The organism is Microbacterium sp. oral taxon 186 str. F0373, from assembly GCF_000411455.1.
Taxonomy (GTDB): Bacteria; Actinomycetota; Actinomycetes; order Actinomycetales; family Microbacteriaceae; genus Microbacterium.
The window spans coordinates 1862259-1919929 of the sequence record NZ_KE150457.1 but is presented as its reverse complement, the minus strand read 5'-3'; the positions used below and the strand labels follow the sequence as shown (position 1 = coordinate 1919929).

Annotated in this window: 48 protein-coding genes, 1 tRNA gene and 2 pseudogenes (2 of these 51 cut by a window edge); 34 read left to right on the top strand and 17 right to left on the bottom strand. The window is 68.4% G+C overall.

The window, feature by feature from the left end; genetic code table 11:
- On the bottom strand, positions 1-2886 hold the 5' portion of the coding sequence (locus HMPREF1529_RS08965; protein ID WP_442852575.1) for an AAA family ATPase. The gene continues 831 nt to the left of window position 1, outside the view; the window shows 2886 of its 3717 coding nt (coding positions 1-2886); it begins with the start codon at positions 2884-2886; its stop codon lies beyond the left edge, outside the window.
- 187 nt (positions 2887-3073) lie between these two features.
- On the opposite strand from HMPREF1529_RS08965, the gene HMPREF1529_RS08960 reads away from it, so the two are divergent.
- The 10 genes from HMPREF1529_RS08960 to HMPREF1529_RS08920 all read left to right on the top strand — a co-directional run bounded on the left by HMPREF1529_RS08960 (position 3074) and on the right by HMPREF1529_RS08920 (position 13217).
- Positions 3074-3622, top strand: a complete 549-nt coding sequence (locus tag HMPREF1529_RS08960; protein WP_005050910.1) for a methylated-DNA--[protein]-cysteine S-methyltransferase — start codon at positions 3074-3076, stop codon at positions 3620-3622.
- A gap of 159 nt (positions 3623-3781) precedes the next feature.
- On the top strand, positions 3782-4045 hold the full coding sequence (locus HMPREF1529_RS16450; protein ID WP_016464575.1) for a hypothetical protein: 264 nt from the start codon (positions 3782-3784) through the stop codon (positions 4043-4045).
- Positions 3987-4631, top strand: coding sequence for a LuxR C-terminal-related transcriptional regulator (locus tag HMPREF1529_RS08955; protein ID WP_016464574.1), 645 nt, complete (start codon positions 3987-3989; stop codon positions 4629-4631). Before HMPREF1529_RS16450 ends, HMPREF1529_RS08955 begins: the two co-directional genes overlap by 59 nt.
- A 29-nt stretch (positions 4632-4660) precedes the next feature.
- Positions 4661-5011: a histone-like nucleoid-structuring protein Lsr2 gene (locus HMPREF1529_RS08950; RefSeq protein ID WP_005050915.1), complete on the top strand. Its 351-nt coding sequence runs from the start codon at positions 4661-4663 to the stop codon at positions 5009-5011.
- A gap of 72 nt (positions 5012-5083) precedes the next feature.
- The gene (locus tag HMPREF1529_RS08945; RefSeq protein ID WP_005050918.1) at positions 5084-5734 is read left to right on the top strand and encodes a response regulator; all 651 of its coding nucleotides are present in this window, start codon (positions 5084-5086) and stop codon (positions 5732-5734) included.
- Positions 5735-5744: 10 nt separating this feature from the next.
- Positions 5745-7487, top strand: a complete 1743-nt coding sequence (locus tag HMPREF1529_RS08940) for a hypothetical protein (protein WP_016464573.1) — start codon at positions 5745-5747, stop codon at positions 7485-7487.
- A gap of 57 nt (positions 7488-7544) precedes the next feature.
- A complete protein-coding gene (locus HMPREF1529_RS08935) occupies positions 7545-8219 on the top strand; it encodes a GAP family protein (protein WP_016464572.1) in 675 nt (224 codons plus the stop codon).
- A 48-nt stretch (positions 8220-8267) separates the two neighbouring features.
- Positions 8268-9857 carry a carboxylesterase/lipase family protein gene (locus HMPREF1529_RS08930; RefSeq protein WP_016464571.1) on the top strand — a complete coding sequence of 530 codons (1590 nt, stop codon included), beginning with the start codon at positions 8268-8270 and terminating at the stop codon, positions 9855-9857.
- 39 nt (positions 9858-9896) lie between these two features.
- Positions 9897-11654, top strand: a complete 1758-nt coding sequence (locus HMPREF1529_RS08925) for an amidohydrolase (RefSeq protein ID WP_016464570.1) — start codon at positions 9897-9899, stop codon at positions 11652-11654.
- A gap of 39 nt (positions 11655-11693) precedes the next feature.
- A complete protein-coding gene (locus HMPREF1529_RS08920; protein WP_016464569.1) occupies positions 11694-13217 on the top strand; it encodes an MFS transporter in 1524 nt (507 codons plus the stop codon).
- A gap of 13 nt (positions 13218-13230) precedes the next feature.
- On the opposite strand, the gene HMPREF1529_RS08915 is transcribed toward HMPREF1529_RS08920, so the two are convergent.
- The 3 genes from HMPREF1529_RS08915 to HMPREF1529_RS08905 all read right to left on the bottom strand — a co-directional run bounded on the left by HMPREF1529_RS08915 (position 13231) and on the right by HMPREF1529_RS08905 (position 15484).
- On the bottom strand, positions 13231-13974 hold the full coding sequence (locus tag HMPREF1529_RS08915) for a YidC/Oxa1 family membrane protein insertase (RefSeq protein WP_016464568.1): 744 nt from the start codon (positions 13972-13974) through the stop codon (positions 13231-13233).
- A gap of 82 nt (positions 13975-14056) precedes the next feature.
- Positions 14057-14350, bottom strand: coding sequence for a hypothetical protein (locus HMPREF1529_RS08910; RefSeq protein WP_016464567.1), 294 nt, complete (start codon positions 14348-14350; stop codon positions 14057-14059).
- A gap of 51 nt (positions 14351-14401) precedes the next feature.
- Positions 14402-15484 carry an alpha/beta hydrolase gene (locus HMPREF1529_RS08905; protein WP_016464566.1) on the bottom strand — a complete coding sequence of 361 codons (1083 nt, stop codon included), beginning with the start codon at positions 15482-15484 and terminating at the stop codon, positions 14402-14404.
- Between the two features lie 151 nt (positions 15485-15635).
- On the opposite strand from HMPREF1529_RS08905, the gene HMPREF1529_RS08900 reads away from it, so the two are divergent.
- The 5 genes from HMPREF1529_RS08900 to HMPREF1529_RS08880 all read left to right on the top strand — a co-directional run bounded on the left by HMPREF1529_RS08900 (position 15636) and on the right by HMPREF1529_RS08880 (position 21845).
- Positions 15636-16679, top strand: coding sequence for an AraC family transcriptional regulator (locus tag HMPREF1529_RS08900; protein WP_036283110.1), 1044 nt, complete (start codon positions 15636-15638; stop codon positions 16677-16679).
- Positions 16680-16828: 149 nt separating this feature from the next.
- Positions 16829-18220, top strand: coding sequence for a flavin-containing monooxygenase (locus HMPREF1529_RS08895; RefSeq protein WP_016464564.1), 1392 nt, complete (start codon positions 16829-16831; stop codon positions 18218-18220).
- Positions 18217-19092 carry an SDR family NAD(P)-dependent oxidoreductase gene (locus HMPREF1529_RS08890; RefSeq protein ID WP_016464563.1) on the top strand — a complete coding sequence of 292 codons (876 nt, stop codon included), beginning with the start codon at positions 18217-18219 and terminating at the stop codon, positions 19090-19092. Before HMPREF1529_RS08895 ends, HMPREF1529_RS08890 begins: the two co-directional genes overlap by 4 nt.
- Complete coding sequence (locus tag HMPREF1529_RS08885; RefSeq protein ID WP_005050945.1) at positions 19089-20501, top strand: aldehyde dehydrogenase family protein; 1413 nt, start codon at positions 19089-19091, stop codon at positions 20499-20501. The genes HMPREF1529_RS08890 and HMPREF1529_RS08885 overlap by 4 nt, the downstream gene beginning before the upstream one ends.
- An 87-nt stretch (positions 20502-20588) precedes the next feature.
- Positions 20589-21845, top strand: a complete 1257-nt coding sequence (locus HMPREF1529_RS08880; RefSeq protein ID WP_016464562.1) for an APC family permease — start codon at positions 20589-20591, stop codon at positions 21843-21845.
- Positions 21846-21953: 108 nt separating this feature from the next.
- On the opposite strand, the gene HMPREF1529_RS08875 is transcribed toward HMPREF1529_RS08880, so the two are convergent.
- On the bottom strand, positions 21954-22757 hold the full coding sequence (locus HMPREF1529_RS08875; RefSeq protein ID WP_016464561.1) for a hypothetical protein: 804 nt from the start codon (positions 22755-22757) through the stop codon (positions 21954-21956).
- 482 nt (positions 22758-23239) lie between these two features.
- On the opposite strand from HMPREF1529_RS08875, the gene HMPREF1529_RS08870 reads away from it, so the two are divergent.
- The 3 genes from HMPREF1529_RS08870 (at position 23240) to HMPREF1529_RS16095 (ending at position 23978) form a co-directional block, all read left to right on the top strand.
- Entirely contained in the window at positions 23240-23443 is a 204-nt protein-coding gene (locus tag HMPREF1529_RS08870) for a cold-shock protein (protein WP_036283106.1), read from the top strand.
- Positions 23444-23556: 113 nt separating this feature from the next.
- Positions 23557-23754 (top strand): hypothetical protein, encoded by a 198-nt coding sequence (locus HMPREF1529_RS16100; RefSeq protein ID WP_016464559.1) that lies wholly within the window; start codon positions 23557-23559, stop codon positions 23752-23754.
- Positions 23754-23978 carry a GNAT family N-acetyltransferase gene (locus HMPREF1529_RS16095; protein WP_016464558.1) on the top strand — a complete coding sequence of 75 codons (225 nt, stop codon included), beginning with the start codon at positions 23754-23756 and terminating at the stop codon, positions 23976-23978. Before HMPREF1529_RS16100 ends, HMPREF1529_RS16095 begins: the two co-directional genes overlap by 1 nt.
- Before the next feature lie 13 nt (positions 23979-23991).
- Here HMPREF1529_RS16095 and HMPREF1529_RS08860 read toward each other — a convergent pair whose 3' ends face one another.
- Positions 23992-24444, bottom strand: coding sequence for an SRPBCC family protein (locus HMPREF1529_RS08860; protein ID WP_016464557.1), 453 nt, complete (start codon positions 24442-24444; stop codon positions 23992-23994).
- 26 nt (positions 24445-24470) lie between these two features.
- Complete coding sequence (locus HMPREF1529_RS08855; RefSeq protein ID WP_016464556.1) at positions 24471-24863, bottom strand: VOC family protein; 393 nt, start codon at positions 24861-24863, stop codon at positions 24471-24473.
- A 102-nt stretch (positions 24864-24965) separates the two neighbouring features.
- On the opposite strand from HMPREF1529_RS08855, the gene HMPREF1529_RS08850 reads away from it, so the two are divergent.
- The 3 genes from HMPREF1529_RS08850 to HMPREF1529_RS08840 all read left to right on the top strand — a co-directional run bounded on the left by HMPREF1529_RS08850 (position 24966) and on the right by HMPREF1529_RS08840 (position 27208).
- A complete protein-coding gene (locus tag HMPREF1529_RS08850; RefSeq protein ID WP_016464555.1) occupies positions 24966-25703 on the top strand; it encodes a GNAT family N-acetyltransferase in 738 nt (245 codons plus the stop codon).
- 124 nt (positions 25704-25827) lie between these two features.
- Positions 25828-26601 (top strand): hypothetical protein, encoded by a 774-nt coding sequence (locus HMPREF1529_RS08845; RefSeq protein ID WP_084675231.1) that lies wholly within the window; start codon positions 25828-25830, stop codon positions 26599-26601.
- A 43-nt stretch (positions 26602-26644) separates the two neighbouring features.
- Positions 26645-27208 carry an AAA family ATPase gene (locus HMPREF1529_RS08840; RefSeq protein ID WP_016464553.1) on the top strand — a complete coding sequence of 188 codons (564 nt, stop codon included), beginning with the start codon at positions 26645-26647 and terminating at the stop codon, positions 27206-27208.
- On the opposite strand, the gene HMPREF1529_RS08835 is transcribed toward HMPREF1529_RS08840, so the two are convergent.
- On the bottom strand, positions 27177-28157 hold the full coding sequence (locus tag HMPREF1529_RS08835; protein ID WP_016464552.1) for a Dyp-type peroxidase: 981 nt from the start codon (positions 28155-28157) through the stop codon (positions 27177-27179). The genes HMPREF1529_RS08840 and HMPREF1529_RS08835 overlap by 32 nt on opposite strands.
- 206 nt (positions 28158-28363) lie before the next feature.
- Here HMPREF1529_RS08835 and HMPREF1529_RS08825 point away from each other — a divergent pair.
- The 10 genes and pseudogenes from HMPREF1529_RS08825 (at position 28364) to HMPREF1529_RS08775 (ending at position 44815) form a co-directional block, all read left to right on the top strand.
- Positions 28364-29553 (top strand): IS3 family transposase gene (locus HMPREF1529_RS08825; RefSeq protein ID WP_157533874.1). Its coding sequence is split into 2 segments (ribosomal slippage): positions 28364-28642 and positions 28645-29553, totalling 1188 coding nucleotides; the frame shifts between segments, so codons are not numbered across the junction.
- Between the two features lie 441 nt (positions 29554-29994).
- Positions 29995-31395 (top strand): DUF4041 domain-containing protein, encoded by a 1401-nt coding sequence (locus HMPREF1529_RS08820; RefSeq protein ID WP_016464549.1) that lies wholly within the window; start codon positions 29995-29997, stop codon positions 31393-31395.
- A gap of 99 nt (positions 31396-31494) precedes the next feature.
- On the top strand, positions 31495-32097 hold the full coding sequence (locus HMPREF1529_RS15860) for a hypothetical protein (protein ID WP_016464548.1): 603 nt from the start codon (positions 31495-31497) through the stop codon (positions 32095-32097).
- 368 nt (positions 32098-32465) lie between these two features.
- Positions 32466-32723: pseudogene (locus HMPREF1529_RS08810) on the top strand (helix-turn-helix domain-containing protein); the annotation flags it as partial.
- A 124-nt stretch (positions 32724-32847) separates the two neighbouring features.
- The gene (locus HMPREF1529_RS08805) at positions 32848-34095 is read left to right on the top strand and encodes an IS256 family transposase (protein WP_016463647.1); all 1248 of its coding nucleotides are present in this window, start codon (positions 32848-32850) and stop codon (positions 34093-34095) included.
- 57 nt (positions 34096-34152) lie between these two features.
- A pseudogene (locus HMPREF1529_RS15640) lies at positions 34153-34826 on the top strand (IS481 family transposase); the annotation flags it as partial.
- Between the two features lie 890 nt (positions 34827-35716).
- A complete protein-coding gene (locus HMPREF1529_RS08790; RefSeq protein WP_036282845.1) occupies positions 35717-38839 on the top strand; it encodes a BPTD_3080 family restriction endonuclease in 3123 nt (1040 codons plus the stop codon).
- Entirely contained in the window at positions 38839-41418 is a 2580-nt protein-coding gene (locus HMPREF1529_RS08785) for a site-specific DNA-methyltransferase (protein WP_016464543.1), read from the top strand. The genes HMPREF1529_RS08790 and HMPREF1529_RS08785 overlap by 1 nt, the downstream gene beginning before the upstream one ends.
- A 54-nt stretch (positions 41419-41472) precedes the next feature.
- Positions 41473-44259, top strand: a complete 2787-nt coding sequence (locus HMPREF1529_RS08780; protein WP_157533873.1) for an ATP-dependent helicase — start codon at positions 41473-41475, stop codon at positions 44257-44259.
- A 157-nt stretch (positions 44260-44416) separates the two neighbouring features.
- Complete coding sequence (locus tag HMPREF1529_RS08775) at positions 44417-44815, top strand: (deoxy)nucleoside triphosphate pyrophosphohydrolase (RefSeq protein WP_036282843.1); 399 nt, start codon at positions 44417-44419, stop codon at positions 44813-44815.
- Here the strand turns inward: HMPREF1529_RS08775 and HMPREF1529_RS08770 are convergent.
- From HMPREF1529_RS08770 to HMPREF1529_RS08760, 3 genes are all read right to left on the bottom strand, one after another.
- Entirely contained in the window at positions 44812-45462 is a 651-nt protein-coding gene (locus tag HMPREF1529_RS08770; protein ID WP_051120828.1) for a hypothetical protein, read from the bottom strand. The two genes, HMPREF1529_RS08775 and HMPREF1529_RS08770, sit on opposite strands and share 4 nt — an antisense overlap.
- Before the next feature lie 50 nt (positions 45463-45512).
- Complete coding sequence (locus HMPREF1529_RS08765) at positions 45513-46760, bottom strand: IS256 family transposase (protein ID WP_016463647.1); 1248 nt, start codon at positions 46758-46760, stop codon at positions 45513-45515.
- 95 nt (positions 46761-46855) lie between these two features.
- Complete coding sequence (locus tag HMPREF1529_RS08760; RefSeq protein ID WP_016464540.1) at positions 46856-47332, bottom strand: hypothetical protein; 477 nt, start codon at positions 47330-47332, stop codon at positions 46856-46858.
- 224 nt (positions 47333-47556) lie between these two features.
- On the opposite strand from HMPREF1529_RS08760, the gene HMPREF1529_RS08755 reads away from it, so the two are divergent.
- Positions 47557-48645, top strand: a complete 1089-nt coding sequence (locus tag HMPREF1529_RS08755) for a tyrosine-type recombinase/integrase (RefSeq protein ID WP_016464539.1) — start codon at positions 47557-47559, stop codon at positions 48643-48645.
- Between the two features lie 200 nt (positions 48646-48845).
- Here HMPREF1529_RS08755 and HMPREF1529_RS08750 read toward each other — a convergent pair.
- From HMPREF1529_RS08750 to HMPREF1529_RS08735, 4 genes are all read right to left on the bottom strand, one after another.
- Positions 48846-48917: transfer RNA gene (locus tag HMPREF1529_RS08750), tRNA-Arg, on the bottom strand.
- A gap of 13 nt (positions 48918-48930) precedes the next feature.
- Complete coding sequence (locus tag HMPREF1529_RS08745) at positions 48931-51357, bottom strand: acyltransferase family protein (protein ID WP_016464538.1); 2427 nt, start codon at positions 51355-51357, stop codon at positions 48931-48933.
- 175 nt (positions 51358-51532) lie between these two features.
- A complete protein-coding gene (locus HMPREF1529_RS08740; RefSeq protein WP_036282841.1) occupies positions 51533-51751 on the bottom strand; it encodes a PLDc N-terminal domain-containing protein in 219 nt (72 codons plus the stop codon).
- 159 nt (positions 51752-51910) lie between these two features.
- A complete protein-coding gene (locus tag HMPREF1529_RS08735; RefSeq protein WP_016464536.1) occupies positions 51911-52807 on the bottom strand; it encodes a LysR family transcriptional regulator in 897 nt (298 codons plus the stop codon).
- A 71-nt stretch (positions 52808-52878) separates the two neighbouring features.
- On the opposite strand from HMPREF1529_RS08735, the gene HMPREF1529_RS15630 reads away from it, so the two are divergent.
- Positions 52879-53880, top strand: coding sequence for a DMT family transporter (locus HMPREF1529_RS15630; protein WP_016464535.1), 1002 nt, complete (start codon positions 52879-52881; stop codon positions 53878-53880).
- Here HMPREF1529_RS15630 and poxB read toward each other — a convergent pair.
- Together poxB and HMPREF1529_RS08715 are read right to left on the bottom strand one after the other, a co-directional pair.
- The gene (gene poxB, locus HMPREF1529_RS08720; protein ID WP_016464534.1) at positions 53788-55527 is read right to left on the bottom strand and encodes a ubiquinone-dependent pyruvate dehydrogenase; all 1740 of its coding nucleotides are present in this window, start codon (positions 55525-55527) and stop codon (positions 53788-53790) included. The two genes, HMPREF1529_RS15630 and poxB, sit on opposite strands and share 93 nt — an antisense overlap.
- Before the next feature lie 226 nt (positions 55528-55753).
- Positions 55754-56683: a LysR family transcriptional regulator gene (locus HMPREF1529_RS08715; RefSeq protein WP_036282835.1), complete on the bottom strand. Its 930-nt coding sequence runs from the start codon at positions 56681-56683 to the stop codon at positions 55754-55756.
- Positions 56684-56793: 110 nt separating this feature from the next.
- Between HMPREF1529_RS08715 and alsS the strand changes: the two genes are divergently transcribed.
- Positions 56794-57671, top strand: partial view of an acetolactate synthase AlsS gene (gene alsS / locus HMPREF1529_RS08710; protein ID WP_016464532.1) — the 5' end (the start) only. 883 nt of this gene lie beyond the right edge of the window; only the first 878 of its 1761 coding nucleotides appear in the window; it begins with the start codon at positions 56794-56796; its stop codon lies off the right edge, out of view.

The following is a 57671-nucleotide window of genomic DNA, read 5'->3' as shown; positions in this document are numbered from 1 at the left end:
GGCCCCCGTGATGGGGTCGGGGGTACCGGTGCCCCCTTCGACGTAGTCGACGCTGAGGCTGCCGCGCCCGAGGTACGACCCCGCCCACGGGTACGAGACGAGCCGGCCTTCGTAGAAGGCGCCGTTGACGAGCTCGGCGAGGTCCTCGCCGCCGGCGCGGTAGCTGCGGGTCAGCGTCTCGACCGGAACGAGCTCGGTGAGCCGCTCGAACACGCTGACCTCATCGAACGGCACGTCGGGCTCGTCCTCCGCGCTCGCGTGCCCGGCACCGACGCGGAACGCGGTGGGACGCTGCGTCACGGGGTCGCCGAAGACGACCACCTGGCGCGCGCGACGCAGCGCGGGCGCCGCCTCGGCAAGGCACAGCGCCGCGGCATCCGCGACGATAACCACGTCGAACAGGGGCGACTCGGGGATGGAGGGCACTTCGTAGGGCGACGCGAGCCACACCGGCGCCAGCGTGCGCACGAGCTTCGGTGCCGCCGCGACCAGCTCCGTCGCCGACGCCCCGCCGCTGCGCAGCAGCTGCTTCAGGGCGGCGGCCTCCCCGGCCTCGTCGACGACGGCGATCTTCCACGTCGTCGCCAGCTCCGCCGCCAGCAGCGGACCCGCCGAGGCGGCGTGCGCCTCGTCGACCAGGCGGTAGTCGCGTTCGAGCCGGTCGACGACCGACGTGTTCGCGCCGAGCAGAGCCCGGTCCGAACGCAGCATCGCCTCGAGAGCGGACTGCCACCACGCGAACTCGAACTCGGCGGCGACGTGTTCTTCGGGAACGTGGCGGACAGACAGCTCGGTGAGCAGCTCCTCCAGGCCCATCTCGGCGAGTTCGCCGCGCAGGGTGGCGCGTTCGACCAGGTTGTCGAAGACGTCGGAGGTCGCCGCCAGGCCCGCGAGCGTGCGCAGCAGGTAGGGGATCGGCAACGAGGCGAGCGGTTCGGTGCGTCCCAGTGCGCGATCGAGCGCCCCCAGGTCGGCGGCCACCCGCTGCCACGCCGTGGCGACATCGTCCAGGCCCAGGGGGATCTCGGGCATGACGCCCGGATCCACCAGCTGCTGCCACTGGGCGCGCTGCTGCTGCACGCGCACCAGCGACTCGTGCATGTCGGTGATGTGCATGCCCGGGCGCACGTACTCGCGCGACAGGTTCTTCAGGCGCCGGCGCTGGGGCGATGTCATCGCGGGAGCGTCACGACGCGGCGCGTGCGCCTGGATGAGCTCCGCCAGCGGACGCTCGAAGACGGTGGTGCTGAAGCGATCGAGCGATGCCCGGATGCCCTGCAGCAGCTGCACGTAGGCGCCGAGTTCGGCCAGCGTCGAGAACGGGCGCATGCGCGTCTGCGCGATGAGTTCGTACCCGCGCTCGAGCATGGCGGGCACCTCGGTGCGGTGCAGTCGCCCGGCGAGCGCGTGGGTGTCGCGGGCCTCCTGCGTGGAGGCGAAGGCGACGCCGTACCACGGCGAATCGTCGGGGCCGAAGCGGAACTCGCCGAGACGGGCGGCGGTCGCCAGCGCCTGCGCGGCCTCGGCACGGCGGGTGCCGAGCGACTGCAGGGTGGCGATGTCGAATCGGGTCGCCGCCGACGGCTGCGGCGTCATCGACGCGATCGTGGCCAGGGTGCGCAATGCCTCGAGCGGAGAGACCTCGACGCGCGGATGCCGCTGCGTGAGCGAGTCGCGATAGTCGCGCAGCACGGTGCGCAGGCGCACGAGCGCATCGTCGACGTCGGCCACCTTGGGCTGTTCCGCCTTCTCGTTGCGCGTGATCGCGCGGATGAGGTCGCGGTGGAGATGACGCGGCGAGACGGCCAGGCCCGGCAGTCCGATGCCGGCGAGACGGTGGCGGACGCCCTCGAGGGTCGAGCGCCGCGCGCTGACCACGAGCACGCGCTTGCCGGCGCGCACGAGCTCGCCGACCGCGTTGATCACCGTCTGCGTGCCGCCCGTGCCGGGCAGCGTGTGCACGGCGAGCGACTGTCCGGCGGCGATGCGCGCGAGCACGGCCTCCTGCTCGGCATCCGCATCGAGCAGGAGCCGGTCCGCGGCGGGCGGGCGCTCATCGGAGCTGACGGGCGGGGCGGGCGTGCGGACGATCGACAGATCCTCGCGGTCGGACTCGTGGCCGGCGAGGGCGTTCAGGATCGGGTGATCGAGGCTCTCGGCGTCGCGACTCATCGGCGACGACGCGTCGGCGAACGTCGACACGACCAGGCGCGGCTGCACGGTGAAGGTGTCGACGTGCGCGGTGAGCGCCCGCAGGTGGTCGATGACCGGCTGCGGTTTGAAGACGCCACCGTCGTAGGCGAGTTCGGCGAGCGCGCGCCCGTCGATCACGAGACCGAAGTGCGTGCGCGCGGCGACGACGAGCTCGGGGTTGATCGTGAAGGTGCCGTGCAGCTTGAGGTCGAAGTCGGAGTGGTGACGGCGGATGGCGAGCGGGCGTAGCAGCACCGGGGCGGCGTAGGTGACGCCGCCGATGCGCCAGCCGGCGATGCCGACCGCCAGGTGCACCGTGTCGATGCCGCGGGTCGTGCGCATCTCGACGTCCTTGGCGGCGATGCGCTCGGCCGCCAGCCGGGCCGTCCGCAGGGCGACCTCGTCACGGAAGAGGTTCGACAGCAGCGTGGAGCGCCCGGTGATGAACTGGGGCAGGCTGCCCGGATGGGCTTTCGTGATGTCGATGCCCGCATCGCCGGCGTCGGTGTAGTGCAGCAGGGTGGACCGGCCACCGAGCCACGCCGACTCCTCGCGCAGGCGCGCACGCTCACCGGCGGCGACGTGGGTCACGACGACCCCCGGCTCAGACAGGTCGAGGTCCGCCGGGCTCACCGCATGACCGTGGTCGGCGTCGTCCACGCCTCGCACGGCGCCATCGTCTGCTCTCCACACACTCGACACCCTAAAGTCCCGATCACGGCGTTCCCGGTTAGCGCGGCGGGTTTTCGCGGTATTGGGGCTGATGTGACAGGTGGGGCGGCATCGTGAAGCCTCCTCCCCAACCGGCGCGGAGACTCTCCGCATCCACAGACCGTGACCGCGCGACGATGATGTCGACCGTCGCGAGCATCATGGAGTCATGACGTCGACTGCCGCATACTCGGTGCACCCGACACCGATCGGCGAGGCCCTCATCGTCGTCGCCGATGGGGGCCTCGTCGCCCTGGACGTGCTGGATGTGTCGCTGACGGCGGCCGACCGCCGCCTCGAAGCGATCAGCGCCCGCCGCCAGGGCATCGTGGTGCCGGATGCCGCGGCCACCGCCGAAGTGGCCGCGCAGCTGGACGAGTACTTCGCGGGCACGCGACGACGTTTCACGCTCGATCTCGACCTGCACGGGGTCGACGGCTTCGCACGCCGGGCACTGGAGGCGATGGACGAGATCCCGTATGGCGAGACGGCCTCGTACGGCGAGTTGGCGATTCTCGCCGGCTCACCGGGCGCGCACCGCGCGGCGGGATCGGCGTGTGCCCGCACGCCCATCTCGATCGTGATTCCGGCCCACCGTGTCGTCCGTGCCGACGGGTCCATCGGTGAGTACGGCGGTCACCCCGAGCGCAAACGGTTCCTCCTCGATCTCGAAGCCCGCGTCGTACGCGACGGCACCGCTCGATCCGCCGCCGTGTAGGCCGGTCGCGGCACGGGGCTCCCGCGGCGCGACGCGGGAGCCCCGTGTGGAGCACGTGTGGATCCCGCGTGGATCCCTGGCGGAGACCGCGACGACACCCGGTGATATCCTCGAGCGCACGGGTGACACAGCCGTCACCCTCGAGGTCAGGGAGGCGAGATGGCAACGCCGATCCCGCTCACCGACAGCGATCTGCTCGCGCACGCCGTCGAAGATCTGGCCACCCGCACGGGCCTTCCCGTCGCCTTCGGCGGGTTCGAGCGGGCGAACGCGGTCGAGGTCACCTCGGTCGTCGGAAACCGCACTCCGCACCTGTCCGGACTCGTCGTGCACGCCAGCCGCGGCCTCGGGGGGGCGGGCGCTCGTGGAGCGGCGCCCGCGACTCGCGCTCGACTACCGGTCCTCGCGCAACATCACCCATGACTACGATCGCGCGATCCTCGGCGAGGGGATCTCGACGCTGTTCGCTGTTCCCGTCCTCGTTGCGGGGCGCGCACGCGGCGTGCTCTACTGCGGCTCGTGGTCGCCGTCCCCCTTCGGAGAGTCCACCGCACGCATGGCGCTCCAGGTCGCCAGCGATCTGGCGACGGAGCTTCGCGTCAGAGAAGAAGTGCAGCGGCGACTCACCCTCGCCCCGGCATCCACCTCGGGCGTCGACCCCGTGCTGCGCGAGCACCTGCGCGACACGTACGCGCAGTTGCGCCGCATCGCCGCCGACGTGCCCGACGCCGCCATCCGGCGGCGCCTCGCCGAGATCGAGCAGCGTCTCGCGGACCTGACCCGCGAAGACGGTGCGGCCACGGAGGCGCTCGATGTGAAGCTGTCGCCGCGTGAGATCGATGTGCTCGCGTGTGCGGCGCTGGGCCAGACCAATGCCGAGATCGCGGTCGCGCTCGGATTGCGAGAGGGCACCGTCAAGTCGTATCTGCAGTCGGCGATGGCCAAACTCGACACGGGAACGCGCCACGCGGCGGTGATACGGGCGCGACGCGCGGGGTTGCTCCCCTGATCAGCCGTCAGTATCAGTAGGCTCTGCCCATGGCCCGCAAAATCGTTCACCAGCTCGTCGATGACCTGGACGGCACCGTTCTCGAAGTCGGTGACGGTGAGACCGTCCTGTTCTCGCTGGACGGCACCGCGTACGAAATCGACCTCACCACCGACAACGCCGCCGCACTCCGCGATGTGCTCGCGCCGTATGTCGCCGCCGCGCGCAGCGTGTCGTCGCGCTCCGCCGCACCGCGCCGTACCGGCACCCGCGGCCAACGCCGCTCCCAGCAGCGCGACTACGGCCCGATCCGCGAGTGGGCCGCCAAGAACGGTTTCACGGTGTCGGAGCGCGGGCGCGTCCCGGCATCCGTTCTCGAGGCTTACGACGCCGCTCACTGACGGCTGCAAGGAGCACACCGGCACACGTCGGGGCAACGACGGGGCGCGCGGCGCGAGCGCTAGGGTGATGTCGTGGCCTCGGACTGGACCCGTCGCGTGCTCGTGGTCGAAGACCAGGCCGCCCTGCGCATGCTCGTGTGCGAGCTGCTGCAGCGTCACGGGTTCGAGACGGCCGCCGCGGCCGACGCGGCGACGGCCACCCAGCTGTTCACCGAGTTCGACCCCGACGCGCTGCTGACCGATATCGACCTCGGCAGTCGCCCTTCCGGCGCCGAACTGGCAGCGATGCTCTCCGAGCTCGCTCCGCATCTGGCGATCGTCTTCCTCAGTAGCTATCCACGGGCCGCGGCCGGCGCGACGGCGATGGGCATCGCCCATGCGGTCTTCGTCTCCAAGCAGGATCTCGACTCGGCCGACGCGCTCGTGTCGGCGTTGGAGCAGGCCCTGTCGACGCGGCGCGTGCCGGCGGCGACGGCTCTGCCGGCACCCGATGCCCGCGACGGGCTCGGCGCGCTCACCCGCCATCAGCTCGAGATCCTCGCGATGGTCGCTCGCGGCTGGTCGAACGAGCGCATCGCCGAAGAGACCGCGTCGAGCGTGCGGGCCGTGGAACGTTCGATCAGCCGCCTGTTCGACCGCTTGGATGTGACGGGCGACCCGACCGTCAGCCCTCGCGTCGCCGCTGCGGCGATGTACCTGGCCGCGTTCGGCCCCGCCCGGTGAGGAGCCGCGGGTGAGGTGGTTCGCCACGGCGTTCGGCCGTGTCGTGGCCGACGGACGGTTTCTGAGCCCGTGGTCGCTCGCGGCCACCCTCGTCCTGTCGATGACGATCATGGCGCCCGTGGGTGCGGGCGTGGATGTCGCGGCGCTGGCTCCGGCGACGCTGGCCACGACGACATGTTTCGTGCTCGCGCTCGGGGCCCTCGCGCTGATCGAGCGGCAGGTGTCCGCGCCGCGCGTGCGCGCGATCGTGCTCATCGTCGGCATCGTCGCGTGCGCCGCCCTGCGCCCGCTCGTGCAGGACGCGTGGGCCGCGCTATGGGCGCTGCCGATCCCCGCAGCAGCCCAGCTGCCGTTCCGTATCGCGACGAACGTGGTCGTCTGGCCGGTCGTGCTCGCGATGATCGCCGTGCTCGAGAACGCCGTGCACACGCTGCGTCGCACCAACGCACTGCTGCGCGAGGTGGCGGCAGAGCTCGCCGCCGCGCCCGACCGCGCCGTCGTCGTCGACCGGCGTGCCCGCCGCGAAGTGGATGCCGCGGCATCCGCCCTCAGCCGGGCGATCGATCGGTGGGATCCCGCGACGGGGCCGAGCGGCGTGCGCGCGCTCGGGACGGAGGCCTTCCGCACCTGGAGCCACCGCCTGCAACAGGTGGCGGACGATGCGGCGACGACCTCGGCGCCGCGGGTCGCACCCGCCACAGATGGGATCTCGATTCGCCGTCGCGGCCTGGCGCTCCCGCCGCTGCGACTGCCACCACGCGGAACGGTCGCGATCGTCTACATCGCCTGCACACTGCCCTACGCGCTGCGAACGACGGGCCCCGCCGAGCTGATCGCGGGTCTGGTCGCCGTCGTCGCCGTGACGGGTCTTGTCGACCATGTCGCGCGGCGCCGAAGGTTCGTACGCAGCGCCCGTCTCAGCGCCACGGTCTATCTGCTGGGCGCGGCCATCGGCGGCGTCGTGCTCTCCGTGCTGGCAGCGATCTACGGACATCGCGGCCTCATCGCGCTCCTGCCCGCCATCGACTACCTCGCCTTCGCGCTCGCGGCCGGCCTGTGCGCGGGCGCCGTGCAGAGACTGCGCCGAGAACAGCGTCGACTGTCGGGAACGATCACGCATTCTCAGCGCGCGAGCCGCGAGGGGGTCGGTCCCGCTCGGGAAGGCCTGCGACGCACGGCGGAGCTGCTGCACCGCGACGGGCAGGGAGCGTGCATGCAGTTCGCGCTGACGCATCCGCACTCGTCCCCGGCGGACACCTCCGCACTGCGCGACGATCTTCTCGCGCTCGTGCATCGGCTGACGTCGACGTATGCGGCAGCCGACCCCGGCACGGACGCGGCGGCGCTGCGTGCGCTGCTGGCGACGTGGGGACGGGTGATCGTGCTGCAGACCACGCTCGATCCCCGGGCGCTGGCCGCGCTCGATGCGCATCCCCGCCTCGCGCGCGATGTGTACGACGTCATCGCCGAGGGACTTCTGAACGCGGTCAAGCACAGCGACGAGAAGAGTGCGGAGGTGAGCCTCGATGTCGTCGCGACGGGCGCGGGCAGCCGGCTGCGCGCTCGCGTGCGCTCGCGGGGGCGCACGGCGCCGGATGCCGAGCTGCGACCGGCCTCCCACGCGCGCGACCTCGGCGCACGCCTGCGCACAGACGGTCGCGACACGCTGCTCGAGGCGCTGTTCGCCCTGCCGCCGACCACTCCTGTCGTGTCAGCCGAACATCCCGAAAAGCAGGCCGCACCCCCGTCATAACGTCGTCATCGCACCCCCGGACACCCGGCCCGGGAGCAGCGATGAAACGGAATCGACGTGAACGACCTGCACAACCTTCTTCCCCTCGCGGTGGGCATGCTCCTGTCCCCGCTGCCCATCGTGGCCATCGTCGCGATCGTGCTCGCACCCCGCGGCCGCGCCTGCGCCCCCGTCTACACCGCGGTCTACACGCTGGTCGCCTTCGCCGCCACGGGCCTGGGCGCGCTGGGCGCGGCCCGCGCGTCGGCGTCGAGCGGCCCCGCGGCGCAGACGGTCTCGCTGATCCTGGCGATCGTCCTCGGCCTCGGCTTCACGGTGTTCGCCATCGTGAACTGGATGTCGCGTCCGAAGGACGGCAAGCCCGCGACCGCGCCGACGTGGCTCGCAGCCATCGACAGCGTCACCCCCCTCTCGGCAGCCGGTCTGGGCCTCGTCATGGCGGTGACCAACTCGAAGAACATCCCCCTCGAACTCAAGGCGGGCGCCCTCATCGGCGAGGCACACCTCGCCCCCCTCGCCGCCGTCGGCCTGTGCCTGGCCGTCGCAATGATCGGCTCTCTGCTGCTCGTGATTCCGGCTCTGGTCCAGCTGACCGGCACGGCCCGCGTGCTCTCCGCCCTGCAGGCGCTGAAGTCGCAGCTCATCACGCACAACGCCGCCATGATGACGGTACTGTTCGCGATCCTCGCGGCGAACGAGCTCGCACAGGTCATCCACCGTCTGGCCGCCTGAGCACCACGCCTCCCACTTCTCACACCTCCCGACTCGAAAGGAACTCCCATGTCGAACACCACCGAGACCGTCGACGTGTCCGTCCCCTGCATCGTCACGACCCCGGCCGGCACCTTCCGCGGCGCCGTCCGCGACGCGGTGCGCTCGTGGCGCGGCATCCGCTACGCCGAAGCCCCCGTCGGCGAGCGCCGCTGGCGCGACCCGGTTCCGGCGACCCTCGCGAGCGGTGAGGTCGACGCCACCGCGTTCGGTGCGGCCTGCCCCCAGGTGCGCACGCCCGCGATCGCCCTGGGCGATGACGCCGTCCTCGACGAGGACTGCCTGATGCTCAACGTGTGGGCACCCGACGCCGACGCCCCGGCGGGTGCGCGACCGGTCATGGTGTGGCTGCACGGCGGCGCCTACACGTTCGGCGCGTCCAGTCAGCGCACCTACGACGCGACCTCCCTGGTCTCGCGCGGCGACGTGGTCGTCGTGACCCTCAACTACCGTCTGGCCGCGTTCGGCTTCCTGGACCTGTCCGGCCTTCTGCCCGACGGCGGCTTCGACCGCAACCTGGCGCTCAAGGACGTGCTGGTGGCACTGCGGTGGGTGCAGGAGAACATCGCCGCGTTCGGCGGCGATCCCCACCGCGTGACCGTGTTCGGCGAGTCCGCCGGCGGCGGCCTGGTGACGACGCTGCTGGCCACTCCCTCGGCCGCGGGTCTGTTCCACCGGGCGATCGCGCAGTCCTCCCCCGCGTCCAGCATCTACGGCATCGACCGGGCGCGAGATGTCGCCGAGCGCTTCGTGCGAGAGCTCGGCATCGACCAGACGGATGCCGTCTCCACCGCCGCGGCGCTGCGCGCGGCATCCGCCGACGAGCTCGTGACCGCGGGGATGGCCGTGTACGCCCAGGTGCCCGACGAGGCGCCCGGCACGCTCGCGTTCGCGCCGATCATCGACGGCGACCTGCTGCCGGAGGCACCGGCGACCGTGCTGCACGAGGGCCGCGGACTGCCCGTCCCGCTGATGATCGGCACCAACAAGGACGAGGCGTCGCTGTTCAAGTTCATGAAGTCGCCCCTCATGCCGATCACCGAGGAGCGCATCATGACGATGTTCTCCGACATGGCCACCGACAACCCGACCGTCGAGCTGCCGTCGGTCGCCCAGGTGCAGACGGCGTACGAGAACGTGCGCAAGAACGCCGTGGGCCTGGGCGTCGCCCGCGACATCGGCTTCCGCATGCCCACCGTGTGGATCGCCGAGGGTCACGCCGCCACGGCCCCGGTCTGGCTGTACCGCTTCGATCACGCGGCGCCCTTCCTGCGACTGATCGGCCTCGGCGCCACCCACGGCAGCGAGCTGGCGTACCTCTGGGGCGTCTTCGCGAGCGGCCCCAAGGACCTCACGTTCCGACTCGGCGGCAAGCGTGCCGGCGAGGCGATCTCTGCCCGTATGCAGGAGCGATGGGCCGCCTTCGCTCATGGGCGCACGCCTGACGCAGACGGTGTCACCGGAGCCCCGCACTGGCCCGCCTACGATCCTGCCGACTCCCGTGCGACGTTGGTGATCGAGCGCCACGACAGCGTCGTCGACGATCTGGACGCCGCCCTGCGCGCCGCATGGGGCGACCAGGTCCTCGACTTCCACTGACCACGCGCCGCCGCCGCGCACCTTCGAAGGAGCCCGCTCATGTCCGACACCTGCACCGCCGCGACTCCCCTGAGCCGCGACCACCTCGCGCCCGCCATCGCCGCGGCCGGCGTCACCATCGCACCTGCCCACCATGGCGCGCCGAGCCGCTCGGACGAACCCGGGACGACGACAGCGACAGCCGACCTCCTGATCGTCGGCCGCATCGCGACCGGTGATCCCGCCGCTCCGCGCGCGGAGGCGATGGCGGTGCGCGACGGCCGCATCCTCGCCGTGGGTTCGGCGGCGGACCTGGACGGCCTCACCGGCCCCGCGACGAAGATCCTGTCTCCCGACGGGGTGGTCATCCCGGGCCTCATCGAACCGCATGCGCACATCTGGGTGTCGCTGCTGACGCTCGAGTGGACCGACGTCTCGCACGCCGCCTGCCCGCGCTTCGACGACGTCGTCTCGGTTTTGACGGCCGCCGCGCAGGCGACGCCGGCGGGTCAGTACGTGCTCGCGAAGCTGTTCGATCCGAGCCTGTACCCCGGTGAGCCGGCCCTCACCCGTGACATCCTCGACCGGGTCGCGCTCGACCGCCCGATCGTCGTGCTCAACGCGTCGATGCACTTCGCCTACGCCAACAGCGCGGCCTTGGATGCCGCCGGCATCACCGATGCCACACCGCAGCCGAGCGGGGGCACGCTGGAAAAGCGCGACGGGCGGCTCACCGGCGTGGTCGGGGAGTCTCCCGCGGTGACGATGCTGCTCGCGAACCTGCCGCGCCCCACGGCGGCGGACGTGGGTCGCGGCATCCGTCAGGTGCTGAACGAGTTCGCCGCGGCCGGCGTGACCTCGATGCGTGAAGCGATGACCGGCACGCTGGCCGGGGTGAGCGAAGTCGCCCTGCTGCACCAGCTCAACGGCGCCGAACGGCTGCCGGTGCGGGTGTCGACGGCGCAGTTCTCCTCCCTGGCGGGGTGCGCGACACCGGCCGAGGTCGCCCAGGCGTGGAAGGCGGCCGGGGTGACCCCGTTCAGCGGAGATGGAATGGTCCGTGCCGACGCGTGGAAGATCGTGGCGGACGGTTCGAATCAGGGCCGATCCGGCTACTTCCTGCAGCCGTATCTGGGCGAGACCTCGGGAGGCCACGCGAACTGGACGCCGGAGAGCCTGCGCGAGGTGATGCGCGCCGGTCTCGATGACGGCTGGCAGCTGATGATCCATACGAACGGCGACGCCGCCGTCGAGTTCGCCCTCCAGGCGGCGGAAGAGCTGCTGCCGCGCTGCGGTCAGAACGATCTGCGTCACCGCTTCGAGCACGCCTCGGTGACCACCGACGACCAGCTCGTACGGATGGCGGCGGCCGGAGTGTCACCGAGCTTCCTGATGGACCACGTCTACTACTGGGGCGCGGCCTTCCGCGACACGATCCTCGGCCCCGAACGCGCCGCGCGACTCGATCGCCTCGCCTCGGCGTACCGCGCGGGACTGCGACCCAGCCTGCACTCCGACTACAACGTGACGACGGTGCGGCCCCTGCGCAGCGCCCGCACGGCGGTGCTGCGCCGTCTCGAGGCCGACGCCACGGTGCTCGCGCCGGAGGAGCGCGTCAGCCCGGCGCAGGCCCTGTCGGCGATCACCGCCGATGCCGCCTGGCAGATCCACGCCGACGATCGCGGCACGCTCTCTGCCGGCCGGCGGGCGGACTTCGCCGTCGTGGACAGCGATCCGTGGACGAGTGATCCCGAGAGCTGGGATCGCATCGCCGTGCACGCGACCTACATCGACGGCGTTCCCGCCTTCTCCGCCTGAGCTCCCTCTCCGCTCCCCTCCCCACCCGAAAGCACCCTCATGACCACCACATCACCGACGTTCGTCGTGCGCTCGGCGCACACCCTCGCCATCCCGCTGCTCGGCGTGCTCGCCGCGGTTCAGGGCTCCGCCCCGAATATCGCGGCGACCGCACTCGTGGGCGCCAGCCGCGGCCTGGACATGGTCGGCGGCGATCAGGCGCTCGCGGCATCCATGCAGACCCTCGCGATCGCCGCCTCGGTCATCACAACCGGATTGCTCGCCGACCGGATCGGTCGCCGCCGCATGCTCATCGCCGCCCTCGTGACAGGTCTCGTCGGCCAGCTGATCGTGGCCGCCGCACCGATGCCGCTCGTCTACATCCTCGGCCAGGCGGTGACAGGCGTCGGCCTGGGCGCCGTGTACGCCGCCGCGTTCGCGTACATCCAGGTTCTGGCCGCGCCGGGCCGGCTGCCCGCCGCCGTCGCGACCTTCGCCGCGTGCTCGGGAGCCGCCGGCGTGCTGTTCACCTTCTCGGGGGGTTTGCTCGCCGGCGTCGACTGGCGCCTCGCGTTCGTGCTCGTTCCCGTGCTGTCGGCGCTGTGCATCCCCGCCGTCCTCGTGCTCCTGCCGACCGTCGCACCCACCGTCGCCGAGAAGCGCGATGTGGGCGGGCAGGTCGCCCTCATCGCCGGGATGGTCGTTTTCCTGTTCGGCGTGTCGCAGCTCGCCTCGTCGCTGACCAACCCGCTGACCTGGGCAGCCATGGCGCTGGGCGTGGTGCTTCTCGCCGCGTTCGTCTGGTCGCAGACACGCGTTGCGAACCCGTTCTTCCCGGTCGCGCTCTTTCGACGGCCCCTTTTCCTCGCGGCGCTCTGCGCGGGCTTCGTCTTCAATGCCGGCGGCGCGGTCGCCTTCTTGCAGCTGTCGAACCTGTGGCAGTACGTTCTCGCGCTGACGCCCAGCAGCGTCGCGGTGTGGCAGCTGCCGGTGTCGGTCACCTCGATCGTGGGCGCGATCGTGCTGGGGCGCCTGATGACGCGCGGCATGAGTCCGCAGACGTCACTGCTGGTGGGCGGCGTCCTGTCCGCGGCGGGCTTCGGGGCGGCTTTCCTCGCCCGCGAGGCCCCCACCCCGCTGGCGTTCGTCCCCGCCGGCATCCTCATCGCCTTCGGCATCACCGCCGCAGCCCTCCCCTACGGCACGCTCGTGCTCAGTGAGGCCCCCGCCGAGTTCTACGGGGCGGTGACCAGCTCGCGCACGACCTTCGGGCAGCTCTTCTCCTCGCTGGGCACGGCGGTGTCGACCGTCGTGATCACCCAGCTCACGATCTCGGGGATCACCGCCCGCCTGTCGGCGGCGGGGCTGTCGGATGCCGCGGTGCACACCGCTCTGGTCGGCGTCGGCACCTACGCGAAGGACGGCACACGCCCCGACGCGCAGGTGTTCGATGCCGCCGTGGCCGCCTACCGCGCCGGGTTCGGTGCACTGATGATCGGCATGGCGGTCATCGCGTTGGCGGCCAGCGTCGCCGGGTCGGCCCTGATCGCTCGTGCCTCGCGGGCGGTGCCGGCGTCCGCATGACCGCGGTGCGCCGTCACGACTCGCGGTGCGGCGGGTGCGGTGGGTACAGCCGTCGCAGAACGAGTCGCTGGCCGAGGGTCCAGGTGACGGTCGTCAGCAGGTAAACGGCCGCCGCAAGCGGGACGAACAGCGCGACGACGGCGGTGAGGAACGGCGCCGTCTCGACCAGCAGCCGCTGCCCGGGCGGCAGCGTCGTCGCCACCGCCGGTCGCAGCAGTCGTCGCGTGAGCTCGCCGATGAGAGCGATGAGCACGACGATGACGCCGAACACCAGCGCGGCCGCCCCGTCGAAGCCGCTCGTCGCCACCGCGACGGCGGTCTGCCCCAGCGGCACACCGAGGAGGTGCTCGCCGAGCAGCGGGTTCGTGTGTCCCGCGATCGATCCGTGCAGGAACACGGCATACACGAGCCCAACGACCGGCGCCTGAATCAGCGGCGGAAGACACCCGGCGGCGGGCGAGACGCCTTCGACGCGGTAAAGAGCGAGGGTCTCGCGCTGCAGCCGCTCGGGATGTGCGCGCCACCGCTTCTGCAGTGCGCGCAGCCGCGGCGCCAGGCGCGAACGCGCCTGATCGGCTTTCGCCTGTGCGACCCCGGCCGGCGCGAGCGCGATCCGTACGATGAGGGTCACGAGCACGACTGCCGCTGCGGCGGCCCCCGGCCCGGCGACGGGAGTGAGAACGGCGATGAGGGCCATGAGCCCGCGCGCCGAGAGGTCGAGCAGAGCCGCCAGGGGCGGCAGGGTGAAGATGTCCACGAGATGTCCATTCCGACGAGGCGATCAGGGTGAGCTGGTCGGCCGCGAAGGGATGCCGAGGGCGGCGTCCGGACGGGAGTGACTACGCGGCCGGAAGGGCCGCGCTCGGACCTCTGCGGAGGATGTGACCGGGAGCGTCGGGGGCGCTCTGCGCGACGGGCGCGCTCAGCACGTCGCTGCGCGCCGGACGGATGCGATCGTGTGCAGAGCGATCGGGTCGGGTGGCGGCGCCCGCGGCCATCACGACGAGGGCGGCCGCGGCGAGCGCGATGCCCGCGGCGACGACGGCGAGCGAGGTGATCGGTGAGACTCCCGTGGGCAGGATGCCGACGGCCACAGCGATCGTGCGCAGCAGCAGGAGGAATGCGTCGATCATCGGCGGTCCTCCCTCTCAGCCACGGTGAGAATCCAGGCTAGCGGAGGAGCGTCATCGCTTCGACGGTGCGAGCGAGCCGGCGTCGGCGATGCCGGTGCGCCCGCCGAGCCCGCGGACGAGCACGCCGACCGATTCGGCGAGCGCGCGTGAGCTCAGCCGCCCCACGCCGGTCGCATTGACGAACGCGTGGATGTGACCGTCCACGACTTGCAGCGTCGTGGGCACCCCGGCATCCTTCAGTCTTTCGGCGTAGGCGATGCCCTCGTCGCGCAGCACGTCGAAGCCCGAGACGGCCACGTGCGCGGGCGGCAGCTTCGTGAGCGCGGACGCCTCGGCACGCAGCGGTGAGGCGAACGGGTCGAGCGCGTGCGCGGGCGTCGGCAGGTAGTGTCCGCGGTACCAGTCCATCTGCTTCTCGGTGAGGAAGTAGCCCTCGGAGAACAGCCGGTAGGAGCGGTGCTTGCCGGACAGATCGGTGACCGGGAAGAACAGCAGCTGGAAGTCGGGCGCGCCCGCCGCATCTCCCACGGTGGCAAGGCTCACCACTGCGCTCAGGTTTCCGCCGGCGCTGTCGCCCGCGACCGCGATCCGGCGCCCGGGCCGGTGCTCACGCACCCAGCGATAGCCGTCGATGGCGTCCTCGACGCCGGCGGGGAACGGATGCTCGGGCGCGAGGCGGTAGTCGACCGAGATGACTTCGAGGCCGCTGGTGGCCGCGATGAACCGGCAGACCGAGTCGGCCGAGTCGAGGCTGCCGACGACCCAGCCGCCGCCGTGGAAGTACACGACGGTGCCTTCGGCCTCGCGCACGTGCTGATAGCGGCGCGCCCGGACGGCTCCCGCGCGCGTCGGGATCTCGATGTCTTCGACGTTCGCGACGGGCAGCGAGCCGCCGAAGATGCGGGCTTCGGCGTCGATCTGGGCTCGCGCGCGATCCAGCGGCAGGTCGGAGAAGTCGGATCCTGGGAGGGCGTTGAGCAGTCGCAGCGCCATCTGCACCTCGGTGTACAGGCGCTGGCCGTCCACGACGACCGGCCGACCGGCGATGACCCGCTGGATCGGTTCGGGCAGCGCGCCGAGCGTGCGGATGACGGCGCGCAGCAGGCGTTCGGAGGCGGCGGGAGTGTCGGGCATGGCGGCTCCTCGGGGTCGGCGGCGTCGACGATTCGCGGGCGACCGGCAACCGGTCGGGACAGGATGCGCTCGACGATAGCGATCGTCGGGGATTTGTCACGGTCCACCCCCGCCAGCGAGCGGACATCATCGGCCAAATAGAATGGCCACCATGTCCGAGCGCCTCGCCGTAACGCCCTCCTCGGCCGTCATCACCCCGAACCTCATCCGCTACCTGCTGCAGGTGGCCGACGAGCACGGTGTCTCTCTCGAACGCGCTCTGCGGGCGGCGTCGCTGACACGGAGCGCGATCGAATCCCCCGCTCTGCGCGTCTCGTACCGGCAGGGTCACGTGATCATCGAGCAGGCGCTCCTGCTGCTCCCCGTGCCGGCGCTCGGGATCGAGGTGGGGCGGCGTCAGCCGATCACCGCCTCGGGACTGTTGGGCCTCGCCATGATGTCGAGCGCGACTCTGCGCGATGCGGTGCGGGTCGGTCTGCGGTTTCAGAATCTCGCCGGCTCGATGGTGCGCTGGAGCTCGGCGGAAGAGGCCGGTGGCCTGGTGGTGACCGCCGCACTGCAGGAGCCCGCGTCGCCGGTGGGCACGTTCCTCATCGAGGAGGGGTTCGCGAACATCACGCGCATGGCCCGTGATGTCGCCGGTCTGGCGGGGCCGCAGCTGGTCGAGCTGGCCCACGCGGCGGGATCCGACCCCGCGGTGTACCGCGACTACTTCGGCAACGCCGTGCGGTTCGCCGCGGCGCGCAATGCCTGGCACGTACCCCTCGCATCGGCGCATGCCGCGCTTGCGAGCGCCGACGCCTGGACCCACCGCGAGACGGTCGCACTGCTGGAGACGCAGACCGACAGCATCATCGAGCGCCAGGAACTCGTCGCCGTGCTCGCGACGCAGATCGAAGACGCCCTGCCCGACGTGCTCCCGCTCGCGGCGCACGCACGTGCACTCGCGACGAGCGAGCGGACACTCCGGCGACGACTGATCGAGGTGGGGGCGAGCTACTCCGGCGTGCTCGACGATGTGCGCAAGCGTCTCGCCGCCGAGCTGTTCGCCTCCCCCGTGCTGACGACAGCCGAGATCGCGTTCCGCCTCGGATACGGCGACGACCGCTCCCTGCGGCGCAGCACGCTGCGGTGGTTCGGCTCCTCTCCCGCGGCACTGCACGCCGAGGCGCGCCGCCCGCTGATCGTCCGCTGACCGGCTCGCGAACCGACCGGGCGCACCCGGAGGGATAGATCAGGTCAAGGTCGATGGCCGATCGTGTCCGTTTCCTGGATGCCGTGCGTCCGCCCTGCGCCGTGCGACGGGCCGTACCGTGAGGTCCTCACCCGCACAAAGGAGCGCTGATGAACACGTCGCCCACTGCCGTCCGACCTGTCGACACCACGGTCTGCGTCATCGGCGCCGGCCCCGCCGGACTCGCCGTCGCTCGCGCACTCAGCGAGAAGGGCATCGACTACACGCACCTCGAACGCCACACGCAGGCCGGAGGTCTGTGGGACATCGAGAACCCGGGCACCCCGATGTACGAGTCGGCGCACTTCATCTCGAGCCGCACCGTGTCGGGCTTCTCCGGCTTCCCCATGCCCGACGACTACCCCGACTACCCCGGTCACGCGCAGATCCTCGCCTACCTGCGATCGTTCGCCGACGCCTACGGGCTCACTTCCCGCATCCGCTTCGGCTCGACCGTCACCGCGATCGACGCGGCCCCCTCCTCGGCGGCGGGAACCCCGCGCTGGCGCGTCACCCTCGCCGACGGCACCACGACCGAGCACGAGCGCGTCATCGTCTGCACCGGCAGCCAGTGGCATCCGTTCGTTCCGGAGATCCCGGGCTCGTACACCGGTGAGGTGCGCCACAGCCTCGACTACCGTTCACCGTCGGAGTTCGCCGGCAAGCGCGTGCTGATCGTCGGCGGGGGCAACTCGGCCTGCGACATCGCGTGCGACGCGGCGCGCTCGGCGCAGCGCGCCGCGATCAGTATGCGCCGCGGGTACTGGTTCATCCCGAAGCACGTGTTCGGGATGCCCTCCGACATCGTCGGCGGCAAGGGGTCGTTCCTGCCCAAGCCGGTGGAGCGGGCGATTCTGCAGCCGGTGCTCAAGCTGCTGACGGGAGATCCCACCCGGCTCGGTCTGCAGAAACCCGACCACAAGCTGTTCGAGACGCACCCGGTGCTCAACTCGCAGCTGTTCCATTACCTGCAGCACGGCGACATCGTCGCGCGTCCCGGCATCCGCCGTGCCGACGAGCTCTCGGTGGAGTTCACCGACGGCACGCGGGAGGAGTTCGACGTCATCCTCATGGCGACCGGGTACCGGCACCGCGTGCCGGTGGCCCAGCGCTACTTCGGCGACGAACAGCACCCCGATCTGTACCTCAACTGCGTCTCCCGAGACCACGCCGGGCTGTATGGCGTCGGCTTCATCGAGACGAACAGCGGTGCGTACGGACTGTTCGACCAGCAGGCGCACCTGCTGGCGTCGTTCATCGCGGGTAGCCGCACGGGCGAAGCCGCAGCGTCCGAGTTCGAGCGTCTGCGCATCGCCGACACCCCTGATCTGTCCGGCGGTCTGCACTTCGACTCCTCTCCGCGCCATCGCGGCTACGTCGACGCCGACGCGTACGTCAAGTACGTGAAGAAGCTGGCCCGCCGCCTCGGCTGGGCCCTCGAAGGCGAGGCTCCGGATGCCGCGCGCCGCCGGACCGCGCGAGCAGCGGAGGTCGCGGCGTGAGCTACGACTACCGCGACAAGGTCATCGTCGTCACGGGCGGCGCCGGGGGCATCGCCCGCGCCTTCGCCGGCGAGGCCGCGCAACGCGGCGCGGCGCTCGCCCTCGTCGACATCCGCGCCGAAGCCGCCGAACGCGCGGCCGCCGCACTGCCCGGTCGGGGACATCGGGGCTTCGCCGGCGATCTCACCGACGACGACCAGGTGGAGCGTGTGCTCGGCGAGATCGAAGAGGCCTACGGCCGCATCGATGTACTCATCAACAACGTCGGCATGACGAGCGCGGAACGCTTCGACGCCCGCTCGGTGGCGAGCATCCGGCTCGAGACCGAGGTGAACCTCCTGTCGCCGCTGGTGCTCACCCGCCTGGCCCTGCCGTTGCTGCACCGCTCGCGCGACCCCCGCGTGATCACGACCGTCTCGCTCGGGGGCATCTTCCCCCTGGGTGAGACCCCGATCTACACGGCGTCGAAGTTCGGGCTGCGCGGAGCGATGCTCTCGATCGGGCTCGACCTGCGCCAGAAGGGGATCATCGCCGGCTCCGTGCTGCCGTCGGCGACCGACACCCGCATGCTGCGGCAGGAGGCGATCGATGGAGGCAACTCGCTGCAGTTCCAAGATCCGCCCCAGCCGCCCCGGGCGGTCGCCCGCGCGATGATGCGCATGCTCGACCGGCCGCGGCTGGAGATCTACCCGAAGCCGTCGGAGTCGGTGCTGATCCGCCTCGCCATGCTCGTGCCCAACGCCCTGCCGCAGCTGATGCGCGGCTTCCGCCGTCGCGGCGAGCGCGGCATGGCCCGCTACCTCGCCCAGTTGGAGCGCGACGGACACGTCGTCCGCGACGGCGACGACCTCGTTCTGAAGGAGACCGCATGACCGCCGCCACCCTCACCCTCCGCTCGCCCGCCGACGGGACCGTGCTCGGCGAGACGCCGATCACGTCGGCCGCCGAGGTGCACGCCGCGGCCCGTCGCGCCGACGAGATCTTCCGCTCACGGGTGTGGGCGGGGCGAACGCCCCGGGAGCGCGCCGCGGTGCTGTCGCGCCTGGCGGATCTGATGGCGCGCGACGCCGAGACGCTCGCCCGCTTGGACTGCGAGGATGCCGGCAAACCGATCACCGAGTGCCGCGAGAACGACGTGCCGTCGGCGATCGAATCCATCCGCTGGTTCGCCGAAGCCGTCGACAAGCAGTACGGCACGACGACGGCATCCGGACCCGACGTGCTCGCCTTCACCGAACGCGAGCCGTTCGGCGTGGTTGCGGCGATCCTCCCCTGGAACTACCCCCTCGCGATGGCCGCGTGGAAGGTGGGCCCAGCGCTCGCGGCCGGCAACAGCCTCATCCTCAAGCCCGCCGACGCGACGCCGCGGTCGGTGCAGCATCTCGCCGCCCTCGCGGCCGAGGCGGGACTTCCCGACGGGGTCCTGCAGGTGCTGCCCGGAGACGGGCCGACGACGGGCGCGGCGCTGGCCGACGACCCGATCATCGGCGCCCTGTCGTTCACGGGGTCCACGGCGACCGGACGGTCGATTCTCGCCGCCGCCGCCGCGAGCAATCTGAAGCGGGTGAGCCTGGAGATGGGCGGCAAGAGTCCGCAGATTCTGATGGATGACGCCCTCTCCTTCGGCGACGAGCTGATCGAAGCGATGGTCGAGTCGGCGTTCCTCACCTCGGGACAGAACTGCACGGCGGGCTCGCGCATCCTCGTGCACCGCTCGATCCACGACGAGGTGGTGGCGCGGTTCGCCGCCGCGGCTGACGCCCTGCGCGTCGGTCACCCCGCCGACCCCGCGACGCAGCTCGGCCCCGTGCTCACCGCGGCCGCGGCCAGGCGGATGACGGATGCCGTGGCGCAGGCGCTCCGCGAGGGAGCGACGGTCGTGACGGGAGGCGGTGAGATCGATGTCGCGCCCGGTGGCCACTATGTCGCGCCGACGGTTGTGACCGGTGTGGCGCCCGGGTCGGACATCACCCGCCAGGAACTGTTCGGACCGATCGTCACGGTGCAGGCGTTCGATACGCGCGACGAGGCCATCGCTCTGGCCAACGACATCCCTTACGGGCTCGCGGCCTCGGTGTGGACGACGCGGCTGGACGACGCGCTGGCGCTGGCCCGCGGCGTGGAGGCCGGACTGGTCTCGGTCGGAGCGTACAGCGAAGGCGATCTGGCGATGCCCTTCGGCGGGTGGAAGCAGTCGGGCTTCGGAGGGGTGGAGAAATCGCTCCGCGCGTTCGAGCAGTGGACGCGCGAAAAGAGCGTCTGGATTCGCCACCGGCCCTGAGCGCGAGCCTCGGCTCGTTCACCGGCGGGTTCGGCGTGCGCACTACAATCGCGGCGTGATTCCTCTGCGCACGTCGTCCCGGGCCCGATGAGCGCCCCCGCGGCATTGGCCCGTCGCCTGGGCCTGGTCGATGCGATCGCGATCGGTCTGGGCTCGATGATCGGCGCGGGCGTGTTCGCCGCGTTCGCGCCCGCTGCGGCGGCGGCCGGCTCGGGCCTGTTGATCGGCCTGACCCTTGCGGCGGTGGTGGCCTACGCGAATGCGACGTCGTCGGCGCAGCTCGCCGCGCAGTTTCCGACATCCGGGGGGACGTACGTCTACGGCCGGGAGATGATCGGCCCGTGGTCGGGATTCTTCGCCGGCTGGTCGTTCGTCATCGGCAAGACGGCCAGCTGCGCGGCGATGGCCTTGACGTTCGCCTCGTATGCCGCCCCCGCGGGGTGGGAGAAGCCCGTCGCCGTCGCCGCGGTCCTGGTGCTCGCGGCGGTCAACACGGTCGGGGTCACCCGCACGGCGGCTCTCACCAAGGTGATCGTGGTGGTCGTCTTGGCGGTGCTCGCCCTCGTGGTCGTGGCCGCCTCGGCATCCGGCGCCGGCTCCGCCGACAACCTCGTGATCGATCCCGGCCCCCACGGCTGGTACGGCGTGCTGCAGTCGGCCGGGCTGCTGTTCTTCGCCTTCGCGGGGTACGCCCGCATCGCCACGATGGGCGAGGAGGTACGCGATCCTCGCCGGACGATCCCCCGCGCGATCGTCATCGCGCTGAGCCTGGCCCTGCTCGTGTACGTCGCCATCGCCCTCGTGTCGCTCGCCACCCTCGGCCCCGAGCGCCTCGCCGCCTCGTCGGCACCGCTGGCCGAGGTGGCGGCGGCGGGCGGGTGGACCTGGACCGCGCCGGTCGTGCGGGTCGGGGCAGCGGCGGCATCCCTGGGGGCTCTTCTGGCTCTCGTCGCCGGCATCGGGCGCACGAGCCTGGCGATGGCCCGCACGGGAGACCTGCCGCAGTGGCTCTCGGCGGTGCACCCGCGCTACGCCGTGCCGCACCGCGCGGAGCTCGTGCTCGCCGCCGTCGTCAGTCTTCTGATCGTGGCGACCGACCTGCGATCCGCGATCGGCTTCTCGTCGTTCGGCGTGCTGCTGTACTACCTGGTCGCCAACATCGCCGCGTTCCGACAGGATGCCGCGGCCCGCCGTTTTCCGCGGGCGCTGCAGATCGTCGGCATGATCGGCTGCGTCGTGCTGGTGGCGACCCTGCCCTGGCCGTCGATCGTCGGCGGCGTGGTGGTCGCGTGCGTCGGCGTCGGCTACCGCGCGCTGCGGCTGCGGGGCGGAATGCGGGCCTGACCGGCTCGACACCGCCGCGCACCGATGCAGCTCACACCAGCGACGTCGGCCAGGCGACCTCGATGCCGTTCTCGCTCCCTCTTCCGCCGCGCGCGCCGTCCGCGGCGTTCACGGCTGCGGCGTGGCGATGCTCACCGGCATCCCCCAGCCCGAGAAGTGCTGCGTGGTCGTCGTCTGCGTGCCGGCCACCGACACGGTGGCCTGGACACCGGCGGGCACGTGCCCGGACGTCAACCACAGCGTCATCTCCTGCACATCGGCGCCGACGGCGCTGAACGGCGCGTCGGCCTGCACGCGCCACGCGCGTACCTGCGTACCGTCGGGCAAGTCGACGAGATCCTGGTCCTTCTGCACGGTCCACGACGGCGCCGACGAGATGAGGGATGCCGTGGCCGACGGGTCGGCGAACGCGCGGTAAGCCTGCCCGATGGTGCCCGCCAGCATCTTCTTCGGATCTGAGCTGGTCGCGTCTCCCTGCACCCACGCTCCGTCGATCGTGACCCACGACGCGTCGGGGGTGAGCACGAACGACGTCGTGCCGTCGCTGCTGGTGACCGTTCCGGACAGCGCCGGAGCGTCACCGAACACGAAATCCGCCGTCCCCGTCGTGCCGTCGGATGCCGAGAACGTCTCGTGCCCGCTGCCGGCGGCCTTCGAGAACGCCACGACGCACGCGGCGAGGTCGGCGCCGGCGACAGCGGCGTCCGCCGTGAGGTCGACGGCGTCGCAGGTGCTCGGGGCGGCGATGGGTGCGGCGCCGGCCGCCGCGGACGCAGAGGCGGTCGCGGTCGCTGGCGCGACGGCATCGGACGATGAGCCGGCGGGATTCGGCGTGCCCGCGGAGCAGGAGCTCAGCGCAAAGGCGCAGGCGAGAACACCGAGGGTCAACACAAGAGGGACGGGCCGTCGCATGCTTCGACCCTACGACAGACGTCCAGCGTACCCACGGGCAGATGGTGCTAAGCTCAGTCGTCCCGCATTTCGGGCACGGGTCCATCCCACCCCTCTCGACGCCGAGAGCTCACCACTCGGACCACCACCTTCTACCCGCGGCATCTTCTCGCCGCCTGCGCATCCTGTGGCGGTGCGCACAGAAACGATTGATGATTCTCCTCACCTCGCACGAGGTCACCTGGCGCCAGGCCGATCACGACGTGTACGTCGCGACGGCGCTCGGCGAGTACGCCGGGTTCGTCCATGAGACGAATGCCGGGGCGCGCGCCTGCGGCGCCGAGGGGCAAGATCTCGGCATCCACCTCGACGTGGACGCCGCGCGCGCAGCCGTCACCGCAGCGCTCGCAGCCCCCACCTCGACCCACACACGTCCGCATCGCATTCGTCGACGCGGCACACCCGGTCGCTCCGGCGGCCCGAAAAACAGAAGGAAAGACACGATGGCCACTGGCACCGTGAAATGGTTCAACTCCGAGAAGGGCTACGGCTTCATCGCGCCGGACGACGGCTCCGCCGACCTGTTCGCGCACTTCTCCGCAATCGTCAGCGACGGCTTCAAGGAGCTGCGCGAAGACCAGAAGGTCGAATTCGACGCCGAGCGTGGCCCCAAGGGCATGCAGGCTGCGAACATCCGCGCCCTCTGATCCAGAGTCACGAAAGAGCCCGTCCCGACTGCTGTCGAGGCGGGCTCTTTCCTGCATTCCGCCCTGCCATATGTCCCCCAGGTGCGCCGAACGGGCCACGTTAGGCTGACGGCGTGGCCTTCGAACCGACTCCCACCCAGGACGATCGACGAGGCAGGCGGCAGAGCGCGGCCGACGACGGCGGGCGCCTCTACGGAATCTGGAGCGACGGGCAGCTCGCCAGCGGAGTGATGTTCGTGAGCTTCAGCGCCCCGGCCGGCCAGTGCGAGATCGGATGCTGGCTGGAGCCGGCTGCCGAGGTCGGGGACTAGTGACCGCGGCATCCCGCCTGCTCGTCGACTACGCCCTCCGCGAGCGCGGTCTGAACCGGGTCGAGTGGCGCTGCCGGGCCGACAACGAGCGCAGCGCCGCCGTCGCCCGCCGTCTCGGCATGACCCTCGATGGCACCCTGCGGGGAGCGTGGCTCAACGGCGGCGTCTTCCACGACAAGCAGGTGTGGGCACTGGTGCGCGCCGAGCTTGCGGCGCCACAGTGATGGCGGCGGCCGCTTACCGAGCGTCGAGCGCGTCGACGAGGTGCCGGTTGCGCTCCACGATCAGCCTCCGCAGGTAGGGCACGAGGATCAGCCGCTCTGCGAGCGCCCCGAAGACGGGCGAGGCGAGCGTGAGAGTGTCGGTCATCACCGTGCCGCCGTCGCCGTCGTCCTCGAACACGTGCTCGTGTCGGAAGGACCGGAATGGCCCGCGGGTCTGATCGTCGACGAACCTTGCGGGCCGGTCGAGCGCCGTGATGCGCGAGGTCATCGTGAACCAGACGCCGAAGTGGCGCGCCCGCCAGGTGACCGTCTCCCCCAGCCCGATGGCGCCGGACGTCACGCCGCCGATGGCACGCTCGTCGGATGCCGACATCGACGCCAGATGCGCATCGATGTCGAGCGAGAGGTCGAAAAGTTCCTCGCGGGCGACGCTCGCGCGGGTGATGACCGTGAAGGAGCTCGCCATGCCTCGATCCTCGCAGCCGCACGCCGTCAGGAGCCGTCGGCGACGATCTCCGCTTTGGCTCCCGCCGAGTTCTCCAGCCAGCCGGCGTAGTGATCCGGTCCACCCGCATGCGGATACCGGTCGTGGTACAGCGGCGTCCAGCCGTGTTCGGAGGCCGCCGCCATGACGGCGTCGACGTGTTCGCGGGTTCCCCCGTGGAAAGCGAGGTGGTTGACGCCGGGCGCGCGGCGGTCATGATCGTCGCGGGAGAGGTTCGGCGAGGTGGTGAGCGTGAGGTACGCCCCGCCCGCGCTCCAGGATTCCCCCTCCGGCCACTCGCTCTCGCGGGCGAACCCGAGCTGCTGCAGCAACCAGCCCCACTCGAGGCGAGCTTGATCCAGATCGGCGACCCACAGTTCGACGTGATGGAAGCCGGGCATACGGACAGTCTTTCAGGCTTGCGCGTGCGTGGAGGGCGCCTCGGCGTGGTGGCGAGGTCGCGTCGGTTTGCGTGTTCGCGCGTTGCGGCGGACAGTGGTGTGGTGCCCGATGTCTCGATCGATCTTCCCGCTCCCGCCCTCTCCGACGACGCTGCTGTGCGGGACGCTGTACTCGACAACGCGGCGTGGTCGTCGCTGACGGGACCGCACGCGGCGTTCGCCATCGGCGGGGACCTCGCTCGCCGCTACCCGGACGATGTCGCGCCCTTCGTCGCCGTGCGCACGTGGGACGACCCCGCGGTCTGGGACGCTCTGCGCGAGATCGTGGATGCCGGGGAGCAGTTCGGTCTTTCGGGCTTCGACGGCGAGCTGCCGGCCGGGTGGGAGTTCGTCGGCGGCGGCGAGGGCGTGCAGCTGATCGAGACGCCGGTGTTGTCGACGCGCCCGGACGAAGAGGCTGTGGAGCTCGGTGCCGACGATGTGGACGACATGCTCGCGATCGTCGCTCGCAACCAACCCGGTCCGTTCCGCCCGCGCACCCACGAGCTCGGCCGCTACATCGGCATCCGCCGGGGCGGGCGTCTCGTGGCGATGGCGGGCGAGCGCCTGCATCCCGCGGGCTGGACCGAGATCAGCGCCGTCGCGGTCGATGAGGACCACCGCCGTCAGGGGTTGGCCTCGCGGCTCGTGCTGGATGTGGCCTTCCACATCCAGCAGCGCGGCGACCGGGCGCTGATGCATGCCGCGGCATCCAACACCGGCGCGATCGCCGCGTACGAACGCCTCGGCTTCGCACTGCGTCGCCGCACGCGTTTCAGCTCGGTGCGCGCGCCGCAGTAGACGCGCAGCGTTCCCTCCGCTCGACGCATCCCCGGTGATCGCGACGACCAGTGGTGCGACGCGACGACAGACGATGTGATCGGTGGCCTTGGTACCGACGGACCGCCGCTGATAGACATCAAAGATGACACCTTCGCGAACGACGACGCACACGACCACGGTCCTCGGCGCTCTCATCGCCGCAGCGTTCGCACTGTCGGGCTGCGCGACGACGACCGGTGCAGCACCGTCACCGAGCTCTTCCGCCAGCGACGAGGCCACAGCCACATCGACGGCGGGCGCCACCGTGACGGGGACGGGCGCGACGGGGTGGCCGGGGCTGGACTTCCCCGTTCCCGCGGGCGCCCGCTCGGTGTCGATCGACTTCACGTGCGAGGGCATCGGGCACTACGTCGTCGAGTTCGGCGATGCGATGGCGGAGAACACGTCCCCGATCAGCGGAACGTGCGGCGCGCCGGCGGCGCTCGCGTGGCCGGTGGATGCGAAGACCCAACCCTCTATCGCGGTGACGGTGGACGACGGCATCCCGTGGACGGCGACGCCGCTGTTCTCCACCAAGGAGTTCGTTCGGGATGCCGCGGTGACCGCGGACTGCGCCGCGTTCGTCGACGTGTACAGCGCGCTCATGAATGCTGATCAGGGCTACACCCAGTACAAGGCGTTCGATGCTGCGACCTGGACGGCGCGGGTCGCCGCGGCGTCATCCCAGCTCGCTGCCCTCGCAGCCGCCTCCAGGTCGAGCCTGAAGGGGCCGCTCACGTCGATGTCGCACACGGTGTCGACGGCCACCGAGCCCGGCACCGCACAGGCGGGCATTGCGGATGATGTGGCGCAGATCGGCGCCGCGTGCAATGCGAACCAGACGCCGTACTTCCTCAAGGCGGAGTTCGGCGGCTGAGGCGCCGGCCCGGCGGCCTGAACCGGTCGCGTAGTGTCAGCACGTGCGGATCGTCGTTTCGGGAACCCATGGCAGCGGCAAGAGCACGCTCATCGCCGACTTTGCGCGGCGGCATCCGGAGTACGCCGTGTTCGCCGACCCGTTCGAGCTCATCGACGAGTCGGACGATCGGCCGGCCGCGGCGATGTTCGCCTCGCAGCTGCGACTCGCAGCTGGCCGGCTGATCGACATCCATTCGGGTGAGAACCTCATCGCCGAGCGCGGCCCGCTCGACTTCTTGGCGTATCTGCTGGCACTCGATGAGCTCGGGCGCACGGCGCTCGACCGCTCGACGCTCTCAAGCGCGGCTGACCGCACGCGAACAGCACTGGCGACGGTCGATCACCTCGTTGTGCTCCCGCTGACGGCCGCTCATCCGATCCACGTCAACGGCGACGAGGATGCCGCGCTGCGCGAGACCATGAACGACGTGCTGCTGGACCTTCTGGACGACTCTGACGTCATCCCGGCGGGGCTGACGGTGACGGAGATCACGGGATCGCCCGCAGAGCGCCTCGCCACGATCGAGACACTGATCACTGAGCCGCGGCGTTCCGAGCGAGGCTAGGCGGAGTCCCCAGGCCGTCGAGGACGTCGGCCGACGGTACGAAGAACGTGGAGCCGGTGAGCGGAGTGGAGAAGTCGAGCAGCCGATCGTGGAGTCCCGGCGGGTCGCCGATGAACATCCGCTCCAGCATCTTCTCGATCACCCAGAGTCGGCGCGAGTATCCGATGAAGTAGGTGCCGAACTGGGTAGCGGGGCTGCCGAACGGCATGTTGTCGCGGAGGATGTCGTGTTCGACGCCGTCGTCGTCGACGATGGTCGCGAGGGTCTTGTGCGCCTTCTGGCCCGACTCCGCGTCGTCCAGTTCGACGCCGTCGAACTTGCGTCGCCCGATGACGGCTTCCTGCTGTTCGGCGGAAAGCGCGTTCCACCGGTCGAGCGGGTGCACGTACTTCTGCACGACGACGTAGCTTCCGCCACGTCCGGCGGGGTCCTCGTCGCCGACGAGAGTGGACTCGGGCAGGTCGGGGCCCACCGGGTTGGCCGTGCCGTCGATGAAACCGAGAAGGTCGCGGATGTCGAAGTAGCGGAAGCCCTCGGTCTCGTCGACGACGGCAGCGCTCGAGCCCAGCGCGTCGAGCAGCAGCCTCTCGAACTCGAAGCACAGGTCGCGGCGGTTCGCGCGAATGTGGAAGAGCAGGTCACCCGGGGTGCTCGGAGCACGATGCACCGCACCCTCGATGGGCCGGAAGGGGTGGAGCTCCGCCGGCATCGGGCGCCCGGTGAGCGCCGGCCAGACGCGCGCGCCGATGCCGACCGTGCATGCGAGGGCGGCGTCGAGATCGCGGATGCCGACGGTCTTGAGCAGTCCCGAGAGGTCGGCCAGGACGGAGCGCGCGGTGGCGATCGCGTCGGCGTCGTCGCCCACGGTCACGACCAGGAAGACCGCCGACGTCGTCAGCGGAGCATCGACACTCTGAGGCGAAATGGGCACGCGGCGGTTATCACTCACGAGACCGAACCTAGCCCCGGACGGCCGGTGCAGGGTGGTGCGGTCTGGGCCACCCACGTCGTCGCGGCGACGCGAGCCGCCTGGCACAGGAGGAAGCGCAGAGCGAGCAGGGCAAAGCGGTCGCGGCGGAGACATCTATGGGGTCTGCCCCGAGTTTGGTTGACATCTGAACTGTGAGGATTCGTCCTCGCTGGAAGGATGTTCCTGTGGCAAAGCCCTATCCCCGAGAGTTCCGCGATGATGTCGTGGCTGTGGCCCGGAAGGGTCAAGCGCCGTTGGCGCAGATCGCGAAGGACTTCGGTATCTCCGAAGGCTCGCTGAGCAACTGGTTGAAGCAGGCCGACGTGGAGGACGGCAAACGGTCCGGGCTGACCGACGATGAGCGCAAGCAGTTGCGTGAGGCGAACAAGCGGATCCGGTTGCTGGAGCAGGAGAACGAGGTGCTGCGGCGGGCCGCGGCGTATCTGTCGCAGGCGAACCTGCCGGGAAAATAGTCTTCCCGCTCGTCCACGAGATGGCTGCGGCCGGCGCTCCCGTGCGGGTGCCGGTCGCGGTGGCGTTGCGGGTCCTGGGTCTGTCCAGGCAGGGGTACTACCAGTGGCTCAAGGCCCCGGTCTCTCAGCGGGACTGGGACGACGCGCACCTCATTGACGTGCTCTACGACCTGCATGCGGATGACCTCACCCTCGGGTACAGGTTCCTCACCGACGAGCTCGACACCGAGCACGGCATCATCGCGAGCGAGAACCGGGTGCACCGACTCTGCCGGATCGCCGGGATTCACGCATCGCACCATCGCAAGCGCAGCAAGCCCGGCAGTACCGGGCCGGCGCCGCACGACGATCTCCTCGCGGTCGTCGACGTGCACGGCGTGGTCCGGCACGAGTTCGTCGCCAACGGGCCGAACAAGGTGTGGCTCTGGGACATCTCGGAGCACCCGACGAGGGAGGGCAAGCTCTACATCTGCGCGATCAAGGACGTCTGGTCGAACAAGATCGTCGGCTACTCCATCGACACCCGCATGAAGTCCTCCCTGGCACGTGCGGCGATGCGCAACGCGATCGCGTTGCGCTCACCTGACGGCACGATCTGCCACTCCGACCGGGGCGGTCAGTTCCGCGCGAAACGCACCCAGAACCTGCTCCGCAACAACGGCCTCGTCGGCTCCATGGGCAGGTCTTACGGGGCCGGAGACAACGCAAGCATGGAGAGCTTCTTCAGCCTGCTCCAGAAGAACGTGCTCAACACGACTCGGTGGGACACCCGCGCCGATCTTCGCCTCGCGATGGTCACCTGGATCGAGACGAAGTACAACCGCCGACGCCGTCAGCGCGGCCTCGGCAAACTCACCCCCATCGAGTTTGAGATGATCTACACAGACGCAGAAGCGGCCTGATCACCCCAACCCCCGACTGTCAACAAGACTCGGGGCAGACCCATGGCGGGGGTTCGCCGTTCTGACTCACCCGACGCGTGCGGCGTCAGTTCGCCATCGTATGTGCCGTTCATTGACCGATCCTCATGCGAGCATCGTTCCAAAAACGGGACCTGCGCCTGCACTGCGGCCACCTCCGGAAGGCGTCCACCTTCGCCATACCCATGGGCTGAAAGCAAGCCGCGCCGGTTCGCGTTGATAGGTTCAGTGTTGACGCCAGCAGTGGGGTCTCGGCGCCAATCGACGACGATTGCATCCAATGATGGGGAGCAGATGAGCAACACTACTGAGATCGCGGCGGACTGGTTCCCGGATCCCACAGGCCGATAAGAGCGACGCTATTGGAACGGTGCCGAGTGGACGGAGCACGTTTTCAGTGCCGGTTCTCAGAGCACCGACCGCATGCCGACGGCAGCGCCGGCTGCGACCGAACCCGCTGTCAACGATGCGCCCGCATCTCGTCGAAGCGCTCGCGAGTCCACGGCCAATCAGGGCACAGTCCCGGCGACGACGCCACCAGTGCAGCGCGCCTCGGTGAAAGCTGACACAAAGCCTCGCAAGGTCTCGTTCTTCGGGGCGAAGAAACAAGCCGAGTCTATGATGACAGAGAACGAGCGCCTCGAAGCGCTCATATCGCAGTATGGCCTCAACGACGTCAGCCATCTCGACGCGATCAAACGAGGCCTTCACGACCAGATCGCCGCCGCCGAGCAGGAGCTTGCACGGGTCCAGGCTGAAGCACGTGCGTCCGAGGAAGAAAGGTCACAGGTCCGAGACGACATCGTCAATCTTCGCGATATCGCGAACCTGCAAGAGTACGGCCTGTTCGACTTCGAGAACCCAGCTGAATCCTCAGTCGCGCTCGCGACCGAACTCGAATCGGTGCGGTCCGAGATCAAGCGACTTGTGCGGGCCGGCGACGCGACCGTCGCGACATCGAACTTCACCTTCAACAACAGCGCAGCTAAGGGCCGGAAGTTCGTCAACGACATGTCCAAGCTGCTGCTCCGCGCGTACAACGCGGAAGCGGAGAACTGCATCAAGACTGTGCGCGCAGCAAACCTTGACGCCGCGCAGAAGCGCCTTACAACGGTGTCCACCCAAGTGGAGCGGCTGGGGACAATGATTGATCTACGCATCACGTCGGGCTACCACCGGCTGCGGTTGAAGGAGCTGGAACTCGCGAGCCGGCACCTGCAGTCCCTGCAAGTGGAGAAGGAAATGGAACGCGCTCGACGCGATGAGCTGCGAGAGCAGAAGAAGGCAGAGCAAGAACTCGCGCGCGAGAAAGAACGTCTCCAGAAGGAACGCACGCACTACCTGAACGCCCTTGCCGCTCTTGAGGCAAACGGCGACCTCGAGGGCGCCGAGCGACTCCGGGCGAAGCTCGGCGATGTCGAGCACGCAGTTGAGAATGTCGACTACCGCGCAGCTAACATCCGCGCGGGATACGTCTATGTGATCAGCAACATTGGCGCCTTCGGACCGGACGTAGTGAAGATCGGACTCACGCGACGACTCGATCCAATGGACCGAGTGAACGAACTCGGGGATGCATCGGTTCCGTTCCGATTCGACGTGCATGCCCTCTTCTTCGCATACGACGCCGTCGCGATCGAAGCGATGCTCCATAAGGAGTTCGCTGATCAGCGACTCAACAAGGTGAACCTGAGGCGCGAGTACTTCAGAGCAACCCCGGAACAGGTCCTCAGCGCGCTCAGGGAGCACAACGTCGAGGTACTGGAGTTCGCGTTGGAACCCGCCGCGGCTGAGTATCGGAGCTCCATGGCTCCGCGCGCCTAGATCGCCGCCCGATCCCTATGCGGGCACTCCAAGCGACGGAGAGGTGTTGGGCCGGACAGGTGAAGACGGCGACTCGTCCTTGGACGGTAGTCTCTGGCAATGGACTGGTGGGGACGCATATGGGCGGGGTGGTCCGCCTGGTGGGATTCGCAAGCTTGGGGAACCGTTCCAGATTGGTTCGCTGCAGTCGGCGCGGTCGGCGCACTACTCGTCGCGCTTGGGATTCTTCTGACTGACCGCCGAGCCAGAAGGCGAGAGCTGGCTGAGGCGGTCAATGGCGCCTGGCCCGCAAATGGCACCTCGGAGGCGGACTTCTTCGAACTGAACGCGACCATCTACAACGCTGGGAGCAAACCTGCCTATGCAGTGGCGGTTCGCACGTACGTTGCTGGTCTTTACGACCGGTCGCTTGAGCTCCTGACGCATAACGACGTCCGCGAGGACGACTACGAACAAATGCCTCCAGGAGCGACGCTGCGCTTCAGCACCCGCATCAAGGGGAGTATGGCCGACCACATGAACGATGTCCTCCTGACATTTGTCGACGGCAACGGACGCGCGTGGGTTCGAAACCTGAGCAAGGGGACGTTGAAAGACGCGGCAAAGGTCCAGCTGCGTTATGGCACGGCAAACGTCGATATTCACGGCGTCTCATTTGGCGATCGGACCGAAGAGAAGACAGACGCGAGTCTCGGCGCCTAAAGCACGAAGCGATCCACATACGGGCGCCGACCGTTGAAGGAGCGTCTTCGTGCACTGAGGCCGACAGATCGCGACGCTACGCCAACCGATCGCGACGCACGAGCCCCATCCGCATACGGGCGCGCAGCATCGACCGGATCTCTCGGGGGTCAGTAAGGATGGGTGCTTGTACCCTTCTCCCCGCCGCTCCGCCATCAGCCCGTACACCCGCAACAGCTCCCATTCGCCCTCGGGGGCCGGCGATGCGCCCTCATCTAGCTGTACTGCCCAGGGAGGTTAGTTGAGGTGTGACGCGATAGACGGGTGAGGACCTCCCGGTCGAGAGTGGAGCTGTCTAGTTCCCGCACTCGATGACCTAGGAGGTCCTCGTGTCCCACGCTAACGCTGCTCTGACTCCTCGCCAACGGCTTCGGCTCGCCCGACAGGTCGTCGATGACGGCTGGTCCGTCGCTGCGGCCGCCAGCTACTTCCGGGTGTCGTGGCGCACTGCGCAACGGTGGGCGCGCCGCTATGTCGAGATGGGCGAGGTGGGCATGCTGGATCGTTCATCTCGTCCGCACTCGAGCCCGAACAAGACACCGCGGATGCTGGTGCGCAGGGTCGTGCATCTGCGGTGGAAGAAGCGGCTGGAGTAGTGCCCCTTAAGGTGGTGTAGCCCACGGTGGCCGGCTCGTCGTTCACGACGTAGGCGCGGTCACCGTGTGATCCTTCGAGGAAACTCTCACATCCCACTCGAAAGGCATCATCACGATGACCGCACTTCATATTGTCGACCCTGCGAGCGTGCTCGCTGAAGCCTTGACCGACGCGTCGCCGGATCTGATGCGCAGCCTGCTGCAGACCACGATCAACGCGCTCCTCTCCGCTGACGCGGATGCCGTCGTGGGCGCGGAATGGGGAAAGCCCAGTCCCGACCGGACCGCGCAACGCAACGGTTACCGGCACCGCGACCTCGACACCCGTGTCGGGACGATCGACGTAGCGATCCCGAAGCTCCGCCAGGGCACGTACTTCCCGGAATGGCTGCTTGAGCGCCGCAAGCGGGCCGAGACCGCGCTGATCACCGTCGTCGCGGATTGCTATCTCGCCGGCGTCTCGACCCGCCGGATGGACAAGCTCGTGAAGACCCTCGGGATCCATAGCTTGTCGAAGTCTCAGGTCTCACGGATGGCCGCAGACCTCGACGAGCACGTCGACCAGTTCCGGCACCGCCCCCTGGGTGACGCGGGGCCGTTCACGTTCGTCGCCGCCGACGCCCTCACGATGAAGGTCCGTGAGGGCGGGCGGGTGATCAACGCGGTCGTGCTCGTCGCGACCGGCGTCAACGGCGACGGGCACCGGGAAGTCCTCGGCCTCCGGGTCGCGACCAGCGAGACGGGGGCCGCCTGGAACTCGTTCTTCGCTGACCTGGTCGCCCGCGGTCTCGGCGGGGTCCGCCTCGTCACCAGCGACGCCCATGCCGGGCTCGTGGACGCGATCGCGGCGAACCTGCCCGGCGCGGTCTGGCAACGCTGCAGAACCCACTACGCAGCGAACCTGATGAGTGTCTGCCCGAAGAGCATGTGGCCGGCCGTTAAGGCGATGCTGCACTCCGTCTACGACCAACCCGACGCCGACGCCGTCAACGCGCAGTTCGACAGGCTCCTGGACTACGTCGAGGAGAAGCTCCCCGACGCGTTCGAGCACCTCGACAACGCCCGCGCGGACATCCTCGCGTTCACGGGGTTCCCCGACGGGCTCTGGCAGCAGATCTGGTCCAATAACCCCAACGAGCGGTTGAACAGGGAGATCCGCCGCCGCACCGACTCCGTGGGCATCTTCCCCAACCGCGACGCGATCATCCGCCTCGTCGGCGCCGTCCTCGCCGAGCAAACCGACGAATGGGTCGAAGGCCGCCGCTACCTTGGCCTCGAGATCCTCACCAAGAGCCGCCTCGCCCTCGTCCCCGACACCGGAAGCGAGGTGAACACCGACACCGTCCTCGAACTCAGCGCCTAACCGAAAACAACAGCAGAAGGATCACCGACCGCTACACCACGTACTGGGGCTTGACCGCGGCTGGGGCCGGTCGGGATCGGCGCTCAGCTGGGGATGCCCGCCTCGACCGTTCACGCGGTCCTCACCCGGTGCCGGATCAACCGTCTCAGCCATATCGATGTTCGCACCGGGGAACCCGCTCGACGCTACGAGCACGAGTATCCCGGCTCGATGATCCACGTCGACGTGAAGAAACTCGGCAACATCCCCGACGGCGGCGGCTGGCGCTACGTCGGCCGGTTCCAAGGCGACCGTAACCGCGCGATCACCGCGAGACGCACGAGATCCACGACGACGAGACCGCCGCCACCGCCGTCGCCGTTCTGCGTCGCGCGGTCGGCTGGTTCGCCGCGCGTGGTGTCATCGTCGAACGCGTGCTCTCCGACAACGGCTCCGCCTACCGGTCCTTCGCCTGGCGTCACGCCTGCACGGAAATGAACATCCAACCGAAACGGACTCGCCCCTACCGGCCGCAAACGAACGGAAAGATCGAACGCTTCCACCGAACGCTCGCCGACGGCTGGGCCTACGCCCGGCACTACAACTCTGAATCAGCCCGCCGCAACGCGCTCCCGACCTGGCTGCACTCCTACAATCACCACAGGCCCCACACCGCGATCGGCGGCCACCCACCCATCAGCAGATTGACCAACCTCCCTGGGCAGCACAACCTCGTCGTTCAGAGTCATTAGCAACTTCAATACAGCTCTCCGGACTACCAAGTCCGGGCCGAAGAAGTCGAGAAAACCACGAGGTTCGCGTTCAGGATTCCTAGACACGAATGCCAGTCCGACGCGCTGTTCGAGCGCGAGCTCGGTGAGGACGCTCGCGGTCTGCAGGTCGACCATGCCGGCTTCGTCCACGACGATCCGGTCACGCGGGCTCAGCGGGTACCGAGTCGGGCCGGCGTAGACGGCGTCGATGCCGCGCTCGAGATCGCCAGGTCGCAGCCGAGGAAGAGATCGACGTCGGGACTCAGCCGGGCGCGTCCACGCTCCTCCCCGGTGATCGGGTAATGCCCGGTGATCCGGACGCGCAGGGCGCCGGCGATGAGCTGATCGGTTCCAATGCGGCCACTCGCGACGATGAAGCGGGTGACGGTGGCGGAAGCGGGTGACGGTGGCCTCGGATGCCCCAGCCTGCACCTCGAGCGCGTCGACGCCGATCGAATACGGACGGTGTGCGTCGCACGTCCCCTCGAGCGTGTAGGCGATGGCCTGGCGCACGCCGCGCGAGTCGACGCCCCGCTTGCACCACTCCAGCCCCCCGCGCATGCCGCCAGGATAGAATCGTGATTTACCGTCTATCCAGGTATTTTTCTCGGATGCAGGCAACTGTGGCGGATTGACGAAAGAGGTAGCCGGCCATCATTGATGCCTGCGTGCATCGTTCTCCTCGTTGTGTTCTCCTGGCTTCTTCTCAACATGGTTCTCCCGAGTTGAGGTCCTGGTATGTCGTACTCGGGTCCCTTGGTGGCTTGCTTGGCGTTCACGAGAGGCGGGTTGCACCTCGCGGACCAAGGAGCTCTGACAATATGGAATCGCGGCGTTGCTCCATGACGCCGGTACCTGGGGAGGGTTCAGTGTCCGACGTCAGCGATGCGCTGTCCAATCCCGTGCTCAACTCTGCGTACGAAGAACCCGGGCGGCACTTCGAGATGGGCCCGAGTGGCCCTACGGGCAACGTCATCGAGAAGCGGCGCCTTAGCGAGTTCTTCATCCCCATCCCGAAGCCGAAGCGCGGCGCAGGAAGGGCGAAGACTGCACCGCAGCCCACCCTGGACTTCTCGAACCTCACGGACGAGCGAGTCGAGCGCAACCACAAGATTGACCAACTCCGTGACGCACTCCGTGACTGGCGGCGCCAGAACTACCCGGGCGCGACTGCCGTCAGCCGCAAGCTGCTGATGCACTGGTCAGACCCCAGCCGCGAAGACCCGATCCTCTTCGCTCAGCGTGAAGCGGCCGAGACCGCGATCTACCTCGCTGAGGTCGTGGGACGCGACAAGTACGACCGTTCGAACCTGGCCGGCATCGACTGGCGGAACACTCTTGCGGACGCCAACTCCGAGCACAACGCCAACCTCCCACGCGTCGCACTCAAGATGGCGACCGGTGCCGGAAAGACGATCGTGATGGCGATGCTCATCGCCTGGCACACGCTGAACAAGGTGAACTCGCCGCAGGACTCGCGGTTCGTGAAGCGGTTCCTGATCGTCGCCCCCGGCATCACGATCAAGGATCGCCTGCGGGTACTTCAACCTACTGAGCCGCGCGACGTGAACTACTTCGATCTGCGGGGAGTCGTGCCCCAAGATCTACGCGCCCAGCTCAATCAGGCAGACGTCCACATCATCAACTACCACCAGTTCATGGCTCGGACCACAAGCGCCGGGAAGGGCATCAGCGCCAACACGCGCAAGCTGCTGCTGGCAGGCAAGCCAGACCAAGGCGCGTTTACCGAGACGCCGCAGATGGTGGTCACACGCGTGCTCGATAAGCTCGGCCGCGATAAGGGCGAGATCGTCGTATTCAACGACGAGGCACACCACTGCTACCAGCCGAAGGACCTCGACGAGAAGCTCGACGCCGACACGAAGGAAGCGAACGATGACGCTCGCGTCTGGTTCAAGGGCCTCGTCGACATCCGCCGCTACGGCAACAAGGGCAAGGAAGGGATCAAGACGATCTACGACCTGTCCGCAACACCCTTCTATCTGAAGGGCAGCGGCTACGGCGAAGGCTCGATCTTCCCGTGGGTTGTCAGCGACTTCGGCCTGATGGATGCAATCGAGTCCGGCATTGTGAAGGTGCCTCGGCTGCCCGTCGACGACAGTGCGCAGGCTGACCTCGTCACCTACCTTCACCTCTACGACCAGGTGAAGGATGATCCGTCCTGGCCGAAGCGAGTCGCGCTGTCCGCAATGCCCGCCCCCGGCACCTGGAACATGCCAGCCGTGCTGGAGGGCGGCATCCGATCTCTCTACAAGTCCTACGAAGCCGCATATGAGGACTGGGAAGAACGGCTCAAGCCGCTGGAGGAGCCGCCCCCGGTGATGATCGTCGTTACACCGAACACGCTCGTCTCGAAGCTCGTCTACGACTGGATCGCCGGCTACGAAGTAGCGGACGGCGAGCACACCCGGCACGTCAAGGGCAATCTCCCACTGTTCACAAACGTCGAGAACGACCAGCCCGTCGCCATCCCGCGCACGATCGTCATCGATTCGAAGCAGCTCGAATCTGGTGAGGCAATGAAGGATGACTTCAAGAAAGCCGCAGCTGAGGAGATTGACGCGTTCAAGCAGGCATATCGCAAGTCGAACCCCGGGGCGGATGTCGACAAGCTAGATGATTCCGACCTGCTTCGCGAGGTGATGAACACCGTCGGAAAAAAGGGAAAGCTCGGCGAGCAGGTCCGGTGCGTCGTCTCCGTGGCGATGCTCACCGAGGGCTGGGATGCCAACACCGTCACCCATATCCTGGGCGTCCGCGCGTTCGGCTCGCAACTGCTGTGCGAGCAGGTCGTCGGCCGCGGACTGCGTCGCCGGTCCTATGCGGCCGACCCGGATACTGGGCTGTTCCCGCCGGAGTACGCCAACGTGTATGGCATCCCGTTCTCGTTCATCCCGAGTGACAAGCCGGTCGACCCGCCGAAGCCTCCTGAGCCGAGCATCCGCGTGCAGGCGATGGAAGACCGAGCCCACCTACAGATCGACTTCCCGGTGCTCTCCGGGTACCGGGTCGAGCTGCCGGATGCTCCCCTGATCTTTGACCTCGATGCGGCTGATGGCGTGGTGATCAACGGGAACACCGTCCCCAGTTGGGTAGAGGCGGCCGGCATCGTCGGACAGATCGAGCGCATTGATGGGATCAAGGAAGCGCGCGAGCAGGAGGTCGCCTTCGGTATTGCGAAGCGCACGCTTCGTTGGCTGTTCCCTGACGCAGATGATCATCGGCCGTGGCTGTTCCCGCAACTTGTCGAGTTCGCCCGCGATTGGCTGCGACACAAGGTGCACGTCGAGTCTGGCTACACGATCGGATTCCTGACTCTCGCCGAGCCGCAAGAGCTCGCGGCGCAGGCCATCGGGCATGCGATCGCGCGCCTGGACGACACTCAGCGTCGACCACTGATGAGGCCGATCCTCGCATTCGGCGAGCACACCCACAGCACTGCCGCAGTCTGGTTCGACACCCGCAAGATGACCTTCGAGACCACGCTCTCGCATGTCTCGCACGTCACCCTCGATGGCAAGGACGGTAACACGTGGGAGAAGCGCGTCGCGCAGGTCTGCGAGACGCTAGCCCGCGACGGGATGCTGACGAGCTACGTGAAGAACGACCACCTCGGCTTCGAAGTCCCCTACGTCCACCAGGGCCGCAGTCACCGCTATCTGCCCGACTTTCTGCTCCGACTCGCACCCGTGGACGGAGAGGATTTCACCCGCACGCTCATCGTCGAGGTCTCCGGCAGCCAGAAGAGCCCCGGCTCGACCAAGGCGAAAGCTGACACTGCGCGCAATCTGTGGTGCACCGCGGTCAACAACCACGGCGCATTCGGGCGCTGGGGCTACCTAGAACTCGGCAAGGCCGGCGTCGACGATGCGGAGCACGTGCTCCGCCAGGCGATTGCCGACCACATCGCCGATCGCCCAATCGTCGGTGACCCCGACCTCTTGTCCCGCTTCATTTTCGAGGGAGTCTGATGGCCCGCCCCCGCCAGCCCAAAGGCCCGACCCAGGTCACCGCGTATGACCACGACGATAAGAGGTCGAATATCCCGACAGCGGATGCCGCGGCAACCTTCTACGACGAATCTAAAGAAGCGCTGCCGCCACTACGGTACCCGCGGAACGTCGACCTCGACCCACAACTCGTCTGGAGAGGAAAGGATGCTCAGAACGACGGAGACCTCGTCGTCGATGCTCCGCCCATCTACATCCAGGAGAAAATCGCCCCGCAGGCCCTCATTGAGAACCTAAAGAAGCAGTCGAAGTCGAACGAGTTCAACCAGATCCCAAGCCTGTTCGACTTCGACGACTTCGATGAGCTGGATGAGCTCAGCGCGGTTGAGTTCTATCAGCACGAGGAGTCGTGGAAGAACCGGATGATCATTGGTGACAGCCTCCAGGTCATGGGTTCGCTCGCCGAGCGCGAGGCTCTCCGCGGAAAGGTGCAGATGATCTACATCGACCCGCCCTACGGAATCAAGTTCGGTTCGAACTGGCAGACGCGAGCATCAAAGCGGGACGTCAAGGACGGCAAGATCGACGACGCGGCGCGCGAGGCAGAGCAGATCAAGGCGTTCCGCGATACATGGGAGTTGGGCATCCACTCATACCTGGCCTATCTGCGCGATCGTCTCGTGGCCGCGCGGGATCTGCTCACTGCGAGTGGCAGTGTGTTCGTCCAGATCGGTGACGAGAACGTGCATCTTGTACGTAGCCTTCTGGACGAGGTCTTCGGTGCGGAAAACTTCGTTAGCCAGATCTTCTTTGCCACGACAAGTGGATTTGTCGCTACGACAGGTCTCAGTCGCGCGGGCGACATGATCCTGTGGTACGGACGCGACGTTACGAAACTAAAGGTACGAACCCTTTGGTCGAAGGGTGCCAGCCAAAGCGGCTACAACTGGGTGATGCTGGGTGACGGCACAAGGCGCCCGGCAACCAAGGCTGAAAAGCTGGACCCCAGCGTGTTGCCCGAGGGTGCGCGCATCTATCGCAATGACAACTTGCGATCGCAGGGCGCGTCGAAGCAGGATCAACAGTTCTCCTATGGCGGAAAGAGTTACCTCCCCGGCGCCAGCCTTCATTGGAAGGCCAGCAATCCAGTCGGGATGCAGCGCCTCGCCTGGGCGCACCGCATTCACAACGCAGGTTCGTCGCTCGAGTACGTGCGGTACCCGACTGACTCTGGCTGGCAGACCTACAACAACGTGTGGAGCGACACGGTAATCGGGGGCTTCACCGACGAGAAGATCTACGTCGTTCAGACCACGACGAAGGTAGTCGGTCGGTGCATGCTCATGTGTACCGATCCTGGCGATCTGGTACTGGACCCGACGTGTGGTTCAGGCACGACGGCCGCTGTCGCTGAGCAGTGGGGCAGACGATGGATCACGATTGACACGTCCAGAGTGGCAATTGCGCTTGCCCGACAACGGTTGATGGGAGCGCGTTTTAGCTACTACAAGCTGGAAGCCGGAGTTACAAGCCCGGCGGGCGGATTCATATATGAGAGTTTCCCTCGGATCACGTTGGGATCGATCGCGAACAATGAGTCGATCGTCGAGGGGATGACGCTCAAAGAGGCTGATGCTGCTATCAGCTCCGCCGCAGAATCGGTGACGCTGTTCGATTCCCCCCAAATTGATCCTGGCCGCGTGCGTGTCGCAGGACCATTCACAGTTGAGTCTCTCGCGCCGCATCGAAACATCGCGCTAGATGAAGCGGATGATCTGCGCCCTGGAGCAGTGGAGGCAGAAACTCCCTCCTTCGAGCAATCAATACTCGCGGATCTCCGTGTCGCGGGCATACAGAACGGCCGCCGCGCTGAGCGCCTCGTGTTTGCGTCGATCGATGCACACCCTGGCGCCTATGTGCAGGCAATCGGCACCCAGAAAGAGTCAGGCGATCAGCTAGCCATCGCGCTAGGGCCACAGTACGGAACAGTCTCAGCGTCGTTCATCAAGAGTGCGGCGCGAGAAGCAGTTGAAGCCGGCGCACCGCTTGTCGCTGTGCTTGGATTCGCCTTCGATCCGCAACTTGGTGTTGAGACCGATGAACAGGGTTTCGCAGTTGTCGCTGGCGTCCGAGACCTGGGGCGTGTCAAGGTGCTGGTGGTTCGAATGAATGTTGACCTGCTCATGGGCAATGAACTCAAGAAGACGGGCAAGGGAAACCTGTTCACTGTCTTCGGCGAACCTGACCTCGACTTGCGCGAGGCAGGGGCGCAGTGGGAGATCGAAGTGCGCGGGATCGATGTCTACGACCCGACGTCCGGCGAAGTGCGTTCCAACTCCATCAAGGAGATCGCGCTGTGGATGATCGACACCAACTACGACGGGGAGAGCTTCTTCGTGCGCCACGCATATTTCCTCGGCGAGAACGACCCCTACAAGGCGCTCAAGACTGCGCTCAAGGCCGATATCGATCCGGACGCATGGGCGACACTAAACCGCCCGGTCTCGGTGCCGTTCGACACACCCTCCACAGGCAAGATCGCTGTAAAGGTGATCAACGACTACGGCGACGAAGTCATGAAGATCATCGAGGTGGCGTGACCTTGACCGTGGTAGATGGCGAGCATGTCGCTGGTCGACGGTAGCCTCCCGATGATGACTACCTACACACCGGCGCAGCAAGCCGCCATCGATGAGCTCACCGCGCCGCTCCAGCTCATCGCGTGCGCGGGCTCAGGGAAGACACAGGTGATCTCGCAGCGAATTTCGCGGATCCTCGGGCTTCCGGGTGCGCGTCCTGGAAACGTGATCGCATTCACCTTCACTGAGAAGGCCGCTGCTGAGCTGAAGGAGCGTATCCACCGCATCGTTCACGACGAACACGGCGAGCTGACAGGGCTAGCAGAGATGTACGTCGGCACGATGCACGGGTTCGCTCTGAACCTGCTGCAGACCTACGTGCCCGAAGCGTTCAAGTATGGAGTTCTCACGGACATCACGCAGCGTCTGCTGATTGACCGCGAATCGACGAAGTCGGGGCTCACGACATGTCCCACGACCGCCCCCAGCCGACCGACGCTCTGGCGGTACGCCGACTCGAAGCTGTACATGCAGGTGCTTTCAATCCTCCAGGAGGACGAGGTCGACTTCGATCTCGTGCCTGACGGGGTCGCCAACAGCCTGCATTCGTATGCCGACCTTCTGTCGCGTCGGAAGTACTTCGACTACACGGCGATGATTGCCACCGCGGTCGCCTTCCTCGAGTCAGATCCGGATGATCCCGACCTCACCACACCAGAGCTGGAGCTGCTCCGGCACATTCGCGAGGACATCAAGTACGTCGTCGTGGACGAGTACCAGGACGTGAACCCGCTGCAAGAGAAGCTGATCGCCGGCCTCATTCGGTGGGGCGCCAACCTCTGTGTCGTCGGTGACGATGATCAGACGATCTACCAGTGGCGCGGCTCCGAAGTCTCCAACATCCTCACGTTCGCCAACCGGCACGACGACGTCCGCACGATTGAGCTCGCCGACAACTTCCGTTCGTCGAAGGGCGTCGTCCGTCTCGGCCGGACCATCGCCGAATGGCTCCCACCGGACGAGCGACTCCCGAAGGCGATGGAGTACGCCTCGCACCAGGTCTGGGAGCGCGGCGACATGCTCGCACTCGAGTTCGCGGATCCCCATGAAGAAGCCGTATGGATCGTGGATCGCGTCGAAGCGCTGCGGGGGATGCCTTTCACCGATGTACCTGATGCGGCGCCGAGGGGACTGTCGTGGTCGGACTGCGCGGTGCTTTACCGCACCGTCAAAGATGCCGAACCTCTGGTTGACGAGTTCCGGCGCCGCGGCGTCCCGTACATCATCAAGGGGCTCGCGCGGCTGTTCGATGCGCCGGAGATCGAGGCGCTCGTTGGAATGTTCCAGTTCATGGTCGGTGAAATCGATGAAGCCGCGCTGAGGAGCCTGTTCGACCAGGCCGATATTCTTGCTTCACCCGAACTGTTGGCACGCGGCGTCCGGATTCTCGAGGAAGGCTCTGACTTCAGTCGTGGCGACCGGTGGGGCACATACAACGTGCAGCGTCTCTACCTGGACGTGCTCGAAGCGATGGATGTCCGCGAAGCGACGATCCCCGGCACGCCTGCGCGAGCGGAGTTGGTGATGTACCAGCTCGGGAAGTTCTCACAGGTGATCTCGGACTTCGAAGCGATCAACTTCGCGTCCGACCCGCAGCGCAAGTACGAGGGATTCGTCCGGTTCATCACAGATGATCGACAGGCACCGGCGTACTACGAGGAGGCGGACGAGGACGCTGGATTCGCGACCCCTGACGCGGTCACGATCACGACTGTCCATCGGGCGAAAGGCATGCAGTGGCCCGTCGTGTTCGTGCCCTGCCTGCGAAAGAACCGCTTCCCCATTCGCGCGAGCGGTGGCCTGAACGTTTTCCACGTCGTGCCGATCGAGGCAGTCCCAAACGGTCCTCGATATCGAGGCGGGTTGTCGGAGGAGACCCGGCTGTTCTACGTCGCCGTCACTCGCGCGCAGAAGTACCTCTACATGTCCTGGGCACCCATCGCGTCCAACCAGCAAGCACGACGCCAGTCTGACTTCTTCCGAGATGCGTCCGGCTCCGACTGGGTATTGACGGCCGACCCAGGTCTGCCGACGGTGGAACGTCTCACGCCGGTGCCGAAGACGGAGACTCCGGCGATTGCCATCTCGTTCTCCGAGCTGAAGTACCTGTTGGAATGCCCGTACCAGTTCAAGTTGCGGTTCATGTACGGGTTCAACCCGCCCATCCATGAGGCGCTCGGCTACGGCAAGGGTCTGCACGACGCGCTCGCCGAGATGCACAAGCGTGCACTTGCCGGAGACGTGCCCATCAAGGCGGAAGCCGCGGATCTCGTCGACCGCCACCTCCACACGCCGTACGCATACCCGGCGCTGCGCGACCAGTTGCGTCGGGCGGCCGTGAAGGCGTTGAACAACTACTTCGATGACCATGGGGAGGATCTCACCCGCACCGTGCACTCAGAGAAGCAGATCGAGGTGGTGGTCGCTCCGGGCGTCACCGTTGACGGCCGGGTGGACCTCATTAAGAGGCTCGAGACGGACGAAGTGTCGATCGTCGACTTCAAATCCACGGAAGACGCGCAGAAGATCGCGACGACCCGTGATCAGCTCAGTGTCTACGCGCTCGGATACCACGAGTTGACGGGAGAGTCAGCGGATCGGATCCAGGTGCTCAACCTCGACGAGAAGGGTGACCACCTGAATGAGGCCGTCGACGCTGAGCTCCTTGTTGCGATCCGCGCGAAGATCGAGACGGTCGCCGCTAACATCCGCGCAGACCAGTTCGAGTGCGGGCATGATCACTCGAATGACACGGCGTACAACGACCTGGCGTGGCTGACAACCGGAGCTCCCGCGGAGTAGCCAGCAGTTGCGGTCATTCCGGCCGAACAACACGGCTGCGACCAGCGGGAGCGCCAGCGAGAGTTAGGTCGCGTCGGTGAATACTGCCTTCAGATGCGATCCATCGACATCAGCCCGATGTCGTCATCACTGTTGCCCCAGCAGGCATGATGAACGGGTGCCCGTTCGGAGAAACGTCAAGGTTGTCGGCGCCGTCATCGTCCGCGACGGATTAGTGCTTTGCGCGCAGCGCGGGCTTCAATCGCTCCTACCCGGCCTCTGGGAGTTCCCCGGTGGCAAGATCGAGCCCGGCGAATCAGCACGCCAAGCAGTCGAACGTGAGATTCGTGAAGAGCTCGACTGCGAGGTTGAAGTCGGTGACGAGCTCACCACCACCACCCACGCCTACGACTTCGGGGACGTCACACTCACAACCTTCTGGTGTGTGCTTCGGTCCGGCGCCCCTCGCGTTACCGAACACTCCGAGGTCCGGTGGCTAAAACCTACAGAGCTGGACACCATCGAATGGGCGCCCGCAGACATCCCTGCGGTTCGCGCGATCGTCTCTGCAGGCTAAGGCCGCAGCAGCTCGAACGAGTCACCATCGCGTGTGGCGAGCGTGATGCCGAGATCGGCCGACAGCTCCATGAGATCGACCTCCGCGCGCCCAGGCAGCAGGATCATCGGAGTCGTCACGGTGTCGAGCGTGCGCGCGTTGTGGACATAGTCGAGCACCTGCCCGATGGCCATCCGGACATACTCACGCCCCGTCGACTTCTTGGCCTCCACAAGCCAACCCTCGGACTCTACATACATGTCGGGCTCGATGATCGTGCCGGCTACTGGCAGACGGAGACGGCTCGGCGGCGTTCCACGCTCCTCCAACCAGTGACCGAAGTCTGCCTGGAGTTGGAACTCGACGCGTGAGACCACCCGATCGCCGGGTGGTAGCTCGGTGGCATCCACTACCACGCTGATGTCCGAAGCATCGGGCGGGTCCCATCGCACAATCTGGGGCTTGAGCATGCGAAGTCGCCCAGGATGCGGAGACAGGAGAGACGTGCTCGCATCGAGCGGGACCAGATTGAAGACGATGGCGCGTCGCAGCAGTCCGTCCTGACCCGGAATCTCCTGGAAGGTGCATACGGGCTCCCCTGTGGTGAACGCTCCGACGTAGGTAGCGTAAGGGGGTTTCGCGTTGAAGACCCGGATCACGCGGGTCAAGCCCCAGTACGTGGTGTAGCGGTCGGTGATCCTTCTGCTGTTGTTTTCGGTTAGGCGCTGAGTTCGAGGACGGTGTCGGTGTTCACCTCGCTTCCGGTGTCGGGGACGAGGGCGAGGCGGCTCTTGGTGAGGATCTCGAGGCCAAGGTAGCGGCGGCCTTCGACCCATTCGTCGGTTTGCTCGGCGAGGACGGCGCCGACGAGGCGGATGATCGCGTCGCGGTTGGGGAAGATGCCCACGGAGTCGGTGCGGCGGCGGATCTCCCTGTTCAACCGCTCGTTGGGGTTATTGGACCAGATCTGCTGCCAGAGCCCGTCGGGGAACCCCGTGAACGCGAGGATGTCCGCGCGGGCGTTGTCGAGGTGCTCGAACGCGTCGGGGAGCTTCTCCTCGACGTAGTCCAGGAGCCTGTCGAACTGCGCGTTGACGGCGTCGGCGTCGGGTTGGTCGTAGACGGAGTGCAGCATCGCCTTAACGGCCGGCCACATGCTCTTCGGGCAGACACTCATCAGGTTCGCTGCGTAGTGGGTTCTGCAGCGTTGCCAGACCGCGCCGGGCAGGTTCGCCGCGATCGCGTCCACGAGCCCGGCATGGGCGTCGCTGGTGACGAGGCGGACCCCGCCGAGACCGCGGGCGACCAGGTCAGCGAAGAACGAGTTCCAGGCGGCCCCCGTCTCGCTGGTCGCGACCCGGAGGCCGAGGACTTCCCGGTGCCCGTCGCCGTTGACGCCGGTCGCGACGAGCACGACCGCGTTGATCACCCGCCCGCCCTCACGGACCTTCATCGTGAGGGCGTCGGCGGCGACGAACGTGAACGGCCCCGCGTCACCCAGGGGGCGGTGCCGGAACTGGTCGACGTGCTCGTCGAGGTCTGCGGCCATCCGTGAGACCTGAGACTTCGACAAGCTATGGATCCCGAGGGTCTTCACGAGCTTGTCCATCCGGCGGGTCGAGACGCCGGCGAGATAGCAATCCGCGACGACGGTGATCAGCGCGGTCTCGGCCCGCTTGCGGCGCTCAAGCAGCCATTCCGGGAAGTACGTGCCCTGGCGGAGCTTCGGGATCGCTACGTCGATCGTCCCGACACGGGTGTCGAGGTCGCGGTGCCGGTAACCGTTGCGTTGCGCGGTCCGGTCGGGACTGGGCTTTCCCCATTCCGCGCCCACGACGGCATCCGCGTCAGCGGAGAGGAGCGCGTTGATCGTGGTCTGCAGCAGGCTGCGCATCAGATCCGGCGACGCGTCGGTCAAGGCTTCAGCGAGCACGCTCGCAGGGTCGACAATATGAAGTGCGGTCATCGTGATGATGCCTTTCGAGTGGGATGTGAGAGTTTCCTCGAAGGATCACACGGTGACCGCGCCTACGTCGTGAACGACGAGCCGGCCACCGTGGGCTACACCACCTTAAGGGGCACTACTATCACGCGACCCTCGTCGGCAGCGTTGAGGAGCGCCTTATTGCCACGTGTGAACTCTTGATCCCCCGACTGCCCCTCCCCTGTATAGGCAAAGCTGCCGTCGGCCTGTAGGCCTTCGTGGAGGTCGTATCCGTACCGTGAGCCGCGAGCCGGGTTCGTGAAGATGAAGATGTCGTTGGTCTTGCTCGACGTCGAGATGCCGCCCTGCTGCCCCCCGCCATACTGACGATGAATGGCGCGCCTGAGGACCTTGTCACCGATCTCGAGCGCCCACTCACGCGGACCTTCGCCGGCGCTTAGCCGCGACCGCACTTCCTCCGTCTGAAGGTCATCAAGTACCCATCGTGTGCGATCGTCAGGCAGAGTGCCATAGAGCGAGCGAAGAATGTCCCGAATGCGCTTCTGGGGAACCCCGTAATCCAAGGCCAGCGTTGCCGGCGTCGTGGGCTCCATGAGCTGAGCGTATCGATGTACGCCGCCCGCCGCGTAGCGCGTTGTGGGTAGCGCGGGACGTTTGCCATCATTCGGCTGCATCACGACGCACATCGTTCGCTGTCGGTTGACGGCACCGAAGCTATGTCCAAAACTGTCCCGATACTGATCATCACGCGCCAAGATCGGAGGTCGAGATGGGCAGCATCACCCCATAGGAGTCGGCGAAAGGCCGCCGCTACCGCGTGCGTTATCGCAAGCCTGACCACACCGAGGCGGAGAAGCGGTGCTTCACGACGATCCGCGAGGCGCAGCTCTACCTCTCGATGGTCACGGTGTCGAAGTCGAAGGGCGAGTACATCGCCCCCACGTCGTCCCGAGTACCGGTCCGGATGTTCGCCGACAGCTGGCTGCGCTCCAAGCAGCCGCCGATGTCGAAGCCCTCGTACTACATGACGCTCGAGCGGGCGTGGAAGAACCACGTCGCCCCCGTCTGGGGAGATCGGGAGATCCACTCGATCCGGCGCTCCGAGGTTCAGGACTGGGTGTCCGACTTCGCGACGCGCAAGTCGAGCACCGTCGTCATCCGTGCCCTCGGCGTTCTCGCCGGCATCCTCGATGTCGCCATCGACGACCGTCGCCTCGCCCGCAATCCGGCCCGCAACATCCGCACCCTGCTTCGGAAAGGGCCGGGCAAGCGACGCGTCTACCTCTCGCACGGCCGGGTCGCGACGCTGGCGGCATGCTCGGGGCATCCGACCATGGTGCTGACGCTCGGCTACACCGGCCTGCGCGGGGGCGAGGCGACCGCGCTACGCGTGCGCAGTGTGAACCGACTGCGTCGACTCTCGGTCATCGAAGAGGAACGCGGTCTTAGTCGGCTACGAGATCCACGTCGGTACACCAACGACGCACAAGAAGCGCTCGGCCCCTACCCGGAGCGTCTTGCCCCGATGATGGAGCAGGCGTGGGCCGGCAAGGGCGCAGAACGGCTGTACTTCGGCGCCGACATCCACCACATGCGCAGGTCCGGCAGTCAGGACTGGTTCGCGAACGCGGTGCAGCGCGCACAGACAGTCGACCCGTCGATCCCGCGGCTGACACCGCACGATCTCCGCCACACGGCCGCGTCACTCGCGATCAGCTCGGGCGCCAACTTGAAGGCCGTGCAGCGGATGCTCGGGCATGCCTCGGCGGCGATGACGCTCGACACCTACGCCGACCTCTTCGACGACGATCTGGATGCCGTCGCGGCACGCCTCAACGCCCAGATGCCGCTCGTGGCGCTGCCAGCAGGTCCGCAAACGCGATACGTGTTGCCGACCCGACTGTAGAGAGCAGATTGCTCAATTCTCATCGAACTCTACGCCGCACGAAACGCGCCAGTTTATCGTTCGGGGACGCCGGATGGAGCGCTCTGCCGGGCCCTGTTTCCATTCACAGCGCCTACAAATGCGGGCAAAAAGCGGGCAAAACGCGATTCTGCGAGGTCTGACCACGGAAGAAATACCTGGTCAGGAGCAAAAACAAGCGGTGCCCCTGGAGGGATTCGAACCCCCGACCCGCTCCTTAGGACGGAGTGGCTCTTCCACTGAGCTACAGAGGCTGGCGCATCGATTCTAACCGGGCGGCGCCGGCGCACCGGCCGCGTCAGCACCATCCAGCGCCCACCGCAGATACGGCGCGAGGTGCGCGGAGTAGGCGACCGTGAGGTGTGTCTGGTCGTAGCGAATCGGCAGCGTCCCCGCGAACGCCGGGCAGACGTCCTGCCAGCAGGTGAACGCCAGCGCATCCACCAGGCGATCGCCAGTCGCCGCTGCGGCGGCCGCCGTCGCCGCCTGCATGTCGCGCCACACCGGCGTGATGCTCGTCGCGCACGCGTACGGCGACCCGACCCGCGTGTAACAGTTGCCGAGGGGCGCGCCTTCCGGCGGCGCCTCGAGGTAGACGATGCGGCCCGGCATCCCGTACCGCGCCATCTCTGCAGCCTCGGCCGCGATCAGATCTGCCGCGCTCAGGTCGCGCCCGTCCGCCGTACGCCCCAGCGTGTACGCGTTCGAGACCAGCACCTGCTCGGGGTGATCGGCGGCGATCATTGCGGCCACGTCGTTCTTGCGCTGGGTGCACGCCTGCATCACCGCGGGATCGTCGTTCTGCACGAGTACGTCCGTGAAGCGGCATCCGTAGAGCCCGACCGTCGTGACGCGGATCGCTCCCCCGCTCTGCTCGGCGAGCGCCTTCAGCGCCGGCGCATACGCCATCGCGGTCGAGTCGCCCACGAGGTACAGGTGCCGCGGAGCGTCGCCGCTCCCCCATGCGCACGCCGCGGCATCCGGCAGCGGCGTCGGCGCGAAGCAGTCGTGCGCGGGGTTCGCTCCCGACGACTGCGCCATCACCTCATCGAGCGACGGGTGCAGATCGGGCCAGGTCGTCGCCGACACCGCCGCTGCGAGATCGGCTTGCAGCGCCGCCGTCGGATCTTCGATCGCGGGCGCCGCCTGATCGGTGCCCCCGGCCGTCGGCGGCAAGGGGTGCGGCTGCTGCACCTGTACGACGAGCACGACCAGCAGCGCGGCGGCGACGAGACCGGCGGCGGCCAGAGAGACCTGAGTGCGGAAACGCTCCCGCCAGGCGACCATCGGCGTGACGCTCTCCGCCGCGACACTGTCGCTCATCGCGAGCGCCGGCACCTCCGGAACCTCGACCGCCGGTGGAGCGCTCACGGGCTGCTCGACGGGCACGACCTCCGGAACGGATGCCGCCGCCACCTCGACCGGCTCGACACCCGCGCTCTGGGCCGCCACCCGGGGACTGCCCGGGAAGTAGCGCGTGCCCGGCTGCCACCCCGCCGGCCGCCGCGTCGCGATCTCGGGGGTGCGCACCGGCGGCGCCACAGCGGGAGCCTCGGCAGGCTCGACGGGCGCGGCGGCATCCGATACGTCTACGGCCGGCTCCGGGGATTCGGCCGCTACCGTCGCGGGCACCCGCCCACCCAGGAACGGTGCGTAGCGCAGTGGCTGCTCGATGATCGCGTACGACGCGAACCCGACGACGGCGATGATCGCCAGGGTCAGCGGCAGCGACCACGGCGACGCGGGCAGCAGCGCGGCGGCGAACACGACCACCGGGAAGTGCCACAGATACAGCGAGTACGACGCGTTGCCGATCGTGACCGCGATCGGGTTCGACCACGGGAACAGCGCCAGCGGCGGCGCGGCAACCCCGCCGGCCAGCGCCAGCGCGGTCGCGTCGGTCGGCGCGGCAGCCCACGGCCCCGGAAAACCCACGGCAGCCGGGTCGATGAGCACCAGCGACGCCACCACGCCCGCGACACCGATCCACGCGAGCAGCGCCCCGAGGGCTGCGGGAAGCGATCGCAGCAGCGGCACGGCCGCCGCGACCAGAGCGCCGAGTGCGAACTCCCACGCGCGCGTCGCGGTCGAGAAGTACGCCGCCGTCGGCGCCGACGCGCTCTGCAGCAGTGCCCACCCGAAGGATGCCGCGATCACGACGACCGCCCATCCGGCGGCGACCGCGGCAGACGCCCGACCGCGGCGCGCCACGGCGGGCACGAACAGCAGCGACACGATCAACAACCCCGGCCAGACGAGGTAGAACTGCTCCTCCACCGACAGCGACCAGAAGTTCTGCAACGGCGAGACGGCATCACCCGCATCGAAGTAGTCGGTGCCCTGCTGCGTGAACCGCCAGTTCGACACCAGCAGCAGCGCCGAGACGCCGTCCCACAGAATCTGCTCCGCGCGTGCCCGTCCGAACAGGGCATAGGCGGTGCCGACGACGGCGCCGACCGTGACGAGCGCGGCCGGCACGAGGCGGCGAGCACGTCTGCCGTAGAACCGCGCCAGGCGGATGCGACCGTCCTTCCGCTGCTCACGCAGCAGCATCCCGGTGATCACGAAGCCCGAGATCACGAAGAAGACGTCGACCCCGGCGACGCCGCCCTGCGGCCAGCCGGCGGCGTGCGCGCCGATGACGGCCAGCACGGCGAGCGCGCGCAGACCCTGGATGTCGCGACGAAGTGGCACGGGAACGCAGTCGTTCTGAAAAGGGGAGAAGGAGGTCGACTCCAGCCTACGGGAGCGCTCTCACCGCGGGATCACCCGGGAGGTGTCGGTCGGCAGCGACCCGAACGACGAGGCGTTCATCGGGTGGACGATCGAGGCCTGCGGTCTCGCGCTCGCCGGCTGACAGCCGCGCGCCTCACCGGCGATCGGCCGGATTCGCGACGATCGAGCGCCGCCCGACCGCGAGCCAGACGATCGGCCCCATGAGGGGGAACATCAGCGTCACGAGAATCCAGAGCGTCTTTTCCAGGCTCGTCGCCGCCGACGACGCGATGCTGACGACCGCCGCGACGAACAGCGCGAGCCCGGCCAGCACCGCGACCAGGACGAGCACGTTCCAGATGGTGAAGGACATGCCTCCAGCATGCCCCGCTCCGATGCCCGCCGCCAGGGAGGCTGACACCGCCCCCTCCCGCCGGTTCGGGGTCGCATGTGGTCGTTCTCGCCCACGCTGAGCGACCAGAGGTGACCCCGAACCGGACGGGGCAGCAGGGCGAGGGCGATGCCTGGGGGGTCACCGCGCGAGGTCGGCGGCGACATCCACGAGCGCGGCCCGCACGCGGCGCACGGCCGCGCGCGCCAACGCGTCGGGGCGGGCGAGCACGTCCACGTGACGGCTGATGGTGACCCCAGCGAGCGGACGCAGCACCATGCCGTCGGTCGCCAAGGCGCGCGCCGTGAACCGCGGCATGACGGCGATCGCCGCCCCGGCGCGGACGATCTGTGCGGCGACGAAGAACTCGTTCACCCGGTGGCCGATGATCGGGTGCTCGCCGCTGAGGGCGGCGATCGCCTGCAGCACGCCGGTGAGCGGAAAGCCCTCGTGCGTCGAGATCCACGTCTGTCCGCGGAGGGCCACAGGATCGATTCGGTCGGCGGATGCCAGGGGGTGCGCCTGCGGCAGCGCGACGTCCAGCGGTTCGACGAACAGCGGCGTGACCACCATCCGCTCCCGCGGCCAGTCCGGGTCGTGCGCGAGCCGGTGCGCGATGACGAGGTCGTGCGCGGCCACGAGTCCGGGAAACTCCTCGCGCGCGACGTCCTCGTCGGCGAGCGCGACCGGGGCGCCGTCGAGCGCCGCCAGCAGCGGTCCGAACAGCGCGACGCCCGCACTGTGAAACGCCGACACGCGCACCGGCGCGGCATCGTGGGCGAGGAACGCTCCGACGCTCTCCCGCGCGAGCACGAGCGCCTCGTCGACCCGGGCCCCGGCCGCCGCGAGCGCGCGCCCGGCATCCGTCAGCACCAGCCGACGCCCCTGCTTCACCGTCAGCGGCACGGGCACGTCCGCCTGCAGGATCGCCAGCTGCTGTGACACCGCCGACGCGCTGACGTGCAGCGCCGCCGCGACCGCCGACACGCTGCCGCGATCGTCCAGCTCGCGCAGCAGCCGCAGGCGCATCGGATCCATAAGCAATCTCTAACACATCGATGAAGACATTGCCCGATGCTCTTCACGACGACGCCTGTCACGCTGGGCGCATGACCCGCCGCTCCGACCTGCTCGTCGACCTCGCCCTCCTCGCGGTCGCCGCCGTCTGGGGTGCCAGCTTCCTCGTCGCCAAAGACCTCATCAGCCTCACCGGGGTCGCTTCCGCCAATGCGCTGCGGTTCCTCGTCGCCGCCGCCGGCGCCGGCATCCTCTGCGCCCTCACCCGACAGCGCCTCCCCCGCGGACGCGGGCTCGTGATCGCGGTGGCGCTCGGGGGCACGCAGGCCGCCGTCATCGGGCTGGAGACCTGGGGCGTGAGCCTCACCTCCGCCACCAACGCGGGCCTGCTCATCAGCCTCGCCCTCGTCATGACGCCAGCACTGGAGGGCATCGCGTCACGCGTATGGCTGCCGCGCTCGTACTTCGTCGCCGCGGTGGCCGCCGTCGTCGGCGTCGCACTGCTCGTCTCCGGCGACGGCATCCACTCGCCGACCGCCGGCGATGCGCTCGTCATCGCCGCGGCGGTGGTGCGTGCCGTACACGTGACCGCCAGCGGCCACCTCACCCGCGGGCGCCGCGACAGCTCGCTCGGCGTGGTCGTCGTGCAGCTGGTGGTCGGCAGCGTCGTGTTCTCGGCGATCGCGGGGCCCGCCCTGCCGGTCGCGGTCTCCCGACTGGATGCCGCGGCCCTCGCCGACGTGCTGTTTCTCGGGCTGCTGTGCTCGGTGTTCGCCTTCGCGGTGCAGCTCTGGGCGGTGCGGCGCACGTCGGCCGCACGCGCGAGCATCCTCATGGGCACCGAACCGGTCTGGGCACTCGTGGTCGGCGTGGCCATCGGCGGCGAGGCGATCGGGCCTGTCGGCGTCGCGGGAGCGGCACTCATCGTCGGCGCGAGCTACGCCGGGCAGGCGATCGAGCGCCGCCACCGCCTGGCCCGACCTGCGACGGAGCAGGCCGCGTCAGTGGAACAGGCGCCGCCAGACGTTCGTGTCGGCGAGGTCGATGAGCTCGTCACCGCGCCCCGACAGCACGGTGCGCAGCGCCCAGAGTGAGAACCCCTTCGCCTGGGCGAGCGTGATCGACGGCGGCATCGCCAGCTCCTGACGCGCCGTGACCACGTCGACCAGCACCGGCCCGTCGGTCGCGAGCGCCTGCGCGATCGCTCCGCGCAGCTCGCTGCCCTTCTCCACGCGGATGCCGGTGATGCCCATCGCCTCGGCGATCGCGGCGAAGCTCGGATTGTCGAGCCCCGTGCCGAAGTTGACGATGCCCGCCGCCTTCATCTCGAGCTCGACGAAGTTGAGCGACGAGTTGTTGAACACGACGATCTTCACCGGCAGATCGTTCTGGCGGATCGACAGCAGGTCGCCGAGGAGCATCGCCAGCCCGCCGTCGCCGGCGAGCGCGATCACCTGGCGCGAGCGGTCGACGCCCTGCACCCCGAGCGCCTGCGGCATCGCGTTGGCCATCGACCCGTGTGCGAACGAGCCGATCAGCCTCCGCTTGCCGTTCATGTGCAGATAGCGGGCGGCCCAGATCACGGGGCTTCCGACGTCGGCGGTGAACACGGCATCCTCGTCGGCGAGCTCGTCCAGCACCCGCGCGACGTACTCCGGCCGTACCGGAGCCTTGCCGTCGTCGACGGCCAGGTCATCGAGCCGCTCGCGCGTCTTGCGGTAGTGGGCGACACTCTCGTCCAGGTGCTTCGACGACCGGTCACCCTGCAGCAGCGGCAGCAGCGCGTTCGCCGTCTCCTTCACACCGCCGACCAATCCCACGTCGATGGGCGTGCGCCGCCCCAGCTGCTCGCCGCGGATGTCGACCTGGATCACGGTCGCCTTCGACGGGAAGAACTGCCGGTACGGAAAGTCGGTGCCGAGCATCAGCAGGGTGTCGCACGACTCCATCGCCTTGTACCCCGACGAGAAGCCCAGCAGCCCCGTCATCCCCACGTCGTAGGGGTTGTCCCACTCGATGTGCTCCTTGCCGCGCAGGGCGTGCACGATCGGCGCCTGCAGCGTCTCGGCGAGGGCGAGCACCTCGTCATGCGCGCCCGCGACGCCCGAGCCGGCGAGGATCGTCACCTTCTTGGCGTCGTTGAGTGCGGTCGCGGCGGCGGCCAGAGCGGATGCCGAGGGCAGCACCGTCGAGCCAGCGGCCCGGATCGGAGCCGTCGGCCGCCGATCGGGAGCGTCGGCGAAGAACACGTCACCGGGCACGACGACGACCGCAACCCCGCGCTTTTCGACCGCGGCGCGCATGGCGATCTCCAGCACCCACGGCATCTGCGCCGGATCGCTCACCAGCTCGGTGTAGACGCTGCACTCGCGGAAGAGCTCCTGCGGGTGGGTCTCCTGGAAGTAGGTGCTGCCGATCTCGGCCGACGGGATGTGCGAGGCGATCGCCAACAGCGGCACGCGGTTGCGGTTGGCGTCGAACAGACCGTTGATGAAGTGCAGATTTCCGGGGCCGCACGAGCCCGCGACGACGGCGAGCTCGCCCGTCAGCTCCGCCTCGGCACCCGCGGCGAAGGCGGCGGCCTCCTCGTGCCGCATGTGCATCCAGCGGATCGCGTCGTCGCCGCTGTCACGCCGCAGCGCATCGGTGAAGGCATTGAGCGAGTCGCCGGGAAGACCCCAGATGCGGGTGATGCCGGCGCGCTTGAGGGTGTCGATGAAGAAATCTGCAACGTTCGCCATACCCCCGACGCTACGCCGCTTGCCCGCGCCACGGGGTTGGACAAACGTCGCAAGCCGCTCCACTCCGGTCGTTGAGCGAGGGCCGACGGCCCGAGTCGAAACGCAGACGCCGCAGGAGCCCCGTTTCGACTCGCTCGCTCCGCTCACTCGCTCAACGACCGGAGGGGAGAAGCCACGTTTCGACTCGCTCGCTCCGCTCACTCGCTCAACGGCCGGGGAGGGAATGCTACGGCAGCAGTTCGGTGCGCAGCAGGTCGACGAGGCCCTGCGCGGCGGCGGTCAGAGGGCGCCGCCGTGACCATGCGAGCGACACCTCGAACGCGGGCACGGCATCCTCGAGCGGCACGATGCGCACCGGCATCCGCGGGGCGGGATCGGCGAACGGACGTCCCGAACCCGCGGATGCCGCGAGCGCCGCAAACCTCGGCACGATCGCCAAACCAAGTCCCTGCGGGACGTAGGCAGCAGCGGTGGAGAGGTCGGCGACCTCGATGAGCACGCGGCGCGACACCCCGGCATGGGCGAAGGCGTCGTCGACGATGCGCCGCGACCCGTACCCCGGCGGGAGGTCCACGAAGCTCTCCCCTTCGAGCATCGCGAGCGTGACCGCCTCGGCATCCGCGAGGCGGTGCGTCCCCGGCACGACCAACACGTACGGCGATGCGGCGACGATCTCACCCCGCAGGCTCGCCGGAAGCGCATCGACGACCGCGAGCAGAGCCAGGTCGATCTCGCCGCGCTCGAGCTGGGCGACCAGACCCGACGAGCCCAACCCCGTCGCCCGCAGCTGCACCGAGACGGCCGGATGCCGCTCGTGATAACGGCCGAGAAGCCCCGGCACATCGACGAGGTCGACGCCGGTCATGAGCCCCATCGTCACGGCCCCCCGCAGCTCGGTCGCCGCCGACGAGACCGCCTCGCCGATCTCGCGCATCTGCTCCAGCACCGCCTGGGCACGCGTGAGCAGCTCCTCCCCCGCGCCGGTCAGTCTGATCTGCCGATGAGAACGGTCGAACAGCTCGACGCCCAGCTCGCGCTCCAGCTCGCGCACCGTGGTCGACACCGCCGACTGCGCGAGCAGCAGGCTGTCAGCCGCCCGCGTGAAGCTCATCTCCCGCGCGACGGCGACGAAGACGGAGAGGTGGCGCACATCCATGCCTCGATCATGCCGCGCTCGTCGACGCGATGGAAATCATCTGCGAATCAGATGACTCGCATCATCGATGCCGTCTTCCTCGCCCGACGCCGGCGACGGAGCATGGAGTCATGAGTATCGCCACGGTCGCCACGTCCCCCACGTCGTCCTCCGGCGCGCCCGTCGCCTCGACTGCGCCCAGGGGCCTGCGCGCGGCCGATCGCGTCGTGGACGTGCTCACGGCCCACGGCGTGCGGTGGGTGTTCGGCGTGCCCGGCGCCAAGATCGATCCCGTCTTCGACGCGCTCGCGGCGGTGCAGGGCGTCGCCGGGGCGCCGCAGCTGATCACGTGCCGCACCGAGCAGAACGCGGTCTTCATGGCCGCCGCGGTCGGCCGGCTCACCGGCATCCCGGGTGTCGTGCTGGTCACCAGCGGCCCCGGCACCGCCAACCTCGCGACGGGGCTGCTCACCGCGACGACCGAGGGCGACCCGGTCGTCGCGATCTGCGGCGCCGTGTCGCGCACGCAGCACCTCAAGCGCGCGCACCAGGCGATGGATGCCGTCGGCATGCTGCAGACCGTGACGGTCTCGGCAGCCGAGGTCACCGCCGCCGACAACGTCGCGGAGGCGATCGTGAACGCGTTCCGCGCCGCGACCCGCGAACCCCGCGGCGCGGCCGCCGTGGTGCTCCCCTACGACGTGTCGACCGCGACGATCGCGATCGGCTTCCGCGATGCGATCGTGCCCGCCGTCACCGGCGGGGCGGCCTCGGCATCCGTCGATCGCGCCGCCGCACTGCTGCGTGAGGCGCGCTTTCCCGTGATCCTCGCCGGTGCCCGCAGCGGCGATCCCCGCACGGTCGATGCCCTGCACGCGCTGCTGCGCGCGACCGGACTGCCGGTGGTCGAGACCTTCCAAGCCGCCGGCATCATCTCGCGCGAGCTCGAACACCACTACCTCGGACGCGTGGGCTTCGCCCGCAACCAGCCGGGCGATGTGCTGCTGCA

Coding starts and splice junctions, on each gene's coding strand:
- HMPREF1529_RS16450 (WP_016464575.1), top strand. CDS start 3,782: ATGGCAACGCCGATCCCGCTCACCGACAGCGATCTGCTCGCGCACGCC.
- HMPREF1529_RS08900 (WP_036283110.1), top strand. CDS start 15,636: ATGTCCGAGCGCCTCGCCGTAACGCCCTCCTCGGCCGTCATCACCCCG.
- HMPREF1529_RS08905 (WP_016464566.1), bottom strand. CDS start 15,484: ATGCCCGACACTCCCGCCGCCTCCGAACGCCTGCTGCGCGCCGTCATC.
- HMPREF1529_RS08855 (WP_016464556.1), bottom strand. CDS start 24,863: ATGCCCGGCTTCCATCACGTCGAACTGTGGGTCGCCGATCTGGATCAA.
- HMPREF1529_RS08765 (WP_016463647.1), bottom strand. CDS start 46,760: ATGACCGCACTTCATATTGTCGACCCTGCGAGCGTGCTCGCTGAAGCC.
- HMPREF1529_RS08925 (WP_016464570.1), top strand. CDS start 9,897: ATGTCCGACACCTGCACCGCCGCGACTCCCCTGAGCCGCGACCACCTC.
- HMPREF1529_RS08930 (WP_016464571.1), top strand. CDS start 8,268: ATGTCGAACACCACCGAGACCGTCGACGTGTCCGTCCCCTGCATCGTC.
- HMPREF1529_RS08785 (WP_016464543.1), top strand. CDS start 38,839: ATGGCCCGCCCCCGCCAGCCCAAAGGCCCGACCCAGGTCACCGCGTAT.
- HMPREF1529_RS15630 (WP_016464535.1), top strand. CDS start 52,879: ATGACCCGCCGCTCCGACCTGCTCGTCGACCTCGCCCTCCTCGCGGTC.
- HMPREF1529_RS08870 (WP_036283106.1), top strand. CDS start 23,240: ATGGCCACTGGCACCGTGAAATGGTTCAACTCCGAGAAGGGCTACGGC.
- HMPREF1529_RS08845 (WP_084675231.1), top strand. CDS start 25,828: ATGACACCTTCGCGAACGACGACGCACACGACCACGGTCCTCGGCGCT.
- HMPREF1529_RS08950 (WP_005050915.1), top strand. CDS start 4,661: ATGGCCCGCAAAATCGTTCACCAGCTCGTCGATGACCTGGACGGCACC.
- HMPREF1529_RS08885 (WP_005050945.1), top strand. CDS start 19,089: ATGACCGCCGCCACCCTCACCCTCCGCTCGCCCGCCGACGGGACCGTG.
- HMPREF1529_RS08960 (WP_005050910.1), top strand. CDS start 3,074: ATGACGTCGACTGCCGCATACTCGGTGCACCCGACACCGATCGGCGAG.
- HMPREF1529_RS08740 (WP_036282841.1), bottom strand. CDS start 51,751: ATGTCCTTCACCATCTGGAACGTGCTCGTCCTGGTCGCGGTGCTGGCC.
- HMPREF1529_RS08735 (WP_016464536.1), bottom strand. CDS start 52,807: ATGGATCCGATGCGCCTGCGGCTGCTGCGCGAGCTGGACGATCGCGGC.
- HMPREF1529_RS08760 (WP_016464540.1), bottom strand. CDS start 47,332: ATGGAGCCCACGACGCCGGCAACGCTGGCCTTGGATTACGGGGTTCCC.
- poxB (WP_016464534.1), bottom strand. CDS start 55,527: ATGGCGAACGTTGCAGATTTCTTCATCGACACCCTCAAGCGCGCCGGC.
- HMPREF1529_RS08895 (WP_016464564.1), top strand. CDS start 16,829: ATGAACACGTCGCCCACTGCCGTCCGACCTGTCGACACCACGGTCTGC.
- HMPREF1529_RS08820 (WP_016464549.1), top strand. CDS start 29,995: ATGCCGACGGCAGCGCCGGCTGCGACCGAACCCGCTGTCAACGATGCG.
- HMPREF1529_RS08860 (WP_016464557.1), bottom strand. CDS start 24,444: ATGGCGAGCTCCTTCACGGTCATCACCCGCGCGAGCGTCGCCCGCGAG.
- HMPREF1529_RS08805 (WP_016463647.1), top strand. CDS start 32,848: ATGACCGCACTTCATATTGTCGACCCTGCGAGCGTGCTCGCTGAAGCC.
- HMPREF1529_RS08880 (WP_016464562.1), top strand. CDS start 20,589: ATGAGCGCCCCCGCGGCATTGGCCCGTCGCCTGGGCCTGGTCGATGCG.
- HMPREF1529_RS08715 (WP_036282835.1), bottom strand. CDS start 56,683: ATGGATGTGCGCCACCTCTCCGTCTTCGTCGCCGTCGCGCGGGAGATG.
- HMPREF1529_RS08920 (WP_016464569.1), top strand. CDS start 11,694: ATGACCACCACATCACCGACGTTCGTCGTGCGCTCGGCGCACACCCTC.
- HMPREF1529_RS08780 (WP_157533873.1), top strand. CDS start 41,473: ATGACTACCTACACACCGGCGCAGCAAGCCGCCATCGATGAGCTCACC.
- HMPREF1529_RS08875 (WP_016464561.1), bottom strand. CDS start 22,757: ATGCGACGGCCCGTCCCTCTTGTGTTGACCCTCGGTGTTCTCGCCTGC.
- HMPREF1529_RS08910 (WP_016464567.1), bottom strand. CDS start 14,350: ATGATCGACGCATTCCTCCTGCTGCTGCGCACGATCGCTGTGGCCGTC.
- HMPREF1529_RS15860 (WP_016464548.1), top strand. CDS start 31,495: ATGGACTGGTGGGGACGCATATGGGCGGGGTGGTCCGCCTGGTGGGAT.